Source organism: Sphingomonas sp. TX0543 (assembly GCF_048565505.1).
Classification (GTDB): domain Bacteria; phylum Pseudomonadota; class Alphaproteobacteria; order Sphingomonadales; family Sphingomonadaceae; genus Sphingomonas.
Genome location: NZ_JBLZUS010000005.1, coordinates 108,336 through 166,006, shown reverse-complemented (window position 1 = coordinate 166,006; position 57,671 = coordinate 108,336). Strand labels below are relative to the sequence as shown.

Annotated in this window: 48 protein-coding genes and 2 pseudogenes (2 of these 50 cut by a window edge); 27 read left to right on the top strand and 23 right to left on the bottom strand. The window is 62.6% G+C overall.

The genetic code is table 11. The features are described from left to right. From ltrA to ACM61V_RS22240, 10 genes and pseudogenes are all read right to left on the bottom strand, one after another. Positions 1-197: the 5' end (the start) of a group II intron reverse transcriptase/maturase gene (ltrA, locus tag ACM61V_RS22285; RefSeq protein ID WP_061780321.1), read on the bottom strand. It extends 1,651 nt beyond the left edge of the window; only the first 197 of its 1,848 coding nucleotides appear in the window; the start codon lies at positions 195-197; its stop codon lies off the left edge, out of view. A 616-nt stretch (positions 198-813) separates the two neighbouring features. Next, positions 814-1,224 (bottom strand): annotated as a pseudogene (locus ACM61V_RS22280) (ArdC-like ssDNA-binding domain-containing protein); the annotation flags it as partial. Positions 1,225-1,349: 125 nt separating this feature from the next. Continuing rightward, entirely contained in the window at positions 1,350-3,398 is a 2,049-nt protein-coding gene (locus ACM61V_RS22275; RefSeq protein WP_037447387.1) for a ParB/RepB/Spo0J family partition protein, read from the bottom strand. Positions 3,399-3,562: 164 nt separating this feature from the next. Next, a complete protein-coding gene (locus ACM61V_RS22270) occupies positions 3,563-5,287 on the bottom strand; it encodes a strawberry notch C-terminal domain-containing protein (RefSeq protein WP_050811008.1) in 1,725 nt (574 codons plus the stop codon). Between the two features lie 156 nt (positions 5,288-5,443). Next, entirely contained in the window at positions 5,444-6,448 is a 1,005-nt protein-coding gene (locus tag ACM61V_RS22265; RefSeq protein ID WP_021240061.1) for a tyrosine-type recombinase/integrase, read from the bottom strand. Next, on the bottom strand, positions 6,445-7,359 hold the full coding sequence (locus ACM61V_RS22260) for a tyrosine-type recombinase/integrase (protein ID WP_031286240.1): 915 nt from the start codon (positions 7,357-7,359) through the stop codon (positions 6,445-6,447). Before ACM61V_RS22260 ends, ACM61V_RS22265 begins: the two co-directional genes overlap by 4 nt. Continuing rightward, on the bottom strand, positions 7,353-8,900 hold the full coding sequence (locus ACM61V_RS22255) for a tyrosine-type recombinase/integrase (protein ID WP_020819179.1): 1,548 nt from the start codon (positions 8,898-8,900) through the stop codon (positions 7,353-7,355). Before ACM61V_RS22255 ends, ACM61V_RS22260 begins: the two co-directional genes overlap by 7 nt. A 145-nt stretch (positions 8,901-9,045) precedes the next feature. Beyond that, positions 9,046-11,502: a strawberry notch-like NTP hydrolase domain-containing protein gene (locus ACM61V_RS22250; protein WP_419714752.1), complete on the bottom strand. Its 2,457-nt coding sequence runs from the start codon at positions 11,500-11,502 to the stop codon at positions 9,046-9,048. Positions 11,503-11,560: 58 nt separating this feature from the next. After that, positions 11,561-12,400, bottom strand: coding sequence for a DUF7146 domain-containing protein (locus ACM61V_RS22245; RefSeq protein WP_037447391.1), 840 nt, complete (start codon positions 12,398-12,400; stop codon positions 11,561-11,563). A gap of 456 nt (positions 12,401-12,856) precedes the next feature. Further along, complete coding sequence (locus tag ACM61V_RS22240) at positions 12,857-13,486, bottom strand: ParA family protein (protein WP_029623217.1); 630 nt, start codon at positions 13,484-13,486, stop codon at positions 12,857-12,859. Between the two features lie 222 nt (positions 13,487-13,708). Here ACM61V_RS22240 and ACM61V_RS22235 point away from each other — a divergent pair, with 222 nt between their 5' ends. Further along, positions 13,709-14,626 carry a lytic transglycosylase domain-containing protein gene (locus tag ACM61V_RS22235; RefSeq protein WP_171007652.1) on the top strand — a complete coding sequence of 306 codons (918 nt, stop codon included), beginning with the start codon at positions 13,709-13,711 and terminating at the stop codon, positions 14,624-14,626. Here the strand turns inward: ACM61V_RS22235 and ACM61V_RS22230 are convergent. From ACM61V_RS22230 to ACM61V_RS22220, 3 genes are all read right to left on the bottom strand, one after another. Then, on the bottom strand, positions 14,593-14,868 hold the full coding sequence (locus ACM61V_RS22230) for a hypothetical protein (protein ID WP_010408871.1): 276 nt from the start codon (positions 14,866-14,868) through the stop codon (positions 14,593-14,595). The genes ACM61V_RS22235 and ACM61V_RS22230 overlap by 34 nt on opposite strands. A gap of 34 nt (positions 14,869-14,902) precedes the next feature. Further along, positions 14,903-16,696: a thiamine pyrophosphate-requiring protein gene (locus ACM61V_RS22225; RefSeq protein ID WP_419714751.1), complete on the bottom strand. Its 1,794-nt coding sequence runs from the start codon at positions 16,694-16,696 to the stop codon at positions 14,903-14,905. Between the two features lie 252 nt (positions 16,697-16,948). Next, positions 16,949-18,088: a tyrosine-type recombinase/integrase gene (locus ACM61V_RS22220; RefSeq protein ID WP_010408866.1), complete on the bottom strand. Its 1,140-nt coding sequence runs from the start codon at positions 18,086-18,088 to the stop codon at positions 16,949-16,951. 83 nt (positions 18,089-18,171) lie between these two features. On the opposite strand from ACM61V_RS22220, the gene ACM61V_RS22215 reads away from it, so the two are divergent. Further along, complete coding sequence (locus ACM61V_RS22215) at positions 18,172-19,227, top strand: hypothetical protein (RefSeq protein WP_325065499.1); 1,056 nt, start codon at positions 18,172-18,174, stop codon at positions 19,225-19,227. Positions 19,228-20,802: 1,575 nt separating this feature from the next. After that, the gene (tnpA, locus tag ACM61V_RS22210; protein ID WP_010408862.1) at positions 20,803-21,222 is read left to right on the top strand and encodes an IS200/IS605 family transposase; all 420 of its coding nucleotides are present in this window, start codon (positions 20,803-20,805) and stop codon (positions 21,220-21,222) included. Between the two features lie 363 nt (positions 21,223-21,585). Here tnpA (ACM61V_RS22210) and ACM61V_RS22205 read toward each other — a convergent pair whose 3' ends face one another. From ACM61V_RS22205 to ACM61V_RS22195, 3 genes are all read right to left on the bottom strand, one after another. Then, positions 21,586-22,701, bottom strand: coding sequence for a replication initiator protein A (locus tag ACM61V_RS22205; RefSeq protein ID WP_029623214.1), 1,116 nt, complete (start codon positions 22,699-22,701; stop codon positions 21,586-21,588). 79 nt (positions 22,702-22,780) lie between these two features. Continuing rightward, positions 22,781-23,860, bottom strand: coding sequence for a ParB/RepB/Spo0J family partition protein (locus ACM61V_RS22200; protein WP_010408848.1), 1,080 nt, complete (start codon positions 23,858-23,860; stop codon positions 22,781-22,783). After that, positions 23,857-25,053: an AAA family ATPase gene (locus ACM61V_RS22195; protein WP_037447415.1), complete on the bottom strand. Its 1,197-nt coding sequence runs from the start codon at positions 25,051-25,053 to the stop codon at positions 23,857-23,859. Before ACM61V_RS22195 ends, ACM61V_RS22200 begins: the two co-directional genes overlap by 4 nt. 537 nt (positions 25,054-25,590) lie before the next feature. Here ACM61V_RS22195 and ACM61V_RS22190 point away from each other — a divergent pair. From ACM61V_RS22190 to ACM61V_RS22165, 6 genes and pseudogenes are all read left to right on the top strand, one after another. Beyond that, positions 25,591-25,917 (top strand): annotated as a pseudogene (locus ACM61V_RS22190) (virulence-associated protein E); the annotation flags it as partial. A 71-nt stretch (positions 25,918-25,988) separates the two neighbouring features. Further along, positions 25,989-26,249 (top strand): hypothetical protein, encoded by a 261-nt coding sequence (locus ACM61V_RS22185; protein WP_164522010.1) that lies wholly within the window; start codon positions 25,989-25,991, stop codon positions 26,247-26,249. Between the two features lie 81 nt (positions 26,250-26,330). Beyond that, positions 26,331-26,912: a hypothetical protein gene (locus tag ACM61V_RS22180; protein ID WP_137787967.1), complete on the top strand. Its 582-nt coding sequence runs from the start codon at positions 26,331-26,333 to the stop codon at positions 26,910-26,912. Positions 26,913-26,915: 3 nt separating this feature from the next. Continuing rightward, positions 26,916-27,332, top strand: a complete 417-nt coding sequence (locus ACM61V_RS22175; protein ID WP_125962616.1) for a hypothetical protein — start codon at positions 26,916-26,918, stop codon at positions 27,330-27,332. Further along, positions 27,332-27,742 carry a hypothetical protein gene (locus tag ACM61V_RS22170; RefSeq protein WP_037447418.1) on the top strand — a complete coding sequence of 137 codons (411 nt, stop codon included), beginning with the start codon at positions 27,332-27,334 and terminating at the stop codon, positions 27,740-27,742. Before ACM61V_RS22175 ends, ACM61V_RS22170 begins: the two co-directional genes overlap by 1 nt. 99 nt (positions 27,743-27,841) lie before the next feature. Beyond that, a complete protein-coding gene (locus ACM61V_RS22165; RefSeq protein WP_156444654.1) occupies positions 27,842-28,552 on the top strand; it encodes a S1 family peptidase in 711 nt (236 codons plus the stop codon). Positions 28,553-28,931: 379 nt separating this feature from the next. Here the strand turns inward: ACM61V_RS22165 and ACM61V_RS22160 are convergent, their stop codons facing one another. Beyond that, the gene (locus ACM61V_RS22160; protein WP_125962618.1) at positions 28,932-29,249 is read right to left on the bottom strand and encodes a hypothetical protein; all 318 of its coding nucleotides are present in this window, start codon (positions 29,247-29,249) and stop codon (positions 28,932-28,934) included. Positions 29,250-29,492: 243 nt separating this feature from the next. Between ACM61V_RS22160 and ACM61V_RS22155 the strand changes: the two genes are divergently transcribed. The 7 genes from ACM61V_RS22155 (at position 29,493) to ACM61V_RS22125 (ending at position 35,176) form a co-directional block, all read left to right on the top strand. Continuing rightward, positions 29,493-30,062, top strand: a complete 570-nt coding sequence (locus ACM61V_RS22155) for a MobA/MobL family protein (protein WP_051749614.1) — start codon at positions 29,493-29,495, stop codon at positions 30,060-30,062. After that, the gene (locus tag ACM61V_RS22150) at positions 30,025-30,417 is read left to right on the top strand and encodes a type II toxin-antitoxin system RelE/ParE family toxin (protein WP_231729951.1); all 393 of its coding nucleotides are present in this window, start codon (positions 30,025-30,027) and stop codon (positions 30,415-30,417) included. Before ACM61V_RS22155 ends, ACM61V_RS22150 begins: the two co-directional genes overlap by 38 nt. Positions 30,418-30,539: 122 nt before the next feature. Next, positions 30,540-30,845, top strand: a complete 306-nt coding sequence (locus ACM61V_RS22145; RefSeq protein ID WP_205499322.1) for a HigA family addiction module antitoxin — start codon at positions 30,540-30,542, stop codon at positions 30,843-30,845. A 786-nt stretch (positions 30,846-31,631) separates the two neighbouring features. Next, positions 31,632-32,090 (top strand): IS66-like element accessory protein TnpA, encoded by a 459-nt coding sequence (gene tnpA, locus ACM61V_RS22140; protein WP_419714750.1) that lies wholly within the window; start codon positions 31,632-31,634, stop codon positions 32,088-32,090. Beyond that, positions 32,087-32,440, top strand: coding sequence for an IS66 family insertion sequence element accessory protein TnpB (gene tnpB / locus ACM61V_RS22135; RefSeq protein WP_419714749.1), 354 nt, complete (start codon positions 32,087-32,089; stop codon positions 32,438-32,440). Before tnpA (ACM61V_RS22140) ends, tnpB begins: the two co-directional genes overlap by 4 nt. 138 nt (positions 32,441-32,578) lie before the next feature. Next, positions 32,579-34,171 carry an IS66 family transposase gene (gene tnpC, locus ACM61V_RS22130; RefSeq protein ID WP_419714769.1) on the top strand — a complete coding sequence of 531 codons (1,593 nt, stop codon included), beginning with the start codon at positions 32,579-32,581 and terminating at the stop codon, positions 34,169-34,171. Between the two features lie 654 nt (positions 34,172-34,825). Next, positions 34,826-35,176 carry an alpha/beta hydrolase gene (locus tag ACM61V_RS22125; protein WP_419714748.1) on the top strand — a complete coding sequence of 117 codons (351 nt, stop codon included), beginning with the start codon at positions 34,826-34,828 and terminating at the stop codon, positions 35,174-35,176. Between the two features lie 127 nt (positions 35,177-35,303). Here ACM61V_RS22125 and ACM61V_RS22120 read toward each other — a convergent pair whose 3' ends face one another. The 3 genes from ACM61V_RS22120 to ACM61V_RS22110 form a co-directional block, all read right to left on the bottom strand. After that, complete coding sequence (locus tag ACM61V_RS22120) at positions 35,304-36,071, bottom strand: SDR family NAD(P)-dependent oxidoreductase (protein ID WP_419714747.1); 768 nt, start codon at positions 36,069-36,071, stop codon at positions 35,304-35,306. 39 nt (positions 36,072-36,110) lie between these two features. After that, entirely contained in the window at positions 36,111-38,549 is a 2,439-nt protein-coding gene (locus ACM61V_RS22115; protein ID WP_419714746.1) for a TonB-dependent receptor, read from the bottom strand. Between the two features lie 436 nt (positions 38,550-38,985). Next, entirely contained in the window at positions 38,986-39,768 is a 783-nt protein-coding gene (locus tag ACM61V_RS22110; RefSeq protein WP_419714745.1) for an SDR family oxidoreductase, read from the bottom strand. A gap of 71 nt (positions 39,769-39,839) precedes the next feature. On the opposite strand from ACM61V_RS22110, the gene ACM61V_RS22105 reads away from it, so the two are divergent. After that, positions 39,840-41,342, top strand: a complete 1,503-nt coding sequence (locus tag ACM61V_RS22105; protein ID WP_419714744.1) for a flavin-containing monooxygenase — start codon at positions 39,840-39,842, stop codon at positions 41,340-41,342. 30 nt (positions 41,343-41,372) lie between these two features. On the opposite strand, the gene ACM61V_RS22100 is transcribed toward ACM61V_RS22105, so the two are convergent. Together ACM61V_RS22100 and ACM61V_RS22095 are read right to left on the bottom strand one after the other, a co-directional pair. Then, positions 41,373-41,936 carry a TetR/AcrR family transcriptional regulator gene (locus ACM61V_RS22100; protein ID WP_419714743.1) on the bottom strand — a complete coding sequence of 188 codons (564 nt, stop codon included), beginning with the start codon at positions 41,934-41,936 and terminating at the stop codon, positions 41,373-41,375. 216 nt (positions 41,937-42,152) lie between these two features. After that, positions 42,153-42,932 carry an SDR family NAD(P)-dependent oxidoreductase gene (locus ACM61V_RS22095; protein WP_419714742.1) on the bottom strand — a complete coding sequence of 260 codons (780 nt, stop codon included), beginning with the start codon at positions 42,930-42,932 and terminating at the stop codon, positions 42,153-42,155. A gap of 314 nt (positions 42,933-43,246) precedes the next feature. Here ACM61V_RS22095 and ACM61V_RS22090 point away from each other — a divergent pair, with 314 nt between their 5' ends. From ACM61V_RS22090 to ACM61V_RS22080, 3 genes are read left to right on the top strand one after another with little or no spacing between them, the layout of a single operon-like run. Continuing rightward, a complete protein-coding gene (locus tag ACM61V_RS22090) occupies positions 43,247-44,332 on the top strand; it encodes a phosphotransferase (RefSeq protein WP_419714741.1) in 1,086 nt (361 codons plus the stop codon). A gap of 9 nt (positions 44,333-44,341) precedes the next feature. After that, complete coding sequence (locus ACM61V_RS22085; RefSeq protein ID WP_419714740.1) at positions 44,342-45,694, top strand: acyl-CoA dehydrogenase family protein; 1,353 nt, start codon at positions 44,342-44,344, stop codon at positions 45,692-45,694. Between the two features lie 44 nt (positions 45,695-45,738). After that, positions 45,739-46,905 (top strand): isovaleryl-CoA dehydrogenase, encoded by a 1,167-nt coding sequence (locus ACM61V_RS22080; protein ID WP_419714739.1) that lies wholly within the window; start codon positions 45,739-45,741, stop codon positions 46,903-46,905. Positions 46,906-46,971: 66 nt separating this feature from the next. On the opposite strand, the gene ACM61V_RS22075 is transcribed toward ACM61V_RS22080, so the two are convergent. After that, positions 46,972-47,862 (bottom strand): alpha/beta hydrolase, encoded by an 891-nt coding sequence (locus ACM61V_RS22075; protein ID WP_419714738.1) that lies wholly within the window; start codon positions 47,860-47,862, stop codon positions 46,972-46,974. Between the two features lie 304 nt (positions 47,863-48,166). On the opposite strand from ACM61V_RS22075, the gene ACM61V_RS22070 reads away from it, so the two are divergent. From ACM61V_RS22070 to ACM61V_RS22040, 7 genes are all read left to right on the top strand, one after another. Beyond that, positions 48,167-49,783 carry a class I adenylate-forming enzyme family protein gene (locus ACM61V_RS22070; RefSeq protein WP_419714737.1) on the top strand — a complete coding sequence of 539 codons (1,617 nt, stop codon included), beginning with the start codon at positions 48,167-48,169 and terminating at the stop codon, positions 49,781-49,783. A 2-nt stretch (positions 49,784-49,785) separates the two neighbouring features. Further along, on the top strand, positions 49,786-51,396 hold the full coding sequence (locus tag ACM61V_RS22065; protein ID WP_419714736.1) for an acyl-CoA carboxylase subunit beta: 1,611 nt from the start codon (positions 49,786-49,788) through the stop codon (positions 51,394-51,396). Then, on the top strand, positions 51,393-52,196 hold the full coding sequence (locus ACM61V_RS22060; protein WP_419714735.1) for an enoyl-CoA hydratase/isomerase family protein: 804 nt from the start codon (positions 51,393-51,395) through the stop codon (positions 52,194-52,196). The genes ACM61V_RS22065 and ACM61V_RS22060 overlap by 4 nt, the downstream gene beginning before the upstream one ends. After that, positions 52,193-54,136 (top strand): biotin carboxylase N-terminal domain-containing protein, encoded by a 1,944-nt coding sequence (locus ACM61V_RS22055; protein WP_419714734.1) that lies wholly within the window; start codon positions 52,193-52,195, stop codon positions 54,134-54,136. The genes ACM61V_RS22060 and ACM61V_RS22055 overlap by 4 nt, the downstream gene beginning before the upstream one ends. Beyond that, positions 54,133-55,971, top strand: a complete 1,839-nt coding sequence (locus tag ACM61V_RS22050; protein ID WP_419714733.1) for an acyclic terpene utilization AtuA family protein — start codon at positions 54,133-54,135, stop codon at positions 55,969-55,971. The genes ACM61V_RS22055 and ACM61V_RS22050 overlap by 4 nt, the downstream gene beginning before the upstream one ends. Next, complete coding sequence (locus ACM61V_RS22045; RefSeq protein ID WP_419714732.1) at positions 55,958-56,359, top strand: nuclear transport factor 2 family protein; 402 nt, start codon at positions 55,958-55,960, stop codon at positions 56,357-56,359. The genes ACM61V_RS22050 and ACM61V_RS22045 overlap by 14 nt, the downstream gene beginning before the upstream one ends. Positions 56,360-56,531: 172 nt before the next feature. Next, a protein-coding gene (locus tag ACM61V_RS22040; RefSeq protein WP_419714731.1) for a methylmalonyl-CoA mutase family protein crosses the window boundary here: on the top strand, positions 56,532-57,671 show its 5' portion. The gene runs 480 nt beyond the window's last position; 1,140 of the gene's 1,620 nt are visible here — the first part of the coding sequence; its start codon is at positions 56,532-56,534; its stop codon lies beyond the right edge, outside the window.

Genomic DNA, 57,671 nt, shown 5'->3' with positions numbered 1-57,671 from the left:
CTCTCAGGCGAAAAGCCGTCGAAAGTCTCACCATCGACGCCGGACGTCAGCGAACCCTGATTACGGGCGATCCGCTCATATGCTTGCTCCCAAAGGAGATCGCACTTCATGAGGTTGAACAGCCCGTTGACCCGCTTCCCCGCGATAGACAACTTTGGCAACTGCTCCATCCGCTTCAGGACGGTATGTGACAGCATCAGCTAGTCCCTTCCTTCGTTGGTGGAGCGACGTAAGCTGCCGGACTTCCCCCGGCCGGTTGGGCTTTCGGGCGAGTCACCTCGACCCTTATACCGCCGGTCGTGCGCTCCCGAAGGTGCGCCTGTCCCGGGCGTTACCCCGGGCGTTTGAGTACTACTCCGGCTCCGTGGCCATACAGGACGGACCAAAGTCCGCCTGCTACAGGCCATCCTGTGATGACGTGTGTAGGGAGTTCCGACTTGGTTAGGCCCCCAGTTCATCCCTTTGTCCCCATACAGGGCTGCGCCGAGTAGGCTGGATGCGCCGGTCCTCGAAGGAAAGACCAGCGCCTTTAAGCACTCGGAACCACGCCTCAACCATTGCTGCGTGGCTGGCACCAGATATACCGCTCGGGATTTGGGTTCAGGCAGTGTAGCTTTGACCATACAAGTCTTGCCTTGACCGTCCGCCGCTACAATGGTTTCGCGACTTCCGGCCTTTTCCAGCCATGCTATGTTTCCCTGCCCCTTTCGAGGATCAAGCCCTTGCAGGCCAGAGTAAGACTGGTAGGCATAGGACATTTCCAGCTATCCTAATCTCATTCGAGATACTCCATTACTCACGCTTTCACAGCGCACCGTCGATCTGATCGACGTTGAACACCGTGTACGAGCGCAGGAACCGGATATTCTTCGTCGCCGCCTCGCCGGTGACGCGGTCCGCCTCGGTTTTCGAGAAGGTTGAATAATAGACGCTGTGCGCGCCATGCTCGCCGCGCCGTACCTGTCCGCCCAACTCGGTCGCCTGTCGGTAGGTCATCCAGTTGCGGCCAGAGAACCCCTGGGCGTCGCCGATCGCCCAGAGATAGAGCGCGTTGATGCCGGTGTAGGGCGTGCCGCAATGCCGCAGCGGTCGCCCCCCTGCCCCGGTCAGTCCCCAGGGGCGCGACCAGGGCAGGACGCCGGCTTCAAGCTTGGCGATTATGAGGTTGGTGATCTCGGCCGCGACATCGCGGCGTGGCGCAGTCGATTTGCGGTGAAAGGTCATGGGAAAGCTCCCTCGATGCGCGGGCCACGCGTGACGGTCCGCGGGTAAAAAGAAGGCGGCCGCCCCGGTGAGGGACAGCCGCCAAGGTGTGCCCGGGAGACGAACGGGCCGGGGGTATCGGGGGGCTATTCGGCCGCGATCAGCGCCTCGTCGCTGTCGATCCCGGCATCGTCGGCACCGAGATCATCGGTGTCGCCGTAGTCGTCGTCGTCGAAGCCCTCATCGCCGGGCTCGTCGTCGATTGCCTCGTCGGCACCGGCGACCGACACGAGATCGAACCGCATCGCGTCGGGCACCCAGGCCAGCGCCGCGTCCTTGGTCTCCGCCTCGGTGATCGCTTCGCCGGCGAACAGCTTCTCGCAGCTGGTCGAGATCTCGCCCTTCTTCGAGGCCATGTAGCGGGCCGCGAGCGGCGCGCCCCCGACGTTGGTGAGCAGCGCCAGCAGCGTACCCTTCGACACGCGGTCGAAGAAGTTCGCCGAGGTAGGGCGCCACCATTTGGCGGGTTCGATCTCGAGGATCGAGGCGAGCCGCGCATGGAGCGGGTTGGTGGTGACCGAGCTGTAATCGGGCTTGGCCTCGAGCGAGGTCGCCACCACGACCGCGAGCCAGGCCGCCTTGGCGTCGTCGCTGAGCGCGCGGAACGCCTCGAACCGCTCGACCGGGTTCGACCCTTCCGTCCACGACGTGTCGAGACCCTCGCGGGCTTCGGCGATCGCGACCTGCGCCTGCGTGGCGGGCTGATCCTTGGGCATCTGCGGGTCCTGCGGACGCCCTGCCCGAACCGTCGTCCCGTAGCGGCCGTAGCCGTGGCTGGGGTCGGCGAGGCAGAACAGCATATAGTCGAGCGCGAGCCCCGGATCGCCGAGGATCGAGGCGGCGAGGATGTCGCGGCGCTGGACCGCCAGTTCGTCATGGAGCCGCGCGCTGAGCGGCTTGCCGCCAGGAGCGACCGCCTCGGGCGGCAGGTCGGCGGTGCGACGCGACGACGGCGACGACGGCAGCGGCCGATCGTCCCCGGGCAGGCGGATCGGCGTTTCGCTGTAATAGGTCGTGTCGAGCGTCATCTTGCCGTCGCGGCCGAGCGTCAGGAAGACGCCGACCTGGCCCTTGACCTCGTCGGTCAGCTCGGGCGCCTTGTCGTGGATCGCCTGATATTCCTCGCGCAGCCGATCCGATTCCGCATCGAGCGCGGCATAGGTGTCGTCATCGATACCCTCGTCCTCCATATCGCTCTCGATGACCTGCACGCGCTCCTCGATCTTGTCGCAGCGCGTCTGTTCCTCGTCCGTCAGCGGCGCTGCCGGCAGCGTCACGCGGTGGAGGTCGGACGTGATGCCGTAGAGGCTGGTCGTGGCGACGGGGCGCACCCATGCGACGCCCAGTTCCTCGCCGAGCCGCTTGGCCTCGGCCTCCATCAGCGAGGCAGCGAGCGTCTGCGCGAGTTCCGGGTCGGTCCAGCGGTCACCGTCCTCGCTGAACAGTTCGCGCTCGATGCGGCCGCCCGCGGCGACATAGGCATCGGCACCGACCAGGATCGCGATCGGATCCGTCGCCTTCATCGTGTCGTTGGCGATCGCGCGACGGATCTGGTCGGCGTTGACGTAGGACGAGTGACCATACTGCTCGAACACGCGCTCCTGCTTGGCCTTGTCGGCCGTCGAGCCGTAGGCCTTGGCCATCTCGTAGGAGATCTTGCCCGCGGCCAGGGCTTCGAAGATCGGTTCGGCAAGATCGGCGAGGCGCAGCCGTCCCTCGATGAAGCGGCGGGTCTGGCCAAACCGTTTGGCGACCGCGTCGACGTCACCGTCGGTCTTGAGGAAGTGCTGGAACGCGACGCATTCCTCGGCGACGGTCATCTGCTCGCGCTGGAAATTCTCGGTCAGCGACACCTCGCGCAGGTCCGCCTCGTCGCCGGTGATGATCTTGACCGGCACGTCATAGTCGGCGGCAACGATCTCGCCGGCTTCGGCCAGCATCATCGCACCGAGATAGCGGCGATCGCCGGCGATTATCTCGAACATGCCCTTCGGGCGGGCGGCGGTCACCAGCAGGTTCTGCATGATGCCGCGAGCGCGGATGCTGGCGGCCATCGCCTCGATATTCTTGGGCGGGGTGGTGCGCACGTTCTTCTCGGAACGCTTCAGCTTCGCGAGTTTGACGGTCTGGGTCATCTATCGTCTCCATGAGCGGGAAAGTGTCCGGTGCACGGGTGTTTCCCCCGACCCGGACACCCTCCCCGCTCCTTCTCCCCTCTCGTTTCCCGCTTGGGCGGGAGGGCGACTGGGGCTCGCCGACAAGCGGCTACCTTGCTGCTAGCTGGCTGTTATCGTGCCGGTCAGGCCATCAGCTTTGCGAGAACCGCATCGGCCGTCTCGACGGGGATGAAGACGCGCGTCTTGTAGGCGATGATCTCTGTGAAGCAGCCGATCGACTTGAGCCACGCGAGCTGGTCGGCCGGTGCGCCGCTGATCTCGATGCGCGGCTTGGCGTTGACGCGTACGCGCTTCACCTCGCACACGAACGGTCGCCGGATCGTGACCGTCCCGCCCTCCATCGCGGCGCGCGCGACCTCGGCCGGGCTGAGCACGTCGTTGCTGTCGAGGCCCATCTTCGAGAACAGCGCCGGCACGTCGCCCGGGAACACCATGCGCCCGAGCCAGGAGCGACCCTCGGCATCGACCACGCGGTTGACCACGAGATGGTCGCTCGGCAGCGCCGACCAGATCGGCAGCAGAAGGCCGGTCGCGAGCCGGATCGTCTCGACGTCGAGCTTGCCGCGGATCTCGTCGACCTCGGCCGACCATTCCGCCTCGAACCGTGCGCGGCTGCATTCCTCCCAGGCCGTCTCGTAGAGATCGTCGAGTGCGAGATATTCGTGCCGGGTCGGACGCATCAGTTCGATGCGCGACACCGCCACCCCGTCCTCGGTCAGCCAGGAGCGCGCGTTGGTGCGCAGCGCGACCTTGCCCGACTTGCCGTTGCGCACGAACACGGCGGTCTGGTCGGTATCGGCGATGCGCAGCACGCGCTCGAGCGACATGGGGTTGCGGCGCCGGGTCACCTCGATCGTCAGCAGGTGCGAGGTCGCCTTGCTGACCGGGTCGGTGCGCAGGATCGTATCGTCGAGCACGGTCGCGGTCTCGACCGTCATCGTCTCGACGCCGACATCGAGTGTCCCCGCCTCGCGCGCGGCCGCGACCCGTGCCTCGACCAGCGCCAGGAATTCGTCAAAGATGCAGTTCTGGAGCCCGATCGGCAGCGCCAGCAACCGGTTGAGCCAGCGCTGGATGGGCGGGAGATCCTCCTTCAACACGCCGTCGGTATCGAGCAGTTCCAGGCCGGTGCGATGCTGGAAATCGGTGAGGTTGGTGCTGGTCAGCTTCCCCGCGACGAGCAGGTGATACCAGCTGATGAGCGCCGCCTTGGCGTAGTCGCTTTCGAGATTATCGGCCGGGTCGAACAGATTCTGCCCCCCGGTCTGGCGCTGGCCGCGCGTCAGAGCGCCGAGGCTGTCTAGACGCCGCGCGATGGTCGAGGTGAACCTGAGTTCGCCCTTGCAGTCGGTCGTGACGGGCCGGAACAGGGGCGAGCAGGCCTGATGCGTGCGGTGGGTACGTCCCAGGCCCTGGATCGCGCGATCGGCCCTCCAGCCCGGCTCCAGGAGCAGATGCGCGCGTTGCTGCTGGTTCTTCGCATCGAGGCTGGCATGATAAGACCGCCCGGTCCCGCCGGCGTCGGAGAAGACCAGGATGCGCTTGGTGCCTTCCATGAAGGCGGCGGAATCGGCCTGCGTGGCGCGGGCCGAGCGCGATTCGAGCTTCTGCCCTCCCCCGCTCACCGTGATGAGGCGCTTGGTGCGCCCCGTCACCTCGGCGACCATCTCGGTGCCGAACCGGGTGATGATGGCATCGAGCACGGCCGCGATCGGCGGCAGCGCGCAAAGCTGCTCGACCAGATTGTCGCGCTCGGCTTCGGCTTCGGGGTTGGTGACCGGGTGGCCGCTCTCGTCGAACAGCGGTCGCGAGCGCACCTCGCCGGTGTCATCGCGGAAGAAGGTCATCTGCTGGACCGGGAATGCCCGCGTCAGATAGTCGATCACGGCTTCTTTGCAGTCGCAGTTTATGTCGAGCGTGGCAGCAGGAGGCGCAGGTTTCCTTCGGTTTTCCATGATTTCACTCCAGATAATATGTGGGTCAGGAGAATGTCCGGGGACGGGTCAGGCCCGTCTTCGAACGTCGGTAAGCATGGTGATCAGAGCGTCGGATGGCGGCTTGAAGCGCCCCGGCTTGATCGCAGGGGCACCGTGGGCAGCGAGAATCTGAAGCTTCTCTTCGGGATCGGCGCGCAAGTAGGTCTCGGTGCTCTGGATACTGGCGTGGCCGAGCCATAATGCGACCTTGCGAATGTCCCCCGTCGCCGCGAGCGTGTGCATCGCGCAAGAATGACGAAGCACGTGGGGTGTGACGCGCTTCTCAAGGATCGACGGCTGCTTCGTCGCTGCCGTCTTGACGTGCTCGGCCAATCGGAACGCAAATCCGTCGCGGGTCATCGGCTGCCCGTTGGCATTTAGGAATATCTCGGTGACCTCAACTTGAGGCCGGATCGCAAGCCATGCGCGCAATGCGATCTGGGTCTCCTTCCACAGCGGCAGGACCCGTTCACGTCGCCCTTTGCCCATGATGTGCATGGTGGACAGGGAGCGGTCCGGGAAATCGCCCAGTTGCAGCGTTACGAGTTCCGACACCCTCAGTCCGCCAGCATAGGTAAGATGCAGCATCGCGCGATCACGGGTGCCGAGGCGTGTCCGGGGATCGGGTGTATCGAGCAAAGCCTTGATCTCGGCCCGGTCGAGATAATCGATCAGCGCCTTGTCTGTCTTCTTGGTCGGGATTGCTCTGACACGGAGTGCCTGATCGAGGCAGGCTGGAATCCGGTACTCGATGTATCGGAAGAAGGATCGGATCGCGGCGAGCCTGCCATTGCGGGTCCGCACGCAGCTGCCGCGGCCGATCTCGACATGATCGAGGAAGGCCATGATCATGTCTGTGCCGAGATCCTCAATCTCGAGATCGGTCGGTCGGCGCTTCAGCCGATCGGCAGCGAACTGGACGAGGAGGACGAAGCAGTTGGCATAGGTCTTCACCGTGTGCGGGCTGACGGCGCGTTCGCGCGGCAGATGTTCCCGCAGATATGCCGAGAGATGGGGAGCAAGCGCCGTCATGCCGCTTCTCCTTGAAAAAGTTGCTCGCTTGCAGCCGCAATGTCGCGAAGCAGCACCGGCGTGGCTTCGAGATACCAGTACGTGTTGGCGATCGACGCGTGCCCCAGGTAGACACTGAGACCGGCCATGTGGTGGGCAATGGCTTCCCTGTCACGCGGGCAGGACTCAAGCGAGCGGACAGCGAAAGTATGCCGCAGATCGTGGAGTCGCATGCCTGCCGTACCGGTTGCCCCACGATATCCGAGAAGCCGGGCCAACCTGACGAACACGACGTGGGCGCGCACCTTGTGCGGCGCTCGCCCCCGGATCGTGACGAACAGGTCATTACACTTGGCCGGATGCTTCGCGCGGATCGCAATGTAGGCTTCGAGTGCTTTGCGCGTCGATGGCTGCAAGGTGATCAGCCGCTGCTTGCCGAACTTGCCGTTGCGGACAACCAGCCCATCCTCGACCAGATCGTCGCACTGTAGCGCGAGAGCCTCGGAAATCCGAAGTCCTGTCGTCGCCAGCAGACCGAACAGGTAATGGTAGGTGTACGGGCTGATCGTGCCTTGGGGCGAAACGTCCAACGCCGCCGTCATGATCGCCCGCACCTGGTCCGGTTCGATGATGATCGGAGTCGGGCGTGGCCGCTTGCCGCGTCCGAAAACGCCGACAGGCGGGACTTCGTGGTCTGGATCCTCGGCGTTAGCGAAAAGGCTGAAGTTACGAGCAGCGTCGTACCTATGGCGAGCCACGTTCTGCGAGCTTGCCGTGTGGCACCAGTCGTAGATGCGCTGCACTCGGGTGTGCCGGTCACCGAAGCGTCCGGCGAAAGCCGCGTATTGGCGCAGCAGTCGTTCCTGCTCCGAGAACTTCCGCCCCAAACTGCGATACAGCGAGACGTATCTGGCAATGTGCATGTTCAGCATGACGGTTCTCCCGGCCATGGCTGCGCGATCTTCATGAGCATCGGCAGGTCGACCTTGGCGTAGATGGCGGTGGTCTCGGGCGAGCTGTGGCGCAGGATCGTTCCAACGGACTCCAGTCCTGCGCCCGCGCGCAGCAAGTTGGTGGCAAGCGAATGCCGGAAAATGTGCGATCCGGTCGGCACGCCTTCGATCCCGCCGCGCTCATGCGTGCGTGCAACGATGCCAGCGATCTCCGCCGATGAGCGGAAAGAACGGAATGGGGCTTGCGCGCGCACGAACAGATGCGGATCGGCGGTCTTGGGGCGTGCCTTGGCAATGTAGTCCAGGATCGCGTCACCGACGTCTTGAGGCAATGGCAGGCGATCGGGCCGACGCGTCTTGCCCTTGACCGTCAGGTGGCCCGAGCGCCAGTCGATATCGTCGAGGTGCATATCCCGAATATCACCGGCACGCAGGCCAAGCCGGGCGAGCAGGAGAATGATGGCCTTGTCCCGAACTTCCACCGGGCGATCAGTCGGACATGCGCCGATGATCTGCTCGATCGTTGCCGGGTTGACGTGCCGGGGCAGCGTCGAAAGACGGTAGCGTTGCACTGATGGGATCGCGTGCAACAAAGCTGGACGGCAAACACCCTGCACGACCAGGAACCGAATATAGCTCCTCATTATCGTGACGAGCAGTGATGCCGAACCTGGCGTCTCCTTGCTTCGTTGTTGAAACGCCCGCCTGAGGACGGCTGCATCCCATTGTGAAGGCTCGCCGAGGATAGGCATGAGTCGCCTGATATCGGTCCGGTAGCGCCGGATCGTCTCGTCGGTCGCGCCGCGGTGTTGCTTGAGCCATGCCAGATATGCCGCCATGTGCGGGTCGTCATCCGACACCGGTTCGACTGAAGGGATGACACCCCGGCCGCGCAAGAACTCGACGAAGTGCCGAGCACCACGCCGCCGCCGCTTCGCGCCCGAGGCGACGAGTTTGCCCCGCTTGCGCCAGACCGGACATCGACAATCATGCGCGCCGTACTGGTCGATGATCGTGTCGTCGATATCGGCCCACGACTGCCGCTTGATGCGAAGCCAAGCCACAATATGCTCGGCTTCCGACCGGTAGCCCTGTGCCACTCCAGGGGCGAGTTGCAGGCTGTCGATTGCATCGGAGTAGTCGGTGAGGTGACGGGGGAGATCGTCGATCCCATCGTCGACTTCGATGTACCCTTGATCTTCGAGGAACCGGACAAAGCGCCGGACCCGCGCAGCCTGATCAGTCTTATAGGCGGCTTGCTGAGCCGAGTATCCGTGGCACCGACAACGGTGCTTCTCGAACCGTCGGACGACTTGATCGTCGAGCGTACTGACCGGGATGGCATGCATATCCAGCCAATGCAGGAAATGACGGATCGCTGCACTGTACAGGATCGAACAGGCCGCTTCCTCCTTGACCCACAGAGAGGAGAGGAAGGCGTTGAATAGGGCATCCGAGCTGGGCGGATCTTCGATCCGGAGCTGTGCCGGACAAAACAGCTCTGATGATCTTGTTCTCATGGTGGTTCCTTCGACTTGTTCAGGTCGAGGGAACCGTAATTATCTGGAGTGAAATCATGGAAAACCGAAGGAAACCTGCGCCTCCTGCTGCCACGCTCGACATAAACTGCGACTGCAAAGAATATGTGTAATGTTGAGCTCAACATTAGACATACTCGCGCGGGGAGAGATCGATGTCGAGGTCGGCGCGCTCGTCGGGCGACAGTTCGCCCAGGCGGCGGTCGAGGATCGCCTCGGCGGTGCTGACCAGCTGCAGCACGACCGACTGATCGGCCGCCAGATGCTGTTCGATCGCCGCGATGACGGTCGGGAGCTTCGCTGACAGGAGGAGCGCCCCGAAGAACCGCTGCTTGCAGCTTTCGAACCGCGAGCGCGCCGCGGCCTTCGCGCCCGAGTCGAGCGTCTTGCCCTCGTTGCCGTCGACGACGCCGGTGAGTTCGAGCGCCTTTTCAAGGCCGCGATGGATGATCGCCCAGGCATCGGCATAGGTGTCGTACACCGCGATCTGTTCAGGCGTCAGCTCGTGGCGGAGGATGTCATATTCGACCCCGGCGAAGCTCAGCGCGCGCGCGGTGTAGAGGCCGGTCGCCTTGAGATCGCGCGCGACCAGTTCCATCGCCGCGATCCCGCCCTGCCGGATCTGGGTGATGAACGCCTCGCGGTTGGCGAAGGCGGTCTCCGGCCCCCACAGGCCGAGCCGCACGGCATAGGCGAGGTTGTTCACCTCCGACGCGCCGGTCGCCGAGGCGTAGAGCACGCGGGCGTCGGGCAGGTGGTTCTGCAGGAGAACGCCGGCGATGCCCTGCTGCGAGCCCTTCTTGGTGCCCATCGACCCTTCGCCACCCGCGACGCCGCCCATCTCATGCGCCTCGTCGAACGCGATGACGCCGTCGAAGTCGGCACCGGCCCAGGCGATGATTTGATCGAGCCGGGTGGCGTCGCCGCGGTTGGAGCGCAGCGTCGGATAGGTCACGAACAGGACGCCCTCGTCCATCGTGACGGACTCGTCGATCTTCCAGCGCGAGAGCGGCTGCACATCGGCCGCGAGACCGCCGAGCGCGGTCCAGTCGCGGATCGCGTCGGCATGGAGCGCCTCGTTCTTGCTGATCCAGATGTTCTTGCGACGACCCGCCAGCCAGTTGTCGAGGATGACGGCCGCGACCTGCCGCCCCTTCCCTGCCCCGGTGCCGTCGCCCAGGAAATAGCCCTTGCGGTACGCGCGTCCGTCGTCGGAGAGCACCAGCCCCACGCCCTCCTTGTCTGGCTTGCTCAGGCCCGGGATATACTGGGTCCAGGCATGGCCGGCGTAAACGACGGTCTCGAGCTGCGAGGAGGACAGGAGGCGTTCGGTGACGGTGCGTTCGGGCAGCGACGGAACATGGACGGGGATCGGCGCGGGGATCGAGCCCATCGCGATCGATTCCACCAGCGCGGTCGGATGCTCGCCGGCAGCGTCGAACACGATACGGCTCGGCCGATAGGGCAGATAGACGCCGGACTGCTCGGCGAGTGGCGCCGGCGTCTCGAGTACCTGGTAGCCGACCGGGAGAACCTCGTTCCTGGCGAGAGCGCGGAAGATGCGCGGGGTGGCAGCGGGCTTCGATCTCACGCTGCGCAGGAGGGACAGCCCCCCGCCCCGCTTGACCGGCGCCGGAGTGGCGGCCTCCGGGATCAGATCCTGCCGGGGCGGGATGACCAGCGCCTCGACCAGGTCGCTTACGGCGCCGCGCTGGAGCGTGACCGTCGTGGTATCACCCACCGTCTTGTCGATGACATAGAGTCGCACCGCGACTCCGGTGCCGTGCTTGCCATAGGCATGGGTCAGCCGGATCGAGGTGCGCAGCGCGACGCTCGCCAGCGTCGTCGACCAGATCGTGCCCATGCGCGCGGAGTTGAAGAACCAGTCGGGCATGATCGCGACGACGCGCCCGCCAGGCCGCACACGCTTGATCGCCGCCTGCAGGTGGCGGACCGCAGCGAGCGCGTCGGCACCGCGGCCGAGCGAGCGCGAGAAGGGCGGGTTCATCAGGATGAGGCTGGGGCGCTCCGCGGATGCCATGACGCTGGCGATCTGCGCGCCGTCGTGGCCGGTAACGCTGGCTTTCGGGAAGGTGGCCGACAGCCGCTCGCGGCGCGCGGGATCGATCTCGTTGAGCTGGAGCGCCGCGATCGGCGGGAGGCCCGCTACCAGGAGACCGTTGCCGGCGCTCGGTTCGAGTACGATGTCATCCGCGCGTGCGTTCGCGAGCATGACCGTGATCGTGGCGAGATCGAGCGGGGTCGAGAATTGCTGCCAGTCGATCTGCTCCTCGCTGCGCACGGTCTGGGTAGGAAGGCGCGCCATAAGCCCGATCGCGGCGTCGACCGCCGGCGTGGTGCCTGCTGCGCATACCGCCAGCGCGGTCGCATGCTCCAGCACCTCGAAGCTCTCGCGCTGGGTCCAGTGACCATCGGCGTCGGTGCCGCCATAGGCGCGGATCATCGCGTCGTTGAGCATCGCTCGGGTGATCTTCGCGTCGCCGGCGATCGCGGGGAGCAGCAGGCGGGCGGCAGCGGTGGCATGGTCGGCGCGCGCGGGCGCAGGGTCGAACAGGTCGGTCATGGGGGTCTCCGGGTCTGTGGCTGCTCGTGCAGCTCACGACCCCGACCCCCCTTCCCTCTCAGGCTCCGGGTTTCACGACGTCGGCCCAGTCGCCATAACGTGAGGGTGGCGGTATCCGCTTCAGCGTCAGCCCGCGCGGCCGATAGGCGGCCCACGCCTTGCGTCGTGCGCGTCGGCCCTCGAAGTCATTGTCCTCGGCGAAGATCAGCGTGGTGACGCTATCGGGGATGTGGACACGGTCGAGCCGCGCCGCGCCGAGCGTCGCCCAGCACGGGATGCCGTGGATCTGGGTGAAGGCGGCCGAGGTCTCGAACCCCTCACCAAGCGCCAATGTGTCGGTGACGCGCATGCCCTGCCAGGTCGCACCTCCCGGCGTGCCGAGCGTCGCCTTGTCGAGATAGCCGCCATGCGCGAGGTCGAGGAAGATGCGCTGAATCGAGCGCAGCGTGCGCCCCTCCCGCGCCGCGATCAGCAGCGCCGGGAGGAACCGGGTATGCGGTTTCGGTCCCCACGGACAGCGCGGGTGGTAGCTCAGGTCGTCGAAGGCGCCGGTGATGCCGCGAAAGCGGAGATAGGCTTCCGCGGGCGTTCCGGCGATCGGCAACCCCTCGTTCCACAGCCGTTCGATGTTGGCGGGTCTGCCGGTGCGCTGTTCAGCGGGTGGGTCGTAGGTGCGTCCGGGTCTGATGCGCGCGATCTCGCGGAGCACGTCCTCGGCGGTGCAGCCGGCGAAGCAGTGAACGAGGATGCCGTCATGGCCCTGCCGGATCGAGAGGCTGGGATCGCTGTCGGCGTGGGCCGGGCAACGGCACATGGCGTTGTAGCCGTGCCAGGTGCCGCCGAGGGCGCCGACGATGTCCACGATGGTCTGGGTGGGTTTTAGCGCAACGAGGGGCATGACCGATCCTTTCTCGCTGCCTCTGACCCCCTTCTCTCTCTTCCTAGGTGACTCAGTAGCTGCTGGCTAGCAGCTAGCGGAAGATCCCCGTGTTAGCAGTTAGACCTCCGCTATCTAGCGTTGAGATGGCTGGTATCTAGCGGCTAGCTACCTTTGAGCTAGCAGTTTCTCATAAGCGTCGAGTGCCTTCTCGAGCACTTCTGTAAGAAGCAGACCCTCACGTTGAGCTATTTCGCGGATTCGATTGTCCCATTCGGGTGTGACCCTAGTCGCAAATTGTTGAGTGCGGTTAGTCTTGCGCGAACTGCGGGCATCAATGCGGGTTGCGGTTATCAGCGGTGCAGCCGGAGGGGCGGGGGCTACTTCGGGTGCATCCAAATTCTGGCTCGCCTCACTGATTGGTGGGGGTGAACCCAAACGAGTAGCCTTCTTTAGCTTCGAGATATCGGCCATCATTCACCCCGCTACTTTGTCGATTAGGGATTGGATCAGAGTATCAGCACGCTGGTTAAGGCCGGAGAATTTGGTTTCGGTAATTGACAGGCCTTGGTTCTGCGCTTGCCGGTATGCTGGTCGTTCCACGATCGAACCGTCGAGGACATTATACCCCGCTTCGGTCAAATACGCCCGCGCGTCATTTTCTTCAGCCGAAGTTCCAATGCGGTTGAGCGCAAAAACGAGCCGTCCAGTCGGGATACCCTCCTTAACAAGGGCATGGTATTCGCGGACGGCAGGCCTGAGATCGTCCAAGGATGCGCCGGTGGGTTGAACCACGAGTGACGATGACCGTGCAATTTCAAGTGTAGCTTTGCTGGTCCGAGCGGGGCCGTCGATGATAAGCAGATCGAAGCCGTCTGCAGCGGCCAGGGCCTGAGACGCGGTTTTGAATGCCTCAACCGACACAATCGGCTCGATGGAGATGCCAAGGCGTGCTCGGTGCCAATCGACCGAAGTGCCCTGTTGAGTATCGAGATCGGCGATTTTAACCCGCAGTTCGCCTGCCGCCGCCTCGCGAGCAAGGGCTCTTGCCAAGGTGCTTTTTCCTACACCGCCTTTTTGTGAGACGAATGCTACGACAGCAGCCATGACCGATCCTGTGATAGTTCGAACGACTGGATAGCTAGCCGCTCTCTAGCAGTTTGGCAACCGCTACCTATGTGATAGCTAGCTGATACCCAACCAGCAGATATCTGTGAGCTAGCTGCTACCCACGGGGGTTTGCCTGACCTAGTCTGGATCAAGCACTGGGAGATAGTGGAATTTTTTTCCACGTTGTGCGGTTGATCGAAACATGATGTTCAATGATCGATGAACACGCGATCGAACTCGAGCTTATGCGTAGTGGGTAGTGTTATGGCACTGCTATGGGCGCAAACATCGGCAGCTAAGCAGGCCGAGGTAATGACATTTGATGGGCAGGCAGTTGAAGCCGTCATCGATGTGGGCCCGAGAATGCGGGGTATGCCAACAGACGGAACGCCGCCAGTACCAAGCATGGAAGCCGTTTTAGGCAATGACTTCAGATCATTCGGCAGCCCCGTAATGGAACCCCAAGAGGAGGCAATAAGCACGTCGCATATATCGGTGCCCCTTTGGATGCAGACTGGCCAGGTTTCGGGGGGAGCTGGCCGGGCAGCGATGTCCGATATGGCAAGTTATCTCTACACCCCACAGGCTTGCTCAATCACACCCTACCGTCCACGCGGCGATTTTCCAGGCTGGCTCGAAGCTCGGCGGGCTCAATATTACCCCTTGATCCAGGCCGTGGCGTGCGAAGCTGGTGTGCCAGTCGGGCTTTTCGATGCACTGGTGGCCCAGGAAAGCCGCTATGACCCATTGATCGTATCACCGAAGGGCGCCGTTGGCCTTACCCAATTGATGCCCGGTACAGCGCGTGGACTTGGGGTTTTCAATTCGAGAGATCCGTTGTCGAACCTGAGGGGAGGGGCCAGATACCTCCGCGCGCATCTGGATGAGTTCAAGCGGGTCGATCTAGCCTTGGCCGCGTACAATGCAGGTCCAGGACGCGTTCGATCGATGCGCCGTATTCCGCCGTTTCGCGAGACGATGGACTATGTCGCAGCGATCACTCGAGGGTGGAGCACCGGATCGTTCAGGACAGCATCGATTCAGACCGCCGGTTTGGCAGTGGGTCGACAGGAATTCCGGGGCAGGGGGGTCCAGTTACTCGCTTACACATCTACAAGAGTATCGAACCCGAGGTAGTGCGCGTAATAGATCGCAATTCCGAGGATCGCCGGCGCGCCGAGCAGATAGTTGATCTGCCAACGTATCCACAACCGGGGTGCAACGAGTACCTTATCGAGGACGGTCGCAGTTGGGAGTTTCCTAGTTCCCAGACGATAATCGTAGGCGGTCTTTATCATCGCGAGGACAGCGCACAGCGCCACCATGACGCCGACCGCGGCATAGAGTGAAAGCCAGGCCTGAAGTGTCGCTTGGGGCATGCCGACCACCTAGCAGCAAGATGCTGACGGTCCATTAACCGCTGAATCGCGCATTAGTTACCAGGAGCTGGCGCGCCGTGTCGGCGATCATCGTGCCCAGGCCCTTGTCTCCCATCACCATCGAACTCATCAGACCCTTGGCCTGCTCGAGCGTCAGTTGCGGTGGAAACGGCACGACCTCGGGATCGGTCTTCACCTCGATGAGCGTCGGGCGATTGGCGGAGAGCGCAACTTCCCACGCCGGCCCAAGCGCGGATGGATCATCGACGTAGATGCCGCCAAGCCCCAGCAATTCCGCGAAGCGCGCGTAGGGGACGTCCGGAATATCCTGCGTCGTCGGGAAACGCGGATTGCCTTCCATCACCCGCTGTTCCCACGTGACCTCGTTGAGATCGCCGTTGTTGAAGACGCAGACGATGAAGCGCGGATCGCGCCACTGCTTCCAATATTTCTGGACGGTGATGAGTTCGGCCAGATTGTTCATCTGCATTGCGCCGTCGCCGACCAGCGCCACGACGGGCCGATCAGGATAAGCAAACTTGGCCGCGATCGCATAGGGAACCGCAGCGCCCATAGAGGCTAAACCGCCCGAGAGAGAGGCACGCTGCCCGACCTTCACGCGATAGTCGCGCGCGTACCAGTTGGCGCATGAGCCCGAATCCGAGGTGACGATCGCGTCGGCGGGCAGACGCGGCGACATTTCCCAGACCACGCGCTGGGGATTGACGGGCTTTGCTTCCGCCATGGCGCGTTCCTCGAGCGTCTGCCACCACTGCGCAGTCGCCTTCTCGATGCCTTCGCGCCAACTGCGATCATCCTTGCGCTGGAGCAGCGGGATCAGCGCTTTCAGCGTTTCGGCCGCATCTCCATGCAGGTTGACCTCGACGGGGTAGCGCAGCCCCAGCATCGATGCGTCGATGTCGACCTGCACGGCCCTCGCCTGCCCGTCTTTCGGCAGGAACTCGGCCCAGGGAAAGCCCGTGCCGATCAGCAGAAGCGTGTCGCACTCGCGCATGAGGTCGGACGATGGCTTGGTCCCGAGCAAGCCGATCGCCCCGGTCACGAACGGCAGATCGTCAGGCAGGACATCCTTGCCGAGCAACGCTTTGGCGACGCCGGCGCCAAGCAGGTCGGCGACCTCGGTCACCACGGCCGACGCGCCGCGGGCTCCCGCCCCAATCAGGATAGCGACCTTGGCGCCTGCATTCAGTACCTCCGCCGCGCGCGCGAGATCGGCGGGCTGCGGGACGACGATCGGATGTGCATAGCCGGTGCCCGAGCGGGTGAAGCCGTGCGCCTGGCCCGGCTCCTCATATTTCGTATCCTGTATGTCCTTGGGCAGCACGATGGTTGAGACCGCGTTGCCCGCGACCGCGATCCGGATCGCGCGATCGGTCACATGGCGGACCTGCGCCGGCGCGCTCGCCTCCTGCACATAGGCGGCGACGTCGGCAAACAGTCGGTCGAGATTGAGCTCCTGCTGATAGCTTGCACCGCGCACGGTGCTCTCGGCCTGGCCCGCGATCGCGAGGACCGGGACATGGTCGAGCTTGGCGTCATAGAGCCCGGTGATCAGGTGGGTCGCGCCCGGACCGCCGGTCGACAGGCAGACGCCGAGCTCGCCGGTGAATTTCGCATGCGCCGTCGCCATGAAGGCCGCCATCTCCTCGTGGCGGACCTGGATGAACTCGATGCCCGAGCCTTCCTTCTCGGCGCGCTGGAGCGCCCCCAGCACGCCATTGATGCCATCGCCAGAATAGCCGTAGATTCGGCTCACGCCCCAATCCTTGAGGCGCTGGACGAAGAAATCGCTCGACATGCGGGCCATGCCGCCCTCCACTTTGGGATTTGGTTTCGAGCCGGAGAGGTTCAGTCACGCATGCTCGCGCTGACGAGAAGAACGCCGCAGTGCGCACAGGCGTTCCCGCCGGTCGGCGGCTTCGCCCCCATCGGTGCGCGCTAGGGCCGGCCCGACGGCGAGCTCGCTTCTTCGGTCGTTGAGGCATGTCGGTGTCGCTCACTGCCCAACCGCGCCAGGTCATCGGTTTGCGACTGTCCAAACGCGGACAGCTAAAACCTGTCATTCACCGCCGAAACGCTTCGCGAGACGCGCACTCGCTCCGCTCTTGGCCGCCAGCTTCGCGCCATAGCGCATGACCGTCTTGGGATCGCGCCAGCGATAGGCCTGCATGATGGCGGGCAGGCTCTCTCCTGCCGCAAAATTGTCTTGCGCCACGCCAACCCGGATCGAATGGCTCGACACGGCCGCGACCCAGCGCTCGAGCTCGGCCTCGCTCATCGCCCCCAGCAGTTTCTTGTCGAATGCCTGGCGGATCAACCGCTTGTAGATGAGCGTGATCGTGCCGGGGTTGAGCGCCTCCTCTCCCACACCGCGGATCGAGCCATCGAACCAGGTTTCGACGCGCCGGAACAGGGCCCCGCGCGCAATCCCGGCCTTGTCGCACCATTCAGCGATCGCGCGCATGGTCGCGGGCGAGAGATAGGCGAGAGCCCCCTGCCCTTCCTGATCGGTCTTGCTGCGGCCGATCTCGACCACCCCTGCCCCGTCGACGTCGGGCCCGTCGATATGCTCGATACGCATCGCCGCGAGTTCGGAGCGCCGGCAGCCGGTATCATAGTTGACCTGCAGTAGCGCGCGATCGCGCGCGCCCAGGAGATCGCGGCGCGTGGCCTTGAGGAGGACCGCGAGGCTCACGCCGCTCGCCGGCGCGTCGAGATCGCTGACATCGCCCTTGTAGCGGATACCCCGCGCCTGCGTCTGGCGGGTGCCGAGAAGCTTGCGCGCCGCCTTGTGCTCGAGCTGCACGAGCGGGGCTGCGGTCGGATCGTCCAGCCCCGCCATGCGATAGGCCCAGCCGATATTGACGAGATAGCGCGCGATCGTCGCGGCCGCCCTCTGCGGCGTCGCCCGCGTCGCCTCATCATGATCCTGACCCGACAGCGCGCGGACATAGGCCGCGACGGTCTCGGCGGTCGCCTCCCCTGCCCGCACTCGGGTGCGCCGGCACCAAGCATCCCAGAGCTTCATGTCGGAAAGGAACGCGCGGATCGTGTTCGGCGACCAGGCCCGCGCCGCGGCCGCGATGACCTGCGGATCGACCGCCGCCTTGTCGATAGCCAGCGCGCGGACCTCGCCCACGACGTCGTCGGCGCCGGCGGGCGGCGTGCTTTGCCTGCGGGTGAGGGCCGTTTTCGCCATGACGGCGAGACATAGCCCGGTCCTTCTCATAATAATAGGGTCGTGATAATCTCCCATTATCACGACTACGCATACGAGCCAATTTGACTGAGAGCAGCTCTGGGTTAAAAGACGGCGTGGACGCGCCTCTCTCGAACAGCCGCTACGGCCCCGCCTACAGCGCGAAGATGGTCTCCGCGATCGCCTCCTGCACGGCCGCCATTACGCGTCTCGATGCCCGGTTTTGCGTTAGTTCGGTGGCATCGGCCTGGGCACGCCGCGCCGCCTGGAGTGGCTACACCCGGGCCCTGCAACTGCAATCGGCCGAGATCGACGAAATTGACGTATTTTCCTGGGGCTGCGGGCTGCAAATCCCCGGCCGGCCGCTGCGGTCGACCAACCTCGACCTGTTCGATCGCTTTCCCGCCTGGGAAGCGGCGCTGCGCGATCCCGACCCCCTCGCCTGGCGCGACGCGCTCCCGACCGCGATCGGCGAGATCGAGATAGCCGCGGACCATTCGCCGCTGATCCGCGCGCTCGATCGGGTCCGCCAGCATGCGCGTCTCGACAGCACCGCCCTGCCCTGGCTCTCGCTGCCCTTCGCTCTGCGCGACAAGGGGATGGTGACCACTCCCCTGCCCTGCCTCGTGGGCGGCGTGAAGGCGTTTAGGCTGAAGCGAACTGTCGGAGACGAGGACTGGTATGCGGCCATGCGCAGCCTTGAGGCAAGCGCCACCGCAAACCTCGCACGGTTGCACGAGCTGGAAAAGCTCCATCGCGCGGCCCAGCATGCGATCGTCGCGGAATATCGACCTGGCCACCTCCCGGGGCTCGCGGCCCTCCTCCATCACCGGCCACTGCTCTCGCCTCAGTCGCTGGCGGAGCTGCTCAGCATGAGCGTTGCCGGCGCGAGCAAACTGCTGGGCCGTGCCGTCGACTGCGGCTTGCTCGTGGAGATCACCCAGCGGCGGACCTGGCGCGTGTTCCTGAGCACGGACCTTGCCATCGAGTTTGGCTTTGCAGCGCCCAAGCGTGGACGGCCGCGCAACGTGGTCCCTCCCCCGCCAGCGAGCCGCGAGCTGTCGGAGGTCTTCGATGCCTTCGATCGCGAGATGGAGAACATCGACAAGCTTCTCCAGCATCGCGCCGAGAGTTTGTGAACGACAGTCCGTAGGAGGATCTTTCGCTTGCCGCCCGGTCTGATGAACCGGTCTATCAACCGGAGCATCCTTCTGTCGAACGATTGGAATGTCGTCGGCTGGCCGGGGCCTCTCTACCGAGGTGCGCCGGCAAACCTTTCACCAAAGGGGTAGCTGCCTCCCCTCCCCTGTTCGCAATTCATAGCGCTGGATGCAGCAAGAACTGATTTGCCGGCGAGCGCGGTCTCGTTCCCCTTGTCCCAGTGGTGAAACACGAGCTCTGCAGTCGGCGGCTATCGTCTATCGATAGTTGAAGGCGGTAGCTGCAATGTCCAGTCCACGGGTTCTCTGACCCACAACGGCATGCTTCTCGTGATCAGGCTTGGCAGGAAGGCCCCACAGCGGCCTTCTGGGCGCTTTGCTTGCCGTGGGGATAGCCGAGAGCGGAAACACGCTGTGCGGGCTGCTGGCGGCGCTCAGTGCAGGTCGGACTTCGTTCGGGTCTTGGAAAATGGCTCCTGTCACGGTGCCCTCGGCGACCTGAGCGTAGTGAGGTGCTCCGCGATGGCTGGCTTGCAAGGAGTCTAGGCGCCGCGATAATCGACGTCGATCTGCGGTCGGGTGTGTGAGGCGACGCACGCGACGGAGCTTTTTGGGTGGACGACGTGCTTAGTGCGCGGCGATCGTCCCTTCCCCTTCTTCCCAATCAATTCTTCAAAAGAAGGGAGCGCCGCAGGCGGGTTAATCTCTTTAGAGAATAGGATAAAAAGTTAAGCTGTGGATGGATCTTTCGCGACTCGCCGATTCAGCGCGAGTCGGGAGTTCAGCGCCGTTCCCATTATACCGTTTGGCCGTTCCTGAAATACCCTGCGGGGCGTTCCCATTGAACCGTGATTCGGTTCCTCATGTACCGTGCCCCGTTCCTGAAATACCGTGGGCACGGCGCGGGCCACAGGACGTCTCCAAGGGAGTAAAACGCGTTTTACTCGTCCGCAAAGTGGCTGTTTTCCGTGCCTTTCAGGCATGTTACACCCGGCAGCGCTCGTTGTCGAACTATAGGCGTCAGGCGAGGCCGCCCTGTGTTCGGAGGAGTCGAGCGGCATTTCCGCGGCCCTCCCGAGTCCTTGGGCGAATCATTGACGGTCTTTTAGGAACGGGACCCTGCGGAACTGACCTAAAACGGCGATGATCTCGACGTTTTGTTGCCTTGAGCGCATCCCGCTCGGCTGCCTGGACCGCGAAGTTTCGAGGTTTCTCGGGAGCCGGCCAGTGATCTCGACGGTACATTGAGAACGGGGCTTGGCCAGGCGATGGGCGCCGATTGTGGATGTCTAGCGCTCCCGGAGGCGTTTGCAGTCGAAGCATTCACGGTATTTCAGGAACGGCATCGAAGCAGCGAGGATGACTCCCCCTCCCCTCCCCAGCCTCTTTGGAGCGTCGACAGTTTGACCTTTAGAGTCCTCTAGCAAGGAGGAACCCCTCCGACTTCAGTCGGATACTGGCTTCAGCCACAGACTCGCGTGCTAGCCTGTAACCTCGGGAAAAGCGGAAGCCGCCGAAGGCGTGAAGCTTCCGCTTTTCCCGAGGTTACAGGCTATGGCGTATCGGTCCGGTTGTCACACCACATTCCATCATCGCTACCATCTCGTTTGGGCGCCGAAGTATCGGTACAAGGTGCTGATCGGCGATGTTCGGCTACGGGTGCGCGAGATCATCCGTCAGGTCTGTGCCGAGATGGGCGTGAAGATCATCAACGGCGCGCTGTCGAAGGACCACGTACACATGTTCGTCGAAATCCCGCCGCACGTCTCGGTCAGCGACTTCGTGCGCCGGGCCAAGGGGCGCTCATCCCGCAAGATCCAACAGGAATTCGAGCACATCCGCAAACGATATTGGGGCCAACGCTTCTGGCAGCGCGGCTACTTCTCGACCACATCCGGCAACATCACCGATGACATCATCATGCGTTACCTCGACCGACATACCCACAAGGACGGCTTCAGCCCCACCGCTTGATCCTACCGGCGTCAGCCGGTCAGTGATTCAGCTATCAGATCCGGGCAATCTGATCACAAATCCCACCCTATAAGCGCCGTTCTCTAAGTACCGTGACGGCTGCCTGGAGAGGTGGAACGGGCGATCCTCCCGCTGGCGCAGCTGTGCCCGGCAAAGCTCATCCGAGAAGAAGGCTGGCAAAGGATCGCGCGTGGTTGGATCTTCGCAGCCCACGCACATTTGATGGGGCGCCATACAGACGGGTCCGGGGCCCGGCTCGTTACTTCGGGAACGGTCCACACGGATAAGTTGACGTGCGCGCGCGAGCCATTCTCGACCCTGTTCCTGAAAGACCGTTTTGGCGGATTGCGCCTACGGCGTCGATCAGTTGACCGGACGCTGCTTCGCGCAAAAGGTCGCGAATATCTGTGTGATGTTCTTCGCGTCGAACGCTATCTCGCGCTGCCGGAGGAAGTTCCGGAAATCGTCTCCAACGAGACCGTGGTCGCGTTGGGGGCTGGGCAGGTTGGCGCGGGCGATCGCACCGAATGCCGAATGCGAGATATGCCCGCTCGAGGGGAAGGAGATAGCCGGTTCCTCGGGCGCCTTTTCCTTGACGGCCGCAGGCGAGGCTTGGGCGAGGGCAGGGGAGGGCTTGCCCTCCTCGGACGGCTCGCGATCGCGCCTGGTCATGCGCAGCAGCGGTTCGGCATCGTCACGCTGTTCGATGTCCAGGGAGTAGCCTGGCAGATCGTTCTCCCGAGCGATCTTGGTCATCTCGAACTTGAAGCGCCGATAATCGCCTTCCGCGCCGGATTTCTCGAAGAGCGTTGGCATCGAGATGGCGAAACCGTCGCTTCCGGCCCCACCCGCATGTTTGCGCGCGACCCGATAGAGCCAGCGTTCGCGCCCGCCTGTGAGCGAGAAATAAGCCGGATCGATGGCGAGCACGCCGCCGTCCATCAACACCCCGTCGTAGAACCATTTCGCGAGGGTAATTCTCATTCCCCGCACGTTTCCGGACCGATCCTTAAGCTGGCTGTGACTGTCGATCCAGGAGAAGGTGGTCTCGACGGCATCTCCTGAGCGGATGTTCGTCTTCACCGTGGTCGATTGGAGCCTGTCGAGGGCATTGCCCAGAAGATCGTAAGCGCGTCCACCAACCTCGCGCTTCAGAGTCTTCAGCATGTCGTATGGGACGACGTGGAGCGTCTGCGGGATGTCGTTGGCACCTCGCCGCTTGTGCTCGATCAAAACTGACGCGCAGTAAATCAGTATGTCGAGGTCGTAGATAGTCGCCAGACCATATTCCGAATTAGCGGAGACATGGACGGTGATCTTACGATCCGGACTGACATAGTCGATCGGCTTGAGTCGCTTGCGCTTCGACAGCGAGAAAAAGGGCCGCTCCATCGTTTCGCGCTGATCCCGAAGAGGAAGCGCAGTCAGCTGAGGGAGAAAGAGGTCTACTTGACCGTCTTCGCGGTGATCCTGTTGCATCTCGTGTCCCGTGGCATCGGTAAAACGCATTTTACCGGGAGCCAACTAATTGAAAATAAAGCGTTAAACTAGATTTTACTCAATTTCGACTGAACTTCGCACTCTCAAGGGCAGGGCGGAGCGCTTCGAGGATCTCGTCGACCGACGCTGTGCCCTTGGGGTTGATGTTGATCGTAATTCCCTTGGCCCGTGTATCAGCAAGAACCTGTCCGATCTCGCGACCCGAGGCGGCGGTGAGGGCCGGCTTGGCACGGGGTACAGGCTTCTTCGACGCCGCGGGAGCCACTGCGGCTGCGGCCAGGCGCTCACAGACCTTGATACCCTCAATCTTGTCGCTTCCAGCGTCCTTCAGCGCCTGTTGCTCGGCACCGAGGGCTATAGCTGCGGCGATGATCGCGTCGCGGTGCTGTTCGTTCTTCAGCAGGGGCGAGAGCCGCATGCCGTGTCGGACCTTGAGGTCTCCGGGCTCGGCGAACGCTGCCACGACCTCGTCCGGCAACTCCGCGAGCTGGAGGAGGTTGTGGAGGTTCTGCTTGGCGATGGCCAAGCGATCGGCCATCTGCGTGCGAACCCCGTTGTAATATGCGTCGACAGCGTGCCTGTAATTGCGCGCACGCTCCAAATCGGTGACGTCCTCGCGCTCTCGATTTTCCAAATCGGCGAGCCGGAAAGCGGCCTCGTCATCGAGCGTCTCGATACGCGCTACGAGCTCGATTTCGCTATGGTTGTTGGCATTCAGCCAGGAAACCGAGAAATGCCGGCGGGTGCCGACGATCAACTCGTAGGGGGTCTCGGCGTTCGGCGTCCGCCGCACCACAACCGGCTCGCGGTTCGTCCCCTCCTCGCGGATGGAATCAATGAGCGAGGCACAGCGTTCGTGGCTCAGCGCCGCATGATCGCGAGCATTGCCCGGCCAGATGGAGCATTCCGAGGGCTTCAGACGGATAGTCGGACGTTTGACCGTGCGGGCGATTTCATCGAACGCAATACCACGCCGCTCCAGGAATGAGGGCGTCGAAGGTTCGTCGACCGGCTTATCGCGATCGACCAGCGCCTCGGCATCCGCGACTTCGGCCACGGACGTGGGGGCAGGGGTCGTGCCGATGCTTTCGATGGCATTCGCCAGTAGGCTGCGACGCCGGCCCCCTGCGCTGCTCATGCCGCCTCCGTCAGTCTGTCGGTGCCGACCTGCGCCATACGCGACGGCCACTGCTTGCAAATATCCTTTTCGATCTCGCGAAACACCATGTTGAGGTTGTCACGGCACCGCGTGTACGTCTGGTGCGACCCATATGGTTTGTTGATTTCGTAGATCGACGACATCGACAACCCGGCATTCTTGATCTCTTCCGACAGGAGTATCGGCGTCGACAGCATCTGGCCAGCGTAGGTCTTCTCCATGACCTGAAGCATTTGAGCCTCGTTGGTCCTGTTGGGCTGGAACATGGTACAGACGACGCGAATGAACCCGTAGTCGATCGAAGTGTCGAACTTCGAGACGAGGTCCATCGCTTCGCGACAGGTCTGCATGAAGTGGATTGTCGAAAGATAATCGAGTTGCCGAGCCGGCACGGGGATCAGCAAGCCGTCCGCGGCCGTCAACGTGTTCACGCCCAAAAAGCCCATGGCAGGGGGAGGATCGAGGATAACGACGTCATAGTCGTGCCGGACCTCTTCCAGGCCAATTCTCAGCATGCGGAACGCGCCGGCAATGGCGGTAGGGCCCTCCTCGATGGTTGCTGTCAGTTCCCACTCGGTGTCCTGGAGGCCCAGGTTGGCGGGGCAGATATCGATATTCGGCCACGAGGTCTTTTGGATCGTCTTTCGCAGCGAATCGGCTTCGTCGATTCTGGGGGAGAGGAAGTTCGAGAGCGTGTGCGTCTCGTCCACCAATGCCTCTAGATTGACGTCGAACATAACACTCATCGACGCCTGGGGATCGCAATCGACAACAAGAACGCGATATCCCCGCAGCGCAAGGTAATCTGCAAGATGCTTGCCCGTCGTCGATTTGCTGACGCCGCCCTTGAAGTTCTGCACGGCGATGACGACCGCGCGCTCGGAGGGCAATTTACCCATCTTGATGCCGAGCTTCTCGCGAATGGCGATCAAATCTTCGACCGTGTAGAATCGGCGTCCGTTGGTGGCCGTCTTGGGGGCGGGCAAGCGTCCGCGCGCCTCAGCCTTGGAAAGCGCTTCCGGCGTTCGGCCGAGCAATTCAGCGGCGACTGTCGCCCCCATTGAAATGTTCAGCGTTTTGCGATCGGATGGATCAATGGCCGCCTGTCGCAGCACGGTCTTGGCATTCTCGCACGAGGTAATCATCGCATCGAGAATCTGACCCGACAGCATGGGCATGTCCCCTTTTTGAACCCAAACCGGCCACGGTTCGTGAAAAGCACCGCATAATGGCCCCTAATCCCGGACAGATATGCCAAATGCAGGGTGGTTAGTCAAATAGGGTGACCTGACCCGGCGTGCGCAGGGACAAGCCCTCTTATTGCCCCCGAGTCCCGGACCATCCGCGTGTGTATCATTTCGCCTATAAACCCGGACGAAAATCAAGATGAGTCACTCGCCAGCACGCGCCGCTTGAGGACTTATCCTCAAGTCTTGTCCGACTTTGAAGCTCAGACAACGGGCATTCACAGCAACGCGAATCATCTCAAAGATGATTGGCGGGCACAGCGTCAGAGATGGAACCTCTCAGTCCACGGCGATTCGGCTCGAGCCGGGACTATTCGCTCCAACAACTGCTTTCGAGACATGAAAAGAGTCGCGTCTCGCACGACCCATCGCGCGATCTGTTCCGTCTTGCTTCTCCGATAACCTCTAAAACGGTGTTCGTGGAGAAGGGGAGGGGGGCCGAGGTTGTGAAAGGAGCCGATCATGGCCCTCACAGCCGAACGACCTTCGCAGCAACTCATCGATCTTGTTGGCGCACTTGGCGGCACATGGCACGGCAGAACCGCCATGTGCCTTTGCCCGGCGCATTCCGACAGCACCCCAAGCCTGTCGATCCGCCAGGGCAATCGCGGAATTCTAGTGACCTGCTTCGCCGGATGCGACCGGGAAGACGTTCTGCGTGAACTCCGACGCGTGCCCATTCGCGACCATTTCAGCTATACCGATACTCCTGCCGTCTCTTCCGGCAATGCCAGCCGGCTATGGGATGACGCCCTTTCCCTCGGAGGCACGCTGGCAGAACGCTATCTATAGCGGCCTGCAATGATGCTCGACCAAACGCGCAATAGAGGGGAGTTTTCGGCGCAGATTAGTTGAGACGGATGGCGTTGCTCGACGCACATTGCGTGAGACGCAGCGCACGATCGGTGAGACGGACGCACAATGCTGATACGCTGACGCAGGATGCCGGTTTGGCGCCATCACAGCGGCAACCCTGCCGCCCTCATCTCGTCGGTGAGTTCACGGGTCCGCACCGGGTCGAGGCCACCATGCAGCAGCTTTCGGAGCTCGGCGAGCTTGGTGTAAACCAAATCGGGTCAACCTCCACCAAGGCCTTTTTCAGCGATCTTCAACTGCTGTGACATCAATTTGAAGCAAACGTGCTGTACACATCGCATGTTAAAGCCTGGAATTAATATCAAAGCTAATCGGAGCCTGCGGTGATGGAAAGGCGCAAGTCACCTCGGCTACTAGGCGTTTTGGCTATTGCCTTGGCGGCGCTTGGCGTTGTCAGTTCCCTGGTTCTTCGTCAATCTGGATCCTATAGCGATAAGCGCGGCGAGGTCCAGGTGGTCACCGGCTCCTCTGCATTGCCTTCCCTGACCCCCAGCGCTATCTCCTCACGCGTGGCCGATACCACAGAGGAGAAGAGTAGCGCATTCGATATTTCAGGCGATCCGGAACGGGTCCGGCGTTCCCTTCACAGCCAAAGCCGCGATCTCGCATGGGCACCGGGTACCGAAGGCAAGATCAGAGAAGTATTTGCCTCGGCTGGCGCTCCCACGCAAATTTCCGTAGATTGTCGATCAGCCGGATGCGAAATCAAGGGTGAGCTTTCGGGCCTTAGCAGCTCAAACTTGCCGCAAGTGTTAAATCGGATCGCTGGCGAACCAGTCAACAAAGCTTTGCGCGCAAGCGGCTTGACGCCAGACAAAAGTCCAACATACAGCATTATTTCAAACGACCCGGTGAGGGTATCGTTTAGCAGAGTCGTCTCGCGTGATATCGCTCAGGTGGAGCGATAAGAGATGCCGTTTCGCTTTATCATACGATCCGTGGCTCTCAAGGGATTGTTTGTATTTACCGGCTGCATTCAACTTTCTGCATGCTCAGCTGTAGCGCCGTACGTAGCGGCATCTCCACCTACCGATATCGTGATCCCGGAACATTTAAATGGCCGGCTGTCGTACCGCGGCAACTGTACCTACCTTATGGTTTCTGGATCAAAGCGGACGCTGATCTGGCCTCATGGTCATGTGTGGGACAGCACCGCGAAGGCAGTGAAGGCACCCGATGGCCGCCTCTTCAAAAGTGGAATGCAGGTTACGATCCGCGGCGGTGATGGGTCGATCGAGTTCCTGCAAGGCGATCCAGAGGCATATCAGCAGCTCCAAGCATGTGGAGGTCCGTACGTAACCAGTAGCTATGTTGAAGGAGAAGGGTGATGAAGAAGCGTGCTTTTCGGCTTGGCGCAGCCTGCGTCCTCGCCTCGGTCGCGATTTCGGCAGCGCATGCCGTATCGAACACGAAAACCATTCGACTTGCAACGTTTGACGAACCGTTCAACGATCCTGACGATGCGACTGCCAAACAGCTCTCGAAGACGGAGGGCCTTACTGTTGCAGAGGCGTCGCGACGTTTGCGGATCATGGGAGAGTTGGGGCGTCTGGCGCCCGCGCTCTCGGCACGTTTTCCCAAAGGCTTCGCTGGGGCCGAAGCGACTACGGGATCCGACTTCCGTGTTGCTATCTATGGTGTAGCTGCGGACCTCGAAGCGATCGGTAACGCCGCACGTCAGTTCGCCGGCAAAGGTGAACTCGCCAGCGTTCTCGATGTTCGCACTGCACCAGTATGAGAGTCTGAGATAGGGGCGCAGGCGCGGGGATATCTCTCATCGCTCGGCTCAAACGCTACGATCGCCACCAATGCGCGAACGGGGCAAATCAAATTATTGGTGAAAGATCCCACTTCCGCCCTCGCGGCGATTGTTGGCGGACGATTTCGTGCGGCGCCTGGAACGCAGATAGAGCAATTCGACGGCATTGCTCTCACGGCAACGGAGGTTCCGGGCGGCCAGAACTATCGCGGCACGTTCTCTAACGGCGACATCAATGAATGTACGCGAGGCTTTAACGTCAAACAAACCAACGGCTCGCTCTATGGCGTGACGACCGCAGGCCACTGCGAGAATAATGGCAGGGATGAAACCACCGGGGTTTCACTCGCATTTCGCCAAGAATGGGTGTCAAACGGCGTGGATAGCCAGTGGCACACATTCTCCGGCGGAAACAACTATCTGGTTGTTCCGAAGTTCTATAACGGTGCTGGGGTCGTTACCGTCACTGGAGCGCAAGGTGTCGCGCAAGGGCAGTATATTTGCAAGTATGGCCGATCGACAGGTCAGACATGCGGTTACACCGACCCATACACCTATACGGATAGTTACGGTGCCTTCTATAGAATGAACAGTAACTCGACCTATCCGCGGCAGAGCCTTGAAGGCGATAGTGGTGGCCCGGTCTTCACCGGGTCGATTGCGCTCGGACAGGTTCACGGACGTGACGGGGGAAATCCGACGCCCGGCCCTGTCACTAACATGTATTTCACCCCGCTGACGGCTTGGGCACCGAACAACGTGACGGTCGGTGTTACCTGCTACTGCTGACGCTCCAAATTGAGCCGTCGTTGAAAGATTAAACAGGCGGAGACTGGCGCCGCTTTCTCGATAGGCGAGGAAGCGGCGCGCTATTAAGGCCCGCCCACGCATGAGTATATAGCGGCAGCCCCAAAACTTGCCGACGAGTTGCCGCAACCAAAATGACCTGTGAGGAGGCCGTTCCGGGAAAGGCGTCCATCAGGCTTGTGGCACGCTACAAAGTAATCAGAAAAACGACCGGGGCTGTTGAAAAATGCGCCGCTGGTGGCTGGGTCCGGTTGGGGGCGGAATGACACCCCAACGCGTAGCGATCCCGTCTCGCATGGGATCGAGAAATGGGAAAGTGACTATCCCTCCCGTTGCGGCGGCAGCCTTCGATATGTCGCTTCTACTTTCCCGGCCGCAAGCCATCTGGGTAGTCGTTCATTGTACCTCGGCGCACAGCGATATGGAAGAACCCAGATCGCCGCACGATCGCTTCAGCCTTACGAACGCAACTAGCTGCCCGCTTGTCGTCTGAAACCAAATCGATTTTCCGTTGCTTATCTGGCAATTCTCTTAACCAATCGCGAACTTCTCGCTCTTTCGACATGACCATATCTTGGATTTGAAAATGGCATACCCCCTCTTCGACATGAACATAAACGGGATAGCCAAGAGACTGTCCTGCTAACGATAGCGCCAGTGCCATGTATGTATTGGTCATGCGTACACGCCTAACACGTATGATCGGCTCCGCAATAATGCTGTCTGCTCGCCGCCTATTCCCGATTGGGAAGCGTGAGCAGGAATCTACGCTGATTGCGAGCAAGACAAGCTGTAAGCGTGGCCTGAGGGCCGCCTTGCCCGTTTGGCCGTAGCCGGGATGCTTATCGTCTTTGACGAGGGCGCGGGCGGTGCGGGAAGTTTTCGGTTCTGAGACTGGTCGTACGAGCGCTCGACGGCCTCGGTGGAGGTGGAGGCGATCCGCGAGCGGTGGGCCGGGATGGTCAACAGCGCGCTGGAACACGCCCAGGTAGCCGAGCGGGTCGATCACCGCAGTTACGAGCGTCAGGGGCTGGATATCGAACCGACCGTGAAGATGGGCCATGCGTCGGCCGCGATCGAGCGGCGCGCGTCGGCCGAGCAGATCGCGGCCGGCAAGGAGCCGCACGCCGTTACCCCGCGCGGGCAGATGAACGAGGCGATCATGGAGAAGCGGGGGCTGGGCTTCTACATCGAGCGTGGTCAGGAGCGGATACGGGAGTGGTCCCACCAACTCCGCGAGCGTGCCGATCTAGCGATGCAGGGCATGTCCAGCTTGGTCCAGGGCGCAGCGCGGGCGATGCGATCGGGGCTACAGACCAGCAGCGAGGGCGGGTTCGGGGCGGTGCCGGCGCTCGACCAGTCACCCCAGCGCGACCAGGTGCCGGCGATTGAGCTGGACCAATCGGGGCAGCGTGGGCGCGATCGGCAGCGAGAGCAGGAGCTAGACCGTCAGCGTGGACGTGACGGGCCGGATGTCGGGTTCGGGCGGTAGGGTCGCTGTCGAAGAATCGTTTTCGGCAGAGTGTAAGGTAATGCTTGACAAATGTCAGGAAATGCCTTACAATGTGTCTATGATTAAAACATACACCAGCAAGGCGCTCGAAGCCTTCGCCACCAAGGGAGATGGCTCAAAACTTCCCGTCCAGAACCACAACCGCGTTCGCCGCATCCTGCTCACGCTGGATGCTGCCACGAAGCCCGAGGACATGAATGTTCCGGGCTTTCGCTTTCATGGGTTGAGCACCAAGCCCAAACGATATGCGGTCGATGCCAGCGGCAATTACCGGGTCACATGGGCTTGGGATGACGGCGATGCGATCGACGTGAACATCGAGGACTATCACTAGGAGGGTGTCCCCCCTCCTAAAAATCTGTCAGTCATTGCTTGACATGTAAGGCTTTAGTTTACACATAGGACTTACACAGAGACGCATGATGATCCGGGATCGGCCCGGACAGGAGACAGATGATGAACCAACTCGTATCCGGCCTTGCCCCGATGCACCCCGGTGAGCTGCTGCGGGAGGACATTCTGCCCGCGCTCAACAAGCCCAAGGCGGAGATCGCCAGGCTGATCGAGGTGTCGCGGCAGACCCTCTACGATATCCTCGCTGAAAAGCAGGATGTCACCCCGACTATGGCGCTTCGGATCGGCAAGCTCACCGGCACCACGCCCGAAATGTGGGTGAACATGCAGCGCAATTACGACCTGCGCGTGCAGGCCGTGAAGGATGCCGATATCATCGCGCGTATCCCGACCTTGGAAGCCGCCTGATCCTTTCTCGATTTCCCGTCGAGGTCGAGCCATTTCGGGAAAAGTGAATTGGGAACAAATTCTGGGAAAAGCCCGGCTCGCCGCCCGCTTTACGCCGACAGCGAGGCGGGCTTTCTCATACGCCCTCGTTTCAGAGAAGCGCAGGTCGGACCTGCAAAAAGGGCTTGCAATGTAGGATTCTAAATCGTTCACCCTTTGTTCCGCACTCATGGTGAGTCGGGCTTGGGTGGTCCGCCGCAACGGTCGGGCCGTCCATGCTGTAGATGATCGTCATCAGGAGAATGCATGCGTACGTTGCTTACCGTCATTTCGGCCCTTCTCTGCACCACGCCGCTCGCGGCGCAGGAGATGAAGGCTCCCCCACTCCCGACACCGCAAAACTCCAAGGGGTCGGGCAAGGACCTCCAGGTCGAGTACCTAGCCCAGCAATACGGTATCTCGGCCGCGGAGGCGGCAGAGCGTGTCGACGTCCTCCGCGATGTCCAGCAAATCGTAAGCGTCCGGTCTGACGCGTGTTGCTGGCGCGGCGCAGCTGCGCGAGGCGGTCGGCTCTCGGAGTGTCCTTTCGCACTCCGTAAGGAGAGTGCGGATGGGGCGCATGGAGGTCATCACGCGGGTTGAGCGCCGCCGGCGGTATTCGGACGAGGAGCGCGCGGCGGTGCTGGCGCAGTGTGATGAGCCCGGCGCCACGTAAGCGTCCGGTGAGCCGCGTGTTGCCGCGCCCGGCGTAGCCGCCGATGTCTGACCTGTGGCGGTCTCCTTCTGGAGTCCAGAAGGAGGTCGGAGATGGGGCGGATGGAGGTCATCACCCGGACAGAGCGTCGGCGGACCTACAGCGAGGCGGAGAAGGCGGCGGTGGTTGCCGAGGCGTCTGTGCCGGGCGTGACGGTGCGCGAGGTGTCGCGGCGGCTCGGCATCGCCGAGAGCCTCATTTACAACTGGCGGTCGGCACAGCGGAACGCGGCGAGCATCGCCAGCGAGCCGTTGCAGTTCATCCCGTGTGGCATGGTGGCCGACACGGCACCCGAGCCGAGCATGGCGCTGATGCCGGCAACACCTGCGCCGTCACCCGCCAAGCCGTCGTCACCTGCCGCACCGGTGGAGGACGTCGTACGCCCGCATCCAAGCGCCCGACCGGGCGGCATCGACATCGACCTGCCGACTGGCGTGCGGCTGTCCGTCGATAGCTACGTCAACGAGAAGGCGCTCGCCCGTGTGCTGCGGGCACTGGGGCATGCGTCGTGATAGCTCTGGCGCCGGGCACCAAGGTGTATCTCGCCTGCAAGCCGGTGAGTATGCAGAAGGGCTTCGACGGGCTGACCGCGCTCGCACAGCAGGTGCTTGGTGCCGACCCGTACTCGGGTCACCTGTTCCTGTTCCGCGGCAAGCGCGGCGACTATCTCAAGGCGCTGTACTGGGATGGCTCGGGCATGTGCCTGTTCGCCAAGCGGCTGGAGAAGGGCCGGTTCGTGTGGCCGCCGCTGGTCGACGGCGGCATCGTGCTGAGCCCCGCGCAGCTCGCTTTGCTCATTGAGGGCATCGACTGGCGGCGCACTGTTGCGCCGGCTACGGTAGCCGCGCCAACCCTCGTGTAAGCGGCACTTCTCCGTCCTTTTCGCTTGGCCTGAGTCGGGCCGGTGGTAGGGTAGGCCATGTCGCTGGCGATGGTCGATCTTCCCTCCGACCCGGACGAGCTGCGCGCCTTCGCACAGGCGTTGCAGGACCGGTTGGTAATGGTCGAACAGGCCTGTGTCACCACGGCAGCGGAGCTGGCCAGCACCGCTGCCGAGCTTCGCGCGGCCAAGGCAACCATCCAGCTTACCGCGCTCGAGATCGAGAAGCTCAAGGTTCAGCTGGCGCGCCTCAGGCGCATGCAGTTCGGCCAGTCGTCCGAGCGGCTGACGCGCGAGATCGAGCAGCTGGAGCTGCGGCTGGAGGAACTGGAGACGGTCGAGGCGGAGGCGACCAGTGCGTGCGCTGACGCGGGCGTGCCAGCACCCACCCGCGAGAAGCGTAAGCCCAAGCGTCTTCCGCTGCCCGACCACCTGCCGCGCCAGGAGGTGGTGCACGCCGCCCCGTATGCGGGCGGCTGCGGCGCGTGCGGCGGGACCATGTCGGCGCTGGGCGAGGACGTGACCGAGGTGCTGGAGTATGTGCCCGGCCGCTTCCAGGTCGTCCGCCACGTCCGCCCAAAGCTCGCCTGCCAGCGTTGCGACGCCATCACCCAGGCACCGGCTCCGGCGCTGCCCATCCCGCGCGGCAAGGCAGGCCCCGGCCTGCTCGCGCACGTGCTGGTGTCCAAGTACGCCGACCACCTGCCCTTGTACCGACAGGCGGAGATCTACGCCCGCGAGCGCGTCGACCTCGACCGCTCGACCATGGCGGACTGGGTGGGTCAGGTCAGTTGGCTGCTCCAGCCGCTGGTCGAGCACATCCGCCAGTACGTGTTCGCGGCCGACAAGATCCACACTGACGACACGCCCGTGCCGGTGCTGGCGCCGGGCAGTGGCAAGACCAAGACAGGCAGGCTCTGGGTCTATGCCCGTGACGACCGGGGCTGGCAGGGTATCGGCCCACCGGCTGCGGCGTACTTCTATACGCCCGACCGCAAGGGCGAGCGCCCCCGCGCGCACCTCGCCGGGTTCAGCGGCTTCCTGCAAGCGGACGGCTATGCGGGTTACGACCAGCTCTACGATGGACGCCGGCAGCCCGGTCCCATTGTCGAGGTAGCGTGCTGGGCGCATGTCCGGCGCAAGATCTACGACGTGTGGAAGGGAACCGGCTCAACCACGGCCCGCACCGGCGTGAGCATGATCGACCTGATGTACGAGGCGGAGGAGTTGGGACGCGGGCTGCCGCTGGAAGACCGGCTCGACCGCCGTCAGGTCGTCAGGGTAGGCGTGGACGGCTTCTTCAACTGGGCCGAGGACACCATGCGCCGCATCTCGGGCAAGGGCGCGCTGGCAGACGCCATCCGTTATGCGGTGAAGCGGCGCGCGGCGCTGACCCGCTTCTGCGACGACGCGCGGCTCGAGGCGGACAACAACCGCGCCGAGAACTGCCTCCGCCCCGTGGCGCTCGGCCGCAAGAACTACCTCTTCGCCGGCTCGGACAAGGGCGGCCAAAGGGCAGCGGCGATCTACACCCTCATCCAGACCGCACGGCTCAACTTCGTCGACCCCGAAGTTTGGCTGCGCGACGTGCTCACCCGCATCGCCGACGGGCACCCTGCCAACCGCATCGGTGAGCTCGCACCATGGTGCTGGAGCGACAATGGCAAATCCTGTTCAAACGAGGGGACCGTCTTCCCCATAACAGATGCGTAGCTTTGCCGTACTTGTGATCGCGTCTATCGCTTTGGGCGGATGCGGAGACGAGCATAGGCAATCTGCTGCGGGGCGTCGAGCCAGCCTTTGTAGGATCGGAACCTTCTGCGACGTACCGCAGCCACCGCCGATTACCTACGCGATCCCCGCCGCGGCCGCTGCTGCCGACGGAGCAATCAAGTCGTATCTTCGGAACGACCTTCCAGAAGCAGACGACGTTACTCGCGTCGGCCCGTCCACGGACGCGGGCTGGACAGATCGCTTCGGCAAACGGCACCGGCCAATCCGTATTTATTTCGTCCCGGAGAGACAAAGACCGACCCACGGCAGCATTTGGGTAATCTACGATCATGTCATGGGCGACACTCCGCATAGACAAGTTCTCATTCGGGATATCGACCGGACGAGAACTGACGTACGAGTAGATGGCAAAACTGGCGACACTGCCTTCGTTCCATACCGGATAGCGATCATTGACCGCACGACGGAGATCGGGCCGACGTTCGTATCGGGCTATCCTCAAAAGCCTTACGAGCGCCAGGAGTATGACTCGCCTCGCACTCGTGCCGAGTGGGAGAGTTCTGTCACGTCCAGCTGCGGTGGCGGGCCTCTCAGCGCCGTTCCGGCGCCCTGGATCGAAGAACGCAACAGGGAATGTGCAGCCTTGCAGAACAAGTAGCCCTCAACCAGGACGCGAAATTCTGCTCTGCCTGCACCCAAACCCATCTCGTTATTCGCCTCCAAGGCGGACGGGTTGGCCGGACGCTTACTGCGGGGTTGCCGCCCATATTAATACAAGTCAGCAGCCACGAGGCGTTGCTCGATGATTCTCTTAGGCTACTACGCGCAGCGACCCTCGCCGATGTACCAGTCGAGATCAAAATCTATCAGGGCCTGCCACATGTATGGCAGCTTTTTGCTGGGATCCTTGACGAAGGGCAGTCGGCGATCGAGGAGGCCGGACGCTTCGTCGATACGCATCTAAAGACAACGATGTCCGAGTAACAGCCGCTCGCGAAGAGTCGACGATTCAGCGACCTTTAAAAAAAAGCCGCTCCTTCACCGAGATGATGGAGCGGCAGCAGCCGGCGCTGACCCGCCGACAGACTTTGGCGTTTGGACTATCGCGGTCTCATCGGGCTAGTAGCCCGCCATCGATGACGAGTTCGGCTCCGTTCACGAAGCGAGCTTCGTCTGACGCGAGATAGACACATCCCCACGCGATGTCCTCCGGCACCCCGGCCTTGCCGCCAGGCTGCAGCGAGTTGAACATCGCCTGTGCAGCGTTGATGTCGGGCGCATTGTTGACAATGTTCTGCACCATGGGGGTATCAATATAGCCCGGATGAACGGAATTCGACCGGATGCCATGGCCGACATAGTCGAGCGCGGTCGACTTCGAGAAATTCCTAACGGCTCCCTTCGAGGCGGCATATGCCGCGAAGTGCGGCCCGGCCACGATCCCGAAGGCGGAAGAGATATTGATGATCGAGCCGCCTCCCGCTTCGATCATGTGCGGTACCGCATACTTGGTGAACAGGAACACACCGCGGGCATTGATAGCAAACGTCCTGTCCCAATGGTCAGAATCGATATCTACGGCGGCCCCCATCCCAGGCACGCCGGCACACGCGACAATCGCATCGAGCTTTCCGAAGGCGGACACCGCCGCATCGATCGCAGCGACGATTTCCGCTTCGACCGATACATCACACTTTTTGAACTGGATGCGGTCAGGTTCTGAGGCGATCAGGTCGGCGAGCCGCTGATCCAACGGTTCCTGCAGATCGGCAACGATGACGCGCGCACCTTCGGCGACGAACAAGCGGGCAGCGGCAGCGCCGATTCCCGATGAGCCACCTGAGATGACGGCGACTTTATCCTTCAAACGGTCCGGCATTGCTAATCCTCTACTATGATCTTGTGCAGAAGCCGTGGTTCAGTATCGGAAGCCGACGCTGACACCATAAGTGGCGGGTTTGCCGGCGTACCGACCGATCGTGTCAAATGCGGCCACGACGTTGTTCCAGTAGTATTCGTTGAGAACATTCTTTCCCCACACCGAGACGCGCCAACGGTCATCCGGGGCGGCGATACCTGCTCGGAGATCCACGAGCGTGTAGCTAACGATCCCGAAGATCGTCTTGTTCTGCGGGGTCGCGGTAGGCGGATTGATGTCACCACCGATTGTCGCGACAGCCTTCGACCTAAAGTTGAGGCTCGTACCCACAAAGCCCTTCAACGAGCTCGATACAGGGAAGTCGTAATCGAAGTTGCTGCCAAACTGGTATCGTGGGGTATAGGGCACATCGGCGCCCGCGAAGTTGGCGGCAACGCCCGCCGCGTTGATGCCAGAAAACCTTTTGATCGATGCATCTAGATACGTGAAGGTATTGTTGATGACGAACCCGCGGGTTGGGCGAATGCTCATCTCGATTTCGAAGCCCTTCACGTCGGACTTCGGAATGTTTTGCAGCGTATCCAGAATACCGAAGTTTGGATCGACAAGTTTGGAGCGGAGCTGCTTGTTGTTATAGTCGTAATAGAAGCCTGCCGCGTTGAATTGAAGGGTTCGGTCGAGAAGCGTGGCCTTGAAACCCGCCTCATATGCCAGGACCGATTCCTGGACGACCGGCAGATATTGGGTGAACAAAGACGCAGACGACGTCGGGTAGCTCCCGGCTTTATAACCCTTTGCGACGTTCGCGTATAGCAGAACGTCCCTGACGGGTTTGTAGTCCAAGCCGACACGCCAGGAGAAGTTGTCCTGCTTCAACGTGTCCGTGAAGCGGCCCGATCCGCCAGGCGGAATTCCATTATACGTATTCGGCGTATTGTTGATCGGATAGCATTGACCGGCGTAACGGCCGAGCGCACCTTGGAACAGCACGTCATAGAACAGCGGGCCCGTGTTGATGGGGCTTCCACTTTCATCGAAGCCGCACTCGCTGGCATCCGTTCGCGAGTTCGTATAGCGACCGCCAGCTTTGATGGTCAGGCGGCCGATGTCATACTCCGCATTTGCGAAACCGGCGTAATTACGAAACTTTTGATCGTTTGAGTAGGAGAGGGAGAAGAATGGATATCCGAACGAGCCGTAAAGTCCATTTGCAGATGCTGATCGGAACGAAAGATCGACCCGCTGATTGACCTTGCTACGCTCGTAATTGCCGCCGACAACCCAGCGGAACACCGATGACGGGTCGTTGGAGAGCCTCAGTTCCTGATTGAAACTCCTGATACGTCCATCGTCGTTGGCGAGATCGAGCGTCGATATGGGCAGGCCATCACCTTCGTCCCCCTGGCGCTGCTTGTAGTAGACGTACGATGTAAGCGAGGTCAGCATGATGCTGTCTGTTACGTCAAACTCGCTCCGAAGCGACGCCTGCCCGAGGTAGTTGCTCCGCCGGGGGATCCCAGGCGTCCAATCCGCCGCCCGTGGTCGCTCGGGTGAGAACGGCGACGCAGCGAGCGCTGGGTTCAGGAATGCAGGAGCCTGTGGGAGAAGAGCGATATACTGCGGCGCCTGGGTCTCGCTGTTGTCCTTCCAGCCATTCACGTTCAGTTTGAAGCGGATCCGATCGCTCGGGTCGAAGTCGACAAGCAGGCGGCCCATGTAGTTCTCGACCTTGCCGTTACGATCGTTGGGGCGGGAGTTGCTGACCTGCCAGCCATCGGCACGCTCGACACGTCCCGAGAGACGAGCCTGCAAGTTCGACGAGATCGGACCGCTGATGTACGCCTCGCCGATGACCTCGTTGAAGCGGCCATAGGAAACGTTGCCGCCTGCCTGGAGCGTGCTCGTCGGTTTGGCTGCGATATAGTTGATGGCACCGCCCGTAGCGTTCTGTCCGAACAAGGTGCCCTGCGGGCCCTTCAGGATTTCGACGCGTTCGAGATCGTAGGCCGAGTGCGATGACAGTACGGGGAAGGCCAGCGGCGCTTCATCGACATAGGTGCTGACAGTCGGGTAGGCGCCCAGCGAGACTTCGTAGAAACCAACGCCGCGCAGCGTATATACGGGTGTACCGTTCGCGCTGTTGGTGAAGGACAAACTCGGAGTGGAATTGGCGAGGTCTGCCAGAGAATTGATCTGCTGACGCTGGAGTGCATCGCCGCTGACGACCGCGACGGTGATGCCAACATCGTTCAACCGCTGTTCGCGCTTGTTCGCCGTAACGACGATGTCAGTCGACGTGTCGTCCGCTGCTTGAGCGGGCGTAAGCGTTGTGTTGGTGGACTGCGCCGCAGGGTTCACGGGCGTAGCTAGTGTAGGCTGAGGCTCCGCGGGCGTCGTGATGGTTTGGGCCTGTGTCTGCCCAGCTACGGCCATCGCAACAAGGCTCGTGCCTAGCAGCGCACACTTCAAATGCTTCATCACTGATCTCCCCTGATACTGTTATCTCGGTCGGCGTTCTTACGTGGTCGTCACCGTTCTCAAGGATCTGAATGACGGGTTGAGCAGACGCGCCAACGCGAACGCGCATCGGTGGAATCGCTCCCCAAGGGATTGGCCGGTGTGATCACTCGCCCGACTTGAGCTGCAAGGAAGGGTTGGAGCGGCGACTATCGATTCCCGAAGCAATTGCGGCGAGGCGGGGCTCCTGGCGCATGGTCCTCGACGGTGCCAAGAGGCGGCAATCTCCGGACCGCGTAGCAGGTCCTCCAGAGAGCGCAGTAGCGCCGCGATGTCGCCGGCCTTTCTGCCGATCAGGCGCGTCAGCGCTCATATCCTTCTCCGGCTTCAATCTGCGTTGAAGATCACCGCTTCGTATCCCAATCGCTAACTAGCCGCAAGCAAGTAATTCAAACACTCATTTTGCGGAGATTCCGCCGTCGATCTTGAACTCTGACGCGGTGACGAACCGGCTCTCATCCGAGGCTAGGTAAAGGACGGCGTAGGCGACGTCGTCCGGCTCTCCGAGCCTACCGAGCGGCACCTGTCGGACGAGCTTTTCTAGCATCGCGGCCTCGTCACGCCCCCCCCGTAACGTGTCCAGCATCGGGGTGCGGATGAATGTCGGGTGGACGGAGTTGCACCGTATGTCCCAACCGCGCTCCGCCGCCAGCAGTGCGACAGACTTGGTCAGGAGCCAGACTGCCGCCTTCGACGCATTGTAAGCAGCCAGCTTCGGCGACGCCATCAACCCCGCCATCGACGATACGTTGATGATCGAGGCAGGCGCTGCATCGCGGAGGTAAGGAAGCGCGATCTTGGAGCCAAGGAAGACGCTGTCGGCGTTGACGCGCATGACGTGTTGCCATTGATCGAGGCCGATGTCCTCGATCGAACCGGTGAGCACCAGTCCCGCGTTGTTGACCAGCACCGACAGGCCCCCCATGCATTCGCGGGCATAGCCCACGGCGCTCGTCCAATCCTCAACGCTCGTGACGTCGTGGCGGAGAGCCCAAGCAACAGTGCCGCCAAGCTCGGCATTGATCGAATCGGCGACGACGTGAACGCCTGCCTCGTTGATGTCAGTCAACAGCACCTTGGCACCGTGCCGCGCGAGCATCAGCGCGGTCGCGGCGCCGAGACCCTGGGCTGCACCGGTGATCAGAGCCCTCTTACCGCCGACCCGTTCGACCGACTTCATCGCGAAGGCTCCAATCAGCTTGTCAGGAGGTCATCAGGATACTAGCGTGTGACAAACAAGTGGAGAGGTCAATGCAGAGCCATGCAGCCGGAGGTCCGGCTATGGACCTATCGCGTAGCGGGAGAACCGCATACCGTCCTCGTACGGCGATCATCGGCGCCGGTGCAGCAGGCATGATGCAAGCGATCAAGCTGCGTGAGGCCGGCCTCGACGACATCGTCATCTACGAGAAGGCGAACGAAGTCGGGGGTACGTGGCGAGAGAATCGCTATCCTGGCGTCGCTTGCGACGTGCCCGCCCATCACTATAACTTCTCGTTCGAGCATAATCCCAGCTGGAGTCATCGGCTCGCACTCGGCGACGAGATCCAGTCCTATATGCTGAAGGTCGCCGAGAAGTACGACCTGCGGCGAAGCATCGTGTTCGGTACCAAGGTGACGAAGGGGCATTTCGACGGTCAGCGCTGGCACCTCGAGACCGATGACGGGCACCTCGACACTGTCGACTTCCTCATCGCCGCGACGGGGCCGCTCCACGTCCCGGCCTTTCCGAAGATCGAGGGGCTGGACGAGTTTCAGGGGACGAAATTCCATTCCGCGCAGTGGATGGACGGCATCGACCTCAGCGACAAGCGCGTCGGCGTCATCGGCAGCGGATCGACCGGCACCCAGCTCATCTCGGCGCTGGCCAACCAGGGCGTCGATCTGACCGCGTTCATCCGAACCCCGCAGTGGATCTTCCCGTTGCCCAATCGCCGCTTCGGTGATGTCGAGCGCAAGTTGGTCGGTGCGATGCCGTGGATCGGCCGGAAGGCAGGCGACTTCTACGGCTGGTTCTTCGAGAACGTCTTCGCTCAGGCAGTCATCAAAGATGGGTGGCAGCGCAAGTTCCTATCGGGCCTGTGCAAGTGGCATCTCGGCCGGGTGAAGGATCCGGAACTTCGGCGCAAGCTGACCCCGCCGGACGAGCCGTTGTGCAAGCGCATGGTGATGTCGACGCTGTTCTATCCGGCGGTGTCGCGGCCGAACGTCGAAATCGTTCGTGACGGCATCGTTCGCGCGAATGCACAGGGCCTCGTCGATCAGACGGGCAAAGTGCACGAGCTGGACGTCATCATCTTCGCCACCGGCTTTAACGCCCGGGCGTACCATCGGCCGATCGAGCTGACCAACGCTCGGGGCGAGTCGCTGACGAAGAACTGGGAAGGGCAGACCGGCGCGCATCTCTCCGTTCACGTCCCGGGCTTCCCGAACTTCATGCTCATCGGTGGGCCGCATTCGCCGCGAGGCAACTTCAGTGCGATCGCATACTCGGAGGCCATTGTCGACCACATCGTCAAGGTCATCAAGTTCTGCGCCGAGAACGGCTATCACTCTATCGAGGCGACGCCGGAAGCGCTCGCGGAATTCCTGACGCGCGTGAAGTCTGCCGTGCCCGAGACGATCTGGGTTTCGGGATGCAACAACTGGTACATGGACGAGGACGGCCTTCCCGAAAGCTGGACCGGCACGCCTGACGAGTATCGCGACATCCTGCGCGATCCGAAGTACAACGAGTTCAAGCTGGCGGCATAAAACTTGTCGGTCCAGCGGCCGTGGCCCTGATCAGCGTTGCTCGCCGATCAGGGCTATGATCGCGTCTCGAAAATCATGCAGCGCACTTTCGAAGTCGACGCCGTCCGGATTAGCCAGCCACTGGTAGACCAGGCCGAAGAAGAAAGACGTGTACTGCAGCGCGACCCGGCTCGGAACTGCCGACTGTTTGATCGTCCCCTGCTCGAGACCCTCCCTTATATAGCGCTCGATCGCGCGCCTGTAGGCGCCATGCTGCTGTGCGAGCCTTTCCCGCATGACGGTGCTGCTTGCCACCGTCTCATAGTAGAGAATAAACATAGCGCGGACGTATTCGGAGTTCTCGGTGAGATAATGTATGCCGCTATCCACCGACGCTGAGAACGCATCCAGTCCGGTCTTATTGCCAACGTAAGCGCGAAGTTCTGTTTTCCAGCGCTTGTTGAAGATGTCGATTAGTTCGGCGAAGAGCACGTCTTTGGACCCGAAACGGTTGCTCGCTAGGCCTCGGCTGTAGCCGGCTAGTTCACCCACTTCACGCAACGTCGTGCTCTGTGTGCCTCGCTCCGCTACAAGCGTCATCGCGGCGTCGAGCATCCTTCCGTCGGATATAGACGTGCGCTCCGCTTGGGTCAGGCGTTGTGCCTTTCCTGCCGCAACGGGCGCTGGTTGCAATCTCCGCGAAGTCGCCACTCTCAAGCCCTCTAACGTAATTGCAGCAGCCTAGCTGAGCCACTTGTTCGAAGCAAGGAAACGGCAGCTGCCATCCATGTGATCGAGGTCAGGAACGTGATGCGACCCCGTGGTGCCGGCTTACCGCGGTGGCATGCGCAACGCGCCATCCAAACGGACATCCTCGCCGTTGAAATAGGGGTTTCGGCACATCTCCAGGACCAAGCTCGCATACTCGGCCGGGTAGCCCATCCGGCGGGGGAATGGCACGTTGTCGATTAGCGCCTGCTTCACCGCATCGGGCGCCGAATGAATGAGGGGCGTGTCGAACGTCCCGGGCAAGATCGTATTCACGCGAATGCCGTCGTTCATGAAATCGCGGGCGATCGCCAGCGTCATCCCGACTATCCCCGCCTTGGATGCCGAATAAGCGGCCTGGCCAACCTGGCCATCTTCTGCAGCGACGGACGCCGTGTTCACCACGACGCCACGGGCGGCGTCGAGCAAGGGCTCCAACTGCAACATGCCAGCCGTCGATTTTGCGATGCAGATGAATGTTCCGACCAAGTTGATCTGTATCATCTGCTGAAACTTATCGAGAGGAAAATGGCGAATCTCGCCGTCTTCACGACTGCGCCAAGCCGTCTTCCACGCGCTCCCGGTTCCGGCGCAGTTGACGAGGATCCGCTCCTGTCCATGAGCCAGACGAGCTTTCGCGAAACCTTCGGTGACAGACGCTTCGTTGGTCACATCAACCCGGCAAAAGACACCGCCGATCGTCTCCGCGACACGGGTGCCTGCTTCCTCGTTAAGGTCGAAGATCGACACCTTGGCCCCGGCCCATGCCAGTGCCCGGGCCGTCGCTTCGCCGAGGCCGCTGGCTCCCCCGGTGACTACCGAGGTGCATTCGGAGATATTCATGTATCCTCCCTCATTGTCGCTCGCATCGTTTTCGAGTGCGAGAAGGCGGGTACCCCACTGGTGCTCAGCGACGGTCGACCCTCCAAACCATCACCCATCGGCGAGCTGGTCATGGCAGGTCCATTCCATGCTCCAGCGCCGACAATCGAGTCGCAGAGCTGCTCCAAAACCCCTTGACGTTCGGCTCGCCTAACCTCGCGTGGCCCCTGCAAGAAAAAAGCACTCGCACGCCACGTTCACTTGCTTGCTTGCGGCTAGCAAGATAGAAGAGACGTAGCGATCAGAAGTGTCGTCGTCGAGAGGGGATCTATCAGGTGGCTGGCCTAGCCAACGCAGACGTGGTTGCCGATGTCCTGCCCGTCCGCGACAAGCATCAGTTTGACGAAGGCGCGCTTGCCCGCTGGATGGCCGTGAATGTGGACGGCCATGAAGGAGCGATCCGCGTGCGACAGTTTCGCGGCGGACAGTCGAACCCGACCTATCTCGTCACGTCAGCCGACCGAACGTACGTCCTGCGACGCCAGCCATCCGGCGCGCTCCTGAAGGGCGCGCATGCCGTCGATCGGGAAGCGTTGGTGCAAACCAAGCTTGGTCCGACGCAGGTGCCTGTGGCCCGGATCTACGCCACGTGCGTCGATCCCTCCGTCATCGGCACGATGTTCTACCTGATGGAGCTGGTGGACGGTCGGATCTTCTGGGACGCTACCTTTCCGGATGTCGGTCCGGCCAACCGACCGGAGTACTTCCGCGCGATGAACGCCACGATCGCGGACCTGCATTCCGTCGATCCTGCCTCGATCGGACTCGGCGATTATGGGCGGCCGACCGGGTATGTCGATCGCCAGATCAAGCGCTTGTCGCAGCAATACACCGCAGACATCGCCGCCGGGCGAGATGCGAACATGGATCGCCTGATCGCCTGGCTGGATGGTGCCCGACCACGAAACGAAGGGCGTGCAGCTGTCGTGCACGGTGATTTCCGGTGCGACAATCTGATTTTCCATCCAACCGACGCCACGATTGCCGCGGTGCTCGATTGGGAATTGTCGACCCTGGGACATCCACTCGCGGACTTCGCCTATCATGCCATGATGTACCGGATGCCCAGCCACATCGTGGCGGGCTTGGCGGGTGCCGATCTCTCGACGCTGAATGCGCCGTCCGAGGAAGAGTATCTGGCTTGGTACGCGGAGCGGACCGATCTCGCCGATACCTCCGATTACGACTTCTTCGTAGCGTTCTCGTTCTTTCGGGTCGCGGCGATCTTCCACGGCATCAAAGGCCGCTTGGCTAGAGGCACGGCCGCCTCTCCTGATGCCGCCAAGCGCGTGAAGGCCCTTCCGGAACTTGCGGAGCTCGCATGGGAGCAGGCCCGGCGGGCCGGTGCTCCTGCGTCATAAGGAATTAGCGTGGATATCACCCAAAGCGCCCGCAGCTCGGATCTGCAGCACCGACTCCAGGCCTTCATGGCCGAACACCTCTATCCGATCGAGCGTGACCTCTACCTGACCGCTGAGCGCCTCGGGCCATGGGCAACGTATCCGCAGATCGACGACCTTAAGGCGCGGGCGCGTGCGGAGGGACTGTGGAATCTCTTTCTGCCTCTGAGCCACGGCTCGAGCGGCTTGAGCAACGTCGAATATGCCCCGCTGTGCGCGGTGATGGGGCGATCGCTTTTCGCACCTGAGATCTTTAACTGTTCTGCCCCGGACACTGGCAACATGGAGACCCTGCTGCTCTTCGGGACCGACGAGCAGAAAGCGCGTTACCTCGATCCGCTCCTGGTGGGCGAGACCCGGTCGGCGTTTGCGATGACCGAGCCGGCCGTCGCCTCGTCGGACGCGACGAATATCGCCTCTGAGATCAGGCGTGAAGGCAATGACTACGTCATCAATGGAAGGAAATGGTACACCACGGGCGCGACCGACCCTCGGTGCGCGTTCTTTATCTTCATGGGGCGAACCGGCGATGCCGTGACGGATCGCCACAAGGCTCAATCGATGATCCTCGTGCCACGCGACGCCGCCGGCGTTCGTGTGGTCCGTGCCCTGCCGGTACTCGGGTTCTACGGTGTGCCGGATCGATCGGCGGAGGTCGTGTTCGACCAGGTTCGCGTGCCCGCGACCAACATGCTGCTCGGCGAGGGAAGAGGTTTCGAGATCGCGCAGGGCCGTCTAGGGCCGGGGCGTATCCACCATTGCATGCGGCTGATTGGGCTGAGCGAGCGCATCCTCGAGCGGATGTGTCGTCGTGCGACGGACCGGGTGGCCTTCGGCAGCCCCCTGGCCGAGCAGAGCGTGACGCTGGAGCGCATCGCGCAGGCGCGGATCATGATCGAGCAGGCACGCCTCCTGACAATGCGCGCGGCTTGGATGATGGACACGGTGGGGAACAAGGCGGCGCGTCAGGAGATCGCCATGATCAAGGTCGCCGCGCCGGCGATGGCGCAGCAGGTGATCGACTGGGCGATCCAGCTGTTCGGGGGTGGCGGAACTAACAACGACCACTTTCTGGCCGCGGCCTTCGCCAACGCCCGATTGCTGCGCCTGGCCGACGGCCCGGACGAGGTCCATCGCAATCAGATCGCCAAGCTCGAGCTGCGCCGCCATGCGGGAGACGACGGTACATCGACCGGCGCCAATGCCGCAGGACTGTCGCTGGCCGAAGCCGACGCGGTTGCCGCCGCCAGCCTGTGGCCGGCTCCACTCGAACAGCGTCATCCCGCAACCGCTAGCGCACACCCACCGTCGTTCTTGACCTGACGACGCCAGCCTTTCTCGAATCTCTCAATCCATCGGAGCAGTTTATGCAGATGTTCGACTTCGATCTCGGCGAGTCCGCCGACATGATCCGCGACACCACCCGCCGCTTCGCTACCGACAAGATTGCACCACTGGCCAAGCGTATCGACGCCGACGACTGGTTTCCCCGCGATGAATTGTGGGCGAGCATGGGGGAACTCGGCCTGCACGGCATCACCGTCGAGGAGGAATATGGCGGGCTCGGTCTCGGCTATCTCGAGCATGTCATCGCATGCGAGGAAATCGCCCGAGCGTCGGGCGCGATCGGGCTCAGCTACGGCGCCCATACCAATTTGTGCATCAACCAAATCGCGCGATGGGGCTCGCCGGAGCAGAAGGCGAAATATCTGCCGCCTCTGGTATCGGGGCAGCATCTCGGCAGCCTGGCGATGTCGGAGGCCGGCGCGGGATCCGATGTCGTATCAATGAAGCTCAAGGCAGACGCCGTCCAGGGTGGCTATGTGCTCAACGGCACCAAATTCTGGATCACCAATGCCACCTATGCCGACACGCTCGTCGTGTATGCAAAGACGGGCGAGGGCAGTCGAGGCATCACGGCATTCCTCATTGAGAAGGACATGGTCGGCTTCTCGATCGGTCAGAAGATCGACAAGATGGGCATGCGTGGATCGCCGACCGCGGAGCTCGTCTTCGAAGAGTGCGAAGTCCCCGACGAGAACGTCCTTGGTCCGGTGAACGGCGGGGTCGGGGTGCTGATGAGCGGGCTCGACTATGAGCGCGCCGTGCTCGCCGGCATTCCGCTCGGGATCATGCAATCCTGTCTTGACGTCGTGCTGCCCTATGTCCGGGAGCGCAAGCAGTTCGGTCAGTCGATCGGTCAGTTCCAGCTCATCCAGGCGAAGGTAGCGGACATGTACGTCGCCCTGAACTCCTCGCGCGCCTATATCTATGCGGTGGCTCGGAGTTGTGACGCCGGTCGGACCACACGGTTCGATGCTGCTGCCGCGATCCTCTTGGCGAGCGAGAATACGGTGCGCGTCGCGAGCGAGGCCGTTCAGGCGCTCGGCGGGGCCGGCTACACGAAGGATTGGCCGGTCGAGCGCTACTATCGCGATGCCAAGCTGCTCGATATCGGTGCCGGCACCAACGAGATCCGCCGGATGCTCATCGGTCGCGAGTTGATCGGCGAACCCGAGCGAGTGGCGCAATAAGGCGGGGTAGAACCGAACACATTACCGGGTCGGACACCTCGACCGACCCGGTAATCGCGGGTCACTTCACTTGATCTGCGTCGCGACGAACGCGCCCGCCTCGCGCAACGACTCTTCTCCCTCGTCGAGCAGGGATGAAAACAGCTGCCAAACGTGGGGCAATTTGGGGAAGGCGCGCAGGCGTACCGAAACGTCGGCCATGATCGCGCGGCGCGCCAGTCGGAGCGAGTCGTCGAGAATCGCTTCGTGACCACCGACATGGATGAGCAGCGGCGGCAAACCGGTCAGGTCCGCGAAGATAGGCGATGCTTCCGGCGACTGGAGGTCAGATCCGGTCATGTACAACGCCGCAAGGTTGAAGGCGCCATCGAAGCTGACCAGGAAGTCGCGGTCCTTGTTCTCAGCTACGCTGTCACCCGTCACGCCCATGTCGACGAAGGGAGAGAAGAGCACCCCTCCAGCGGGCATGGGGACGCCTTCGGCCTTGCAGCGAAGCATCGTTCCCAGCGTGAGCCCGCCCCCGGCGGAGTCTCCCGCGAAGACGATCCTCTCCGCTGGCGTGCCCTCGGCGAGCAGCCACTGATATACCGCGAATGCATCATCGACCGCGGCAGGGAAGACGTGTTCCGGCGCGAGGCGATAGTCCGGCGCGAGCGTGCGGATGCCCGCTGCCTGCCCCAGCCGTGCGACCAGGCCGCGGTGGGATTTGCGCGATCCGAAGACATAAGCACCGCCGTGAAAATACACGATCGTCGCATCGGTACGAGCGCCGGGTGCCGTACCGACCTCGCAAGGAACGCCATTTGCCTCGACGGCCGCGTAGGTCACCGATTCATGCGGAGGGGTGATGTCTCCCATCGCATCATAGACGACCCGCAACTCTTGCGGACTCATCGCGGTGAGGTCCGGCCCGCCCCGGATCATGTCCAGTACCTGTTCGAGTTGCGCTTCAGACATCGCGGCTCTCTCCTTCTTGTAATCCAACGTGCCAGCCGACATCATTCCGGCCTCTCGGGTACACGCCTCTGGCGGAGGTAATCCACTAACTTGCCGCAAGCAAGTCTTGACCAAGGGCGAGTGTCATGAGTATCGTGCCTCATGAGAGCCGCAGTCCTCAAGGGCGAAAGACGGACGAACAGAGGATGTCGATGGCCGCCTTGCCTTCCGATCGATCACGTATGCCGAGGCCGATGCGCGACGGTGCGAGCGCGAGCCCTTCGTGGCTGTCGGTCATCGAGCACGCTATCGCGAGGGGTAGGTCGTGAACGCTGCTCCCACGTCGTCGGAACCGCGCACTGAAACAAGCGATGGCTCCATCCAGGCCTTGATAGATCGCGGGCTGCAACCTTCTCCCGAGGTCACCGGAGGGGTCGGACGCCTGGCGCTCGGCGACCTGCTTCGACGATCGGCTCGCCGATTTCGCAACAAGGTCGCGATCATAGAGCCGTCGAGGCACATCACGTTCGGCGAGTTGGATGACGCGGCGAACCGCTGCGCCAACATGCTGCTCGCTCAAGGCGCCAAGCCAGGTGATCGGATCGCCACCATCTGCTCCAACAGCATCGACTTTGTCATCGTTATCTTCGGCATCCACAAGGCAGGGCTGGTCTGGGTACCGATCAATCCGCTGCTCGCGGGCGACGACAGGGCGTTCATCCTCAACCACACCGAAGCGTCCGTCGTCATCGCCGATGAAACAGTTGGCCATGTAGTCCCTCAGGGAACCGAGCGGATGCCGGTGGTGCTGACGTTGGGCGCGAGCTTCAATGAACGACTTGCGTCGGCATCCAACCTCGAACCAGATTTGTCGATCCACGAGCGTGATCTGACCATGATCATGTACACGAGTGGCACGACATCCAGACCAAAGGGGGTCATGCACTGCAATCTGGCCGTCTATGCGACGGTCATGTGCAACATCGGCGAGTGGTACGTCACGCGCAGCGACCGCATCCTCATCGTGCTCCCGATGTTCCATGTATCGGCACATTGTCTTTTCACGACGTTCATGGCTGCCGGCGCGACCGTCGTGCTCCATAACGGCTTCGATGCGGGGCGAGTGCTGACGGCGATCGAGGAGCAGAAGGTCAGCTTCTTCGTCGGACTTCCGATGATGTATGCGGCAATGATGGATCATACCGCCTGCGCGGAAACCGATCTCTCGTCGCTCCGCTACTGCATCTACGCCATGGCACCTATGCCCAAGCCACTGCTTCGACGTTTGCTGAGCGACTTCTGTCCCACCTTCGTCCTGTCGTCGGGCCAAACCGAAATGTATCCGAGCACCGCCATGCTGCGGCCGGAACAGCAGCTTTTGAAAGAGGGCAATTATTGGGGCGAGCCCTCCATCGTCAACGACATGGCGATCATGGATGACGATGGCACCCTGCTGCCCCGCGGTGAGGTCGGTGAGATCGTCCATCGTGGCCCGAACGTCATGCTGGGCTATTACAAGGACGAGGCGGCAACCGCTCACTCGCGGCGTTTCGGATGGCACCACACCGGCGACCTGGGCGTCATCGACGATGACGGCCAGCTGCTGTTCGTCGACCGGCTGAAGGACATCATCAAGAGCGGCGGGGAGAACGTCGCCTCGGTCAAGGTCGAGCAGATCCTGCTGCAGCATCCCTCGATCGCCAACGCCGCAGCGATCGGCGTGCCGCATCCCCGTTGGCAGGAAGCGGTCGTCGGCGTCGTCATGCTGAAGCCTGGGTGCTCTGCGGAGGCCGCGGACATTCTCAGCCATTGCCGCCAGGCGCTCGCGCCTCACGAGGTGCCCAAGGCCGTCCAGTTCGTCGACGATCTACCGCTGACCGCGACGTCGAAGCTCCGCAAGGTCGAGCTGCGTGACCGTTTCATCGACCTGTTCGGAGGCTGATCGTGGCGATCATCGACAGCATGGCGATCCCCGACAGCGCGACCTCCGTACAGAACCGGGCGGCACACGTCGGACTGATCGAGTCCTTCCGGGCTCTCGAAGCCAAGGTGCGGGCTACTTCGGCACGAGCGGGCCCCAAGTTCGCCAAGCGGGATCAGTTGCTGCCACGTGACCGCGTGGCGCTGCTCCTCGACCGGGATGCGCCCTTTCTTGAGTTGTCGACGCTCGCCGGGCTCGGGATGCACGACGATGACGGCGTCGAGAATGTCTACGGCGGCGGTGCGATCGTCGGCATCGGGTTCGTGTCGGGGGTGCGCGCGATGGTGTTTGCCAGCGACGCGGGCATCAAGGGCGGCGCCGCTCACCCCATGGGCATCAAGAAGCAGTTGCGTGCGCAGGATATCGCGATCGAGAACAAGCTGCCGTACATTCAGCTGGTCGAGAGCGCTGGCGCGAACCTGAACCTGCAGGCAGAGATGTTTGTCGAGGGCGGCCGCACGTTCGCCAACCTGTCGCGTATGTCCGCGCTCGGTCTGCCGACGATCACGGTCGTTCATGGTTCATCGACCGCGGGGGGCGCCTACCAGGTCGGCCTGTCGGACTATGTCATCATGATCCGTGGCCGCTCCAAGGTCTTTCTTGCCGGTCCGCCGCTCCTCAAGGCGGCAACCGGCGAGATCGCGGTGGACGAGGACCTCGGGGGAGCCGAGCTGCACACGCAGGTGACCGGGGTCGGCGATTACCTCGCCGAAAGCGACGCCGACGCGCTGCGTCAGGCCCGCGAGGTCGTTGCCAAACTGCGTTGGGATCGCAGCGCGCAGACGGCGTCTGCGACCGGTCCCCGGTACGATGGCGAGGAGCTCCTCGGGATCGTATCGCCCGATTACCGCAAGCCCTACGATGTCCGCGAGGTAATTGCCCGCATCGTCGACGACAGCGACTTTACCGAGTTCAAGTTCGGCTACGGCCTGCACACCGTCTGCGGCCATGCCCGTATCGAGGGCCGCGAGATCGGCATCATCGGCAACAACGGGCCGATCGACGCACAAGGCGCCACCAAAGGCGCCCAATTCATCCAGCTCTGCTGCCAGTCTCGTACGCCGCTGCTGTTTCTCCAGAATACCACCGGCTTCATGGTCGGCGTCGAGGCGGAGACGTCCGGCATCGTCAAGCACGGATCAAAGCTCATCCAAGCAGTGACGAATGCGTCCGTGCCGAAGATCACGATCCAGATCGGCGCGAGCTTCGGCGCCGGCGCCTACGCCATGTGCGGCCGCTCCTTCGGACCGCGCTTCATCTTCTCGTGGCCCAACAATCGTCTGTCCGTGATGGGTGGGGAGCAGGCCGCCAAGGTCCTCACCATTGTTGCCGAGGACGGCGCCGCAGCACGCGGTGTCGACCCCGACCATGCCCGTCTGGCGGCGATGTCGGAGCGTCTGATCGCGCAATACGACCGAGAGGGAGAGGCGCTGTTCGCCACGGCCCGGATCTGGGACGACGGCATCATCGACCCACGCGACACGCGTCGGGTCGTCGCCTTTTGTCTGGATACCTGCGTCGAGGGGGACGCGCGCGAGCCCGCGCGCAACAGCTTCGGGATCGCCCGCTTGTGATCGACACCCCGCAAACCTCGGTACTGCGGCTCGAGCGACGCGGTTGCGCGCTGGTCGCCACGATCGACGACCCGACAACGCGCAATGCGATGTCGGACGCGCTCCTCACCGACTTCGAGACGCTGGTAGCGCGCTTCCAGTGTGACGAAGCCGTCCGAGCCCTGGTCCTGCGCGGCAACGATCGTATCTTCTGCGCAGGCGCCGATCTCGGTGGCAAGACGCTGGGGGGGAGCGAGGCCGATCCGCGGCAGGCGACGGTGGCGCTGTCGATCCGTGGCGCCCGAGTGTACGCCGCGTTGAACGCCTTTCCCAAGCCGGTGATCGCAGTGGTGGAAGGCGCCGCGATGGGCGGTGGCATGGGGCTGGCGTCCTGCGCCGACATCGTCCTTGCTGGCCCGAACGCGATATTTGCCTTGTCGGAGGCGCGGCTCGGGCTCGTCGCAGCACAGATCGCACCGTTCGTCGTCGCGCGGCTGGGATTGGCGACCACCCGCCGCTTGGCATTGACGGGCAGCAAGTTGAATGCCGCGCAGGCGGCAGCGGTTGGTCTCGTTGACGAGTTGCTGGCCGACCGCGCAGCACTCGACGAGCGGCTCGACGCCCTTCTCGCTGATGTTCAGGCCTGTGCACCTGCCGCATTGGCAGCGACGAAGTCATTGCTTGACGGCCTGTCCGGGCTGGACCTCGCCACGTTCGCGCAGACCGCAGCCGACGTCTTCGCCGATGCCGTGGCCGGAGAGGGCGCAGAAGGAATCGCGGCGTTCAAACAGAAGAGAGCGCCGGCATGGGCCATCGCATGAGATCGTTCAGCAAGATCCTGATCGCCAATCGGGGTGAGATCGCGTGCCGCGTGATCCGCAGTGCGAAGGCAAAAGGCTACGCAACGGTGGCGGTATTCAGCGACGCCGATGCCGGGGCACGCCACGTTCAGGAAGCCGACGAGGCCTTCCGCCTCGGCGCCGGGCCGTTGCGCGAGTCCTATTTGTCGGCGGAACGGATGCTCGCAGCAGCGCGAGCCACCGGCGCCGATGCACTCCATCCCGGCTACGGCTTCTTCTCGGAGAACGCCGATTTCGCCGAGCAGTGTGCCGCTGCGGGCATCACGTTCATCGGACCGCTGCCGGAATCGGTTCGGGTCATGGGCGACAAGGCGCGCTCGAAGCGCCGGATGATCGATGCCGGCGTGCCGTGCGTCCCGGGGTATGAGGGCGACAATCAGGAAGACGCCCTGTTCGTGCGCGAGGCCGATCGGATCGGCTATCCGGTGATGGTCAAGGCGTCGGCGGGCGGCGGTGGTCGAGGCATGCGCCTGGTCCATGATCGGGACGAGCTGCCGACGGCACTCGGTTCGGCCAGATCGGAGGCGAGGAACGCCTTCGGCGACGATCGCCTGCTCCTCGAACGCGCCGTCGTCGACGCCCGGCACGTCGAGATTCAGGTGTTCGGCGACACGTTCGGATCGGTCGTCCATCTCGGCGAGCGCGACTGTTCGGTCCAACGGCGACACCAGAAGGTAATCGAGGAAGCACCGTCCCCAGCCGTTGATGAGGACCTTCGTCGGCGGATGGGCGAGGCTGCGGTGCGCGCCGCGGCAGCGATCGACTATGTCGGCGCGGGGACCGTCGAGTTTCTGCTCGGACAGGATGGCGAGTTCTACTTCCTGGAGATGAACACCCGACTGCAGGTCGAGCACCCGGTCACCGAATGCGTGACGGGGATCGATCTCGTCGACCTACAGATTGATGTGGCGGCCGGGCTCCCCCTGCCGTTCGTACAGGACGATGTCACTCTCACTGGTCATGCGATGGAGGTGCGGCTCTATGCCGAGGATCCGCGCGACCAGTTCCTGCCGCAAACCGGCGTTGCGACCGTCTGGCAGCCGGCTGCGGGGGAGGGCGTGCGCATCGACCACGGTCTCGTTCCCGGACAGGTCGTAAGCCCGTTCTACGACCCTATGATCGCCAAGATCATTGCAACGGGTGCGAACCGGTCGGAGGCTCTCCGCCGGCTCGTTCGTGCCGTGCGCGAGACCCATTTGCTCGGCGTCGCGACCAATCGGGAGTTCCTGCTCGACGCCCTGTCGGTGCCGGAATTCCGCGAGGGGGGTGCCACGACCGCCTTCATCGGCAAACATTATGGCAGTGGATTCCAGTCGGGCAATGCCGATCCCGCGGCGCTCGTGATCGCCGCCATCCTGGCCGCCGATGCCGGCGGCGCCGGCTGGTCGTCCAATGCGGTGCAGGCCCACCCGCTCACCCTGAGCGTCGACGGCGTGACGACGAGCGTGCGCGTCACCCGGAGCGGGCAACGATGGACGGTCGAGGTCGCAGGCGCGATCAGTTCCGTCGCGATCGTCGAACGCGATGACGTCCATGTCCGCTTCGAGATCGACGGCCTGCAACGCCGTGCGGTGTATCTCCGCGACGTCGATGGGGTCACGGTCGATCTGGACGGCCGGGTCTATCGTTTCGAGGATTTGACTTATCGCGCCACGTCCCGCGCCAGTGCCGGCGGTGACGGCGTGCTGCGGGCACCGATGAGCGGATCGATCACGGCGCTCCATGTCGCCGCAGACCAAGTCGTTGCGCGGGGCGATGCGCTCGCCGTCCTCGAAGCGATGAAGATGGAGCACCAGATCGTTGCTCCGATTTCGGGAACGCTCGCGACGGTCGCGGTGACCGCCGGTCAACAGGTCGGGGCGCGCGACATACTCTTCGTCATCAAGGGAGAGCCGGCATGAGCCGTCGCACGATCAGCATCGGCGGAGCGTCGGGCTTCTGGGGCGACAGCTCGATCGCGCTGCCGCAGTTGCTCCAGCACGACGGGATCAACTATATCTCGTTCGACTATCTCGCCGAGGTCACGATGTCGATCCTGGCGCGCGCGCGCGCCAAGGATGCGGCGCTTGGTTATGCAACCGACTTCGTGGCGCTGGTCGCACGTCATCTGCCGCAGATCGCCGAGCGAGGCGTCAAGCTGATTGCCAATGCCGGCGGGGTGAATCCGATCGCCTGCGCAGAGGCCTTGCGCGAACGGATTGCCGCTGCGGGTTTGAACCTGCGGGTTGGCGTGGTGACGGGCGACGACCTTCTGCCGATGCAGGCTCACTTGCAGGACTGCCGGGAGATGTTCTCCGGCGCCGAGATGCCATCCCGCCTGCTGAGCCTGAACGCCTACTTGGGCGCGGCGCCGATCGCGGCGGCACTGGGTGCAGGCGCCGACATCGTCGTTACGGGACGGTGCGTGGACAGCGCGACCGTGCTTGGCGCGTGCATCCACGAGTTCGGATGGTCGCTCGAGGACTTCGATCGCCTCTCCGGCGGATCCTTGGCAGGGCACATCATCGAGTGCGGTGCTCAGGCCACCGGAGGCCTGTTCACCGATTGGGAAGACGTCAAGGATTGGGCGAACATCGGCTATCCGATCGCAATCATCGATGAAGACGGCGCTTTCGACGTCGTCAAGCCGGCGGGGACGGGGGGCCTCGTCTCGACAGGTACCGTCAGCGAACAGCTGGTCTACGAGATCGGCGATCCGGCGGCCTATCTGCTCCCCGACGTAACGTGCGACTGGCGATCGGTGCAAATCGAACAGGTCGGCGATGACAGGGTCCGCGTCACAGGCGCGCGGGGCAGCGCGCCCCCGCCGACCTACAAGGCGAGTGCGACGTGGCAGGACGGCTACCGTGTCGGCGCGACCTGGACGATCGTCGGTGAGGCCGCTGCGGGGAAAGCGGCCAAGGTCGGCGAGGCGGTGGTGTCACGTGTATCGTCGCTGTTGTCGCAGGCCGGCTCCGCCCCGTTCACCGAGACGTCAATCGAGGTGCTCGGTGCCGAGACCAGCTATGGTGCGGGAAGCCGAGCACTCGGCGCGCGCGAGGTGGTGCTGAAGATCGCCGCCAAGCATGTCGAGCCGAAAGCGCTCGAGCTGCTGGTCCGCGAGTTCACTTCCGCGGGTACGTCGATGGCACCCGGGTTCACCGGCATGGGCGGCAACCGCCCGAAAGTGATGCCGCTCGTACGGCTGTTCTCGATCGCGGTGGACAAGGCGCTGGTCGATGAACACCGCCGTGTCGAAGTTGATGGCCAGAGCGTTGCGATTTCTTCGGCACCGAGCCCGCCGTCGACTTCGACGGAGGCGACCTCGCCGGCACCGGCACCACACGACATCGCCGAGAAGATAGATCTCACCCTCGTGCCGCTGATCGAACTCGCCTGGGGTCGCAGCGGCGACAAGGGCAACCACGCGAACATCGGCATCGTTGCGCGGCGGGCGGAGTATCTGCCGTACATCAGGCGGGAGTTGCAGTCCGACGTCGTAGCGAGGCTATTCGATCACTACGCTCCGGCGGATGTGCAGCGTTTCGACCTGCCGGGCATCGGCGGGCTCAACTTCCTGCTCACCGACGTCCTCGGGGGAGGTGGCATCGCGTCGCTGCGCAACGATCCCCAGGGCAAGGGCTACGCTCAAATCCTCCTCGGCGTAGACATTCCCATGCCGGTCGGCCTGGTTCCTCCCACGAGCCACGCCTCTGCTTCACCTCACGCTATCGGAGCGCAACATGTCGATCGATGAGAACAAGGATGTCGTGCGCCGCTTTCTGGCCAGGTTCGCGAACGGCGATGCCGATGGTTTGATCGGCAGCCTGACCGATGACGCGACATGGTGGATCGGGGGGAAGCCGGCCGAGCTGCCGCAAGCGGGTCAGAAGTCGAAGGAGGGGATCAGCGCTGTCCTGCGCGGCATCGGCACGAAGATTCCCGGCGGCATCGATATGCGCATCCGCGGCATGATCGGCGAGGGCGACAAGGTTGCGGCCGAGGTGGAGGCCCATGGCGAGATCACCAACGGCCGTACCTACAATAACGAGTATCACTTCCTGTTTACCGTCAGGGACGGTCTGATCTCTTCCGTGCGTGAGTACCACGATACCTTGCATCTGAAATCAGTGTTCGCCGCGTAGCGGAGCTTCGTTCATTTGCGGAAGTTTACAGTGTCTGTGCTTGTCGAGCTGATGCGGGAGCCTTTTATTTCCGACATCGTCTCTGCCGAAGCACAATCTTGAGAGAGTACCGACGATGATAGCGGCTGATACGAAGCAGAGTGAAAGCCCCTACGCGCGCTGGCAGCAGACGGTGTCGGCGCGCTACAAGGACCAGTCTTTCGTCGCCCGCAACAGATCGGGGCTCGAGGTGGAGCCAGTGTACGGCGGGCTGGACCGAAAAGGCAGGGACTCGGAGATGCCGGGGCAGTATCCGTACACCCGCGGCATCTATCCGATCCACTACCAGTACCAGCCGTGGATGGACCTTCAGATCATCGGCTTCGGACTTCCTGCGCAGACGCGTGAGCGGATGGATCTGCTGTTGGAACAGGGTGGCTCGAAGGGATATTTCGACCGGGAAGCCTATAACTTCATCTTCGATATGCCTACGTCGATGGGCTATGATCCCGACCACCCCGGCGTGCGCGGCAGCATCGGCGACTGCGGCATTTCGGTCTGCAAGGCGAGCGACTATGAGGTCCTGCTCGCCGGCAAGGACCTCGCGAAGACGACGGTCTCGCTCGTCCTGAACGCCGGTTCGCCGGCCATGCTCGGCCTGTACCTTGCGGCAGCGAAGCGGCGCGGGTTCGCTTTTGACAAGCTCGGCGGCAATCTCACCAACTACATCTGGGATTTCTTCGGGCACAGTGGCGGCACCAACTTCTCGCCGCGCGGCAGCTACCGGCTGATCGCCGACATCGCCGCCTACTGCGCGGAGCACGTCCCGCTCTGGAACCCGCTGACGATCAGCGAGCACAACATCTGCGAGGCCGGTGCCGACAACGTCCAGGCCGTGGCTTACTCGATCGCCGCTATCATCGCGGTGAACGAGGAGTGCGTGAAGCTCGGCATCGAGCCCGACAAGGTCGTACCGCGCTTCGGGTTCCACGTCCGCTACGGCGAGAACTTCTTCGAGGAGGTGGCCAAGACGCGCGCGTTGCGGCGCGTCTACGCCAAGGTCAACAAGGAGCGGTTCGGCTGCACCAAGAGCGGCTCGCTCCAGGCGCGGATCCATGCTCAGACGGCGGGATCGCTGCTGACTGCGCAGCAGCCGCTGAACAACCTCGTCCGCAACGCCTATGGTGCCTTGGCGGCAGTGCTATCCGGCGCCAACGGCATGACCATCAACGCCTATGACGAGGCCTTGGGGCTGCCGACCGAGGAGGCGGTGACGCTCTCGCTCCGCACCAGTCAGATTATCGCCGAGGAGACAGGGGCAGTCCACGTGTCG

What these genes read in the sequence shown, in the direction of transcription:
- ACM61V_RS22275 (WP_037447387.1), bottom strand. Translation starts at nt 3,398, where the DNA reads ATGACCCAGACCGTCAAACTCGCGAAGCTGAAGCGTTCCGAGAAGAAC.
- ACM61V_RS22270 (WP_050811008.1), bottom strand. Translation starts at nt 5,287, where the DNA reads ATGACCTTCTTCCGCGATGACACCGGCGAGGTGCGCTCGCGACCGCTG.
- ACM61V_RS22265 (WP_021240061.1), bottom strand. Translation starts at nt 6,448, where the DNA reads ATGACGGCGCTTGCTCCCCATCTCTCGGCATATCTGCGGGAACATCTG.
- ACM61V_RS22260 (WP_031286240.1), bottom strand. Translation starts at nt 7,359, where the DNA reads ATGCTGAACATGCACATTGCCAGATACGTCTCGCTGTATCGCAGTTTG.
- ACM61V_RS22255 (WP_020819179.1), bottom strand. Translation starts at nt 8,900, where the DNA reads ATGAGAACAAGATCATCAGAGCTGTTTTGTCCGGCACAGCTCCGGATC.
- ACM61V_RS22250 (WP_419714752.1), bottom strand. Translation starts at nt 11,502, where the DNA reads ATGACCGACCTGTTCGACCCTGCGCCCGCGCGCGCCGACCATGCCACC.
- ACM61V_RS22245 (WP_037447391.1), bottom strand. Translation starts at nt 12,400, where the DNA reads ATGCCCCTCGTTGCGCTAAAACCCACCCAGACCATCGTGGACATCGTC.
- ACM61V_RS22240 (WP_029623217.1), bottom strand. Translation starts at nt 13,486, where the DNA reads ATGGCTGCTGTCGTAGCATTCGTCTCACAAAAAGGCGGTGTAGGAAAA.
- ACM61V_RS22235 (WP_171007652.1), top strand. Translation starts at nt 13,709, where the DNA reads ATGAACACGCGATCGAACTCGAGCTTATGCGTAGTGGGTAGTGTTATG.
- ACM61V_RS22230 (WP_010408871.1), bottom strand. Translation starts at nt 14,868, where the DNA reads ATGCCCCAAGCGACACTTCAGGCCTGGCTTTCACTCTATGCCGCGGTC.
- ACM61V_RS22225 (WP_419714751.1), bottom strand. Translation starts at nt 16,696, where the DNA reads ATGGCCCGCATGTCGAGCGATTTCTTCGTCCAGCGCCTCAAGGATTGG.
- ACM61V_RS22220 (WP_010408866.1), bottom strand. Translation starts at nt 18,088, where the DNA reads ATGGCGAAAACGGCCCTCACCCGCAGGCAAAGCACGCCGCCCGCCGGC.
- tnpA (WP_010408862.1), top strand. Translation starts at nt 20,803, where the DNA reads ATGGCGTATCGGTCCGGTTGTCACACCACATTCCATCATCGCTACCAT.
- ACM61V_RS22205 (WP_029623214.1), bottom strand. Translation starts at nt 22,701, where the DNA reads ATGCAACAGGATCACCGCGAAGACGGTCAAGTAGACCTCTTTCTCCCT.
- ACM61V_RS22200 (WP_010408848.1), bottom strand. Translation starts at nt 23,860, where the DNA reads ATGAGCAGCGCAGGGGGCCGGCGTCGCAGCCTACTGGCGAATGCCATC.
- ACM61V_RS22195 (WP_037447415.1), bottom strand. Translation starts at nt 25,053, where the DNA reads ATGCTGTCGGGTCAGATTCTCGATGCGATGATTACCTCGTGCGAGAAT.
- ACM61V_RS22185 (WP_164522010.1), top strand. Translation starts at nt 25,989, where the DNA reads ATGGCGTTGCTCGACGCACATTGCGTGAGACGCAGCGCACGATCGGTG.
- ACM61V_RS22180 (WP_137787967.1), top strand. Translation starts at nt 26,331, where the DNA reads ATGGAAAGGCGCAAGTCACCTCGGCTACTAGGCGTTTTGGCTATTGCC.
- ACM61V_RS22175 (WP_125962616.1), top strand. Translation starts at nt 26,916, where the DNA reads ATGCCGTTTCGCTTTATCATACGATCCGTGGCTCTCAAGGGATTGTTT.
- ACM61V_RS22170 (WP_037447418.1), top strand. Translation starts at nt 27,332, where the DNA reads ATGAAGAAGCGTGCTTTTCGGCTTGGCGCAGCCTGCGTCCTCGCCTCG.
- ACM61V_RS22160 (WP_125962618.1), bottom strand. Translation starts at nt 29,249, where the DNA reads ATGACCAATACATACATGGCACTGGCGCTATCGTTAGCAGGACAGTCT.
- ACM61V_RS22145 (WP_205499322.1), top strand. Translation starts at nt 30,540, where the DNA reads ATGAACCAACTCGTATCCGGCCTTGCCCCGATGCACCCCGGTGAGCTG.
- tnpA (WP_419714750.1), top strand. Translation starts at nt 31,632, where the DNA reads ATGGGGCGGATGGAGGTCATCACCCGGACAGAGCGTCGGCGGACCTAC.
- tnpC (WP_419714769.1), top strand. Translation starts at nt 32,579, where the DNA reads ATGGTCGAACAGGCCTGTGTCACCACGGCAGCGGAGCTGGCCAGCACC.
- ACM61V_RS22125 (WP_419714748.1), top strand. Translation starts at nt 34,826, where the DNA reads ATGTGCAGCCTTGCAGAACAAGTAGCCCTCAACCAGGACGCGAAATTC.
- ACM61V_RS22120 (WP_419714747.1), bottom strand. Translation starts at nt 36,071, where the DNA reads ATGCCGGACCGTTTGAAGGATAAAGTCGCCGTCATCTCAGGTGGCTCA.
- ACM61V_RS22115 (WP_419714746.1), bottom strand. Translation starts at nt 38,549, where the DNA reads ATGAAGCATTTGAAGTGTGCGCTGCTAGGCACGAGCCTTGTTGCGATG.
- ACM61V_RS22110 (WP_419714745.1), bottom strand. Translation starts at nt 39,768, where the DNA reads ATGAAGTCGGTCGAACGGGTCGGCGGTAAGAGGGCTCTGATCACCGGT.
- ACM61V_RS22105 (WP_419714744.1), top strand. Translation starts at nt 39,840, where the DNA reads ATGCAGAGCCATGCAGCCGGAGGTCCGGCTATGGACCTATCGCGTAGC.
- ACM61V_RS22100 (WP_419714743.1), bottom strand. Translation starts at nt 41,936, where the DNA reads ATGCTCGACGCCGCGATGACGCTTGTAGCGGAGCGAGGCACACAGAGC.
- ACM61V_RS22095 (WP_419714742.1), bottom strand. Translation starts at nt 42,932, where the DNA reads ATGAATATCTCCGAATGCACCTCGGTAGTCACCGGGGGAGCCAGCGGC.
- ACM61V_RS22080 (WP_419714739.1), top strand. Translation starts at nt 45,739, where the DNA reads ATGCAGATGTTCGACTTCGATCTCGGCGAGTCCGCCGACATGATCCGC.
- ACM61V_RS22075 (WP_419714738.1), bottom strand. Translation starts at nt 47,862, where the DNA reads ATGTCTGAAGCGCAACTCGAACAGGTACTGGACATGATCCGGGGCGGG.
- ACM61V_RS22055 (WP_419714734.1), top strand. Translation starts at nt 52,193, where the DNA reads ATGAGATCGTTCAGCAAGATCCTGATCGCCAATCGGGGTGAGATCGCG.
- ACM61V_RS22050 (WP_419714733.1), top strand. Translation starts at nt 54,133, where the DNA reads ATGAGCCGTCGCACGATCAGCATCGGCGGAGCGTCGGGCTTCTGGGGC.
- ACM61V_RS22045 (WP_419714732.1), top strand. Translation starts at nt 55,958, where the DNA reads ATGTCGATCGATGAGAACAAGGATGTCGTGCGCCGCTTTCTGGCCAGG.